Source organism: Brevundimonas sp. KM4 (genome assembly GCF_000964075.1).
In the GTDB taxonomy this organism is placed as follows: domain Bacteria; phylum Pseudomonadota; class Alphaproteobacteria; order Caulobacterales; family Caulobacteraceae; genus Brevundimonas; species Brevundimonas huaxiensis.
The window spans coordinates 1-50909 of record NZ_JZRG01000017.1; the positions used below are offsets into that span (position 1 = coordinate 1).

General features: G+C 66.2%; 48 protein-coding genes and 1 pseudogene. 24 read left to right on the forward strand and 25 right to left on the reverse strand.

Annotation, left to right across the window (positions count from 1 at the left end; genetic code table 11):
- Positions 1-80: 80 nt before the first annotated feature.
- Positions 81-773: an IS6 family transposase gene (locus tag VH88_RS09810; protein ID WP_039248773.1), complete on the reverse strand. Its 693-nt coding sequence runs from the start codon at positions 771-773 to the stop codon at positions 81-83.
- Positions 774-868: 95 nt separating this feature from the next.
- Here VH88_RS09810 and poxB point away from each other — a divergent pair, with 95 nt between their 5' ends.
- From poxB to VH88_RS09835, 5 genes are read left to right on the forward strand one after another with little or no spacing between them, the layout of a single operon-like run.
- Positions 869-2593, forward strand: a complete 1725-nt coding sequence (gene poxB, locus VH88_RS09815) for a ubiquinone-dependent pyruvate dehydrogenase (RefSeq protein WP_045811101.1) — start codon at positions 869-871, stop codon at positions 2591-2593.
- 11 nt (positions 2594-2604) lie between these two features.
- Positions 2605-3348, forward strand: a complete 744-nt coding sequence (locus VH88_RS09820) for a (Fe-S)-binding protein (RefSeq protein WP_039248845.1) — start codon at positions 2605-2607, stop codon at positions 3346-3348.
- Positions 3345-4928: a lactate utilization protein B gene (locus tag VH88_RS09825; protein ID WP_039248842.1), complete on the forward strand. Its 1584-nt coding sequence runs from the start codon at positions 3345-3347 to the stop codon at positions 4926-4928. Before VH88_RS09820 ends, VH88_RS09825 begins: the two co-directional genes overlap by 4 nt.
- The gene (locus tag VH88_RS09830; RefSeq protein ID WP_039248839.1) at positions 4925-5512 is read left to right on the forward strand and encodes an LUD domain-containing protein; all 588 of its coding nucleotides are present in this window, start codon (positions 4925-4927) and stop codon (positions 5510-5512) included. The genes VH88_RS09825 and VH88_RS09830 overlap by 4 nt, the downstream gene beginning before the upstream one ends.
- A gap of 53 nt (positions 5513-5565) precedes the next feature.
- The gene (locus VH88_RS09835; protein WP_045811102.1) at positions 5566-6099 is read left to right on the forward strand and encodes an aromatic acid exporter family protein; all 534 of its coding nucleotides are present in this window, start codon (positions 5566-5568) and stop codon (positions 6097-6099) included.
- Positions 6100-6135: 36 nt separating this feature from the next.
- On the opposite strand, the gene VH88_RS09840 is transcribed toward VH88_RS09835, so the two are convergent.
- Positions 6136-6828: an IS6 family transposase gene (locus tag VH88_RS09840; protein ID WP_045811103.1), complete on the reverse strand. Its 693-nt coding sequence runs from the start codon at positions 6826-6828 to the stop codon at positions 6136-6138.
- A 105-nt stretch (positions 6829-6933) separates the two neighbouring features.
- On the opposite strand from VH88_RS09840, the gene VH88_RS09845 reads away from it, so the two are divergent.
- From VH88_RS09845 to VH88_RS09860, 4 genes are all read left to right on the forward strand, one after another.
- Entirely contained in the window at positions 6934-7416 is a 483-nt protein-coding gene (locus tag VH88_RS09845; RefSeq protein WP_045811104.1) for an IPTL-CTERM sorting domain-containing protein, read from the forward strand.
- Between the two features lie 72 nt (positions 7417-7488).
- Positions 7489-8460 carry a hypothetical protein gene (locus tag VH88_RS09850; RefSeq protein ID WP_045811105.1) on the forward strand — a complete coding sequence of 324 codons (972 nt, stop codon included), beginning with the start codon at positions 7489-7491 and terminating at the stop codon, positions 8458-8460.
- 44 nt (positions 8461-8504) lie between these two features.
- Complete coding sequence (xrtH, locus tag VH88_RS09855; RefSeq protein ID WP_197071053.1) at positions 8505-9056, forward strand: exosortase H; 552 nt, start codon at positions 8505-8507, stop codon at positions 9054-9056.
- Between the two features lie 5 nt (positions 9057-9061).
- Positions 9062-9694, forward strand: a complete 633-nt coding sequence (locus VH88_RS09860; protein WP_156146795.1) for an exosortase H-associated membrane protein — start codon at positions 9062-9064, stop codon at positions 9692-9694.
- Positions 9695-9854: 160 nt separating this feature from the next.
- On the opposite strand, the gene VH88_RS09865 is transcribed toward VH88_RS09860, so the two are convergent.
- The 3 genes from VH88_RS09865 to VH88_RS09875 all read right to left on the reverse strand — a co-directional run bounded on the left by VH88_RS09865 (position 9855) and on the right by VH88_RS09875 (position 12390).
- A complete protein-coding gene (locus tag VH88_RS09865) occupies positions 9855-10211 on the reverse strand; it encodes an IPTL-CTERM sorting domain-containing protein (protein WP_156146796.1) in 357 nt (118 codons plus the stop codon).
- 319 nt (positions 10212-10530) lie between these two features.
- The gene (pelA, locus tag VH88_RS09870) at positions 10531-11607 is read right to left on the reverse strand and encodes a pectate lyase (RefSeq protein ID WP_045811108.1); all 1077 of its coding nucleotides are present in this window, start codon (positions 11605-11607) and stop codon (positions 10531-10533) included.
- A gap of 99 nt (positions 11608-11706) precedes the next feature.
- Positions 11707-12390, reverse strand: a complete 684-nt coding sequence (locus VH88_RS09875) for a TonB-dependent receptor (protein ID WP_231576641.1) — start codon at positions 12388-12390, stop codon at positions 11707-11709.
- A gap of 22 nt (positions 12391-12412) precedes the next feature.
- Here VH88_RS09875 and VH88_RS09880 point away from each other — a divergent pair, with 22 nt between their 5' ends.
- Together VH88_RS09880 and VH88_RS09885 are read left to right on the forward strand one after the other, a co-directional pair.
- The gene (locus tag VH88_RS09880; RefSeq protein ID WP_369796284.1) at positions 12413-13792 is read left to right on the forward strand and encodes a globin-coupled sensor protein; all 1380 of its coding nucleotides are present in this window, start codon (positions 12413-12415) and stop codon (positions 13790-13792) included.
- 2 nt (positions 13793-13794) lie between these two features.
- Entirely contained in the window at positions 13795-14055 is a 261-nt protein-coding gene (locus VH88_RS09885; protein ID WP_156146798.1) for a hypothetical protein, read from the forward strand.
- Positions 14056-14068: 13 nt separating this feature from the next.
- Here VH88_RS09885 and VH88_RS09890 read toward each other — a convergent pair whose 3' ends face one another.
- Positions 14069-15232, reverse strand: a complete 1164-nt coding sequence (locus VH88_RS09890) for an MFS transporter (protein WP_045811111.1) — start codon at positions 15230-15232, stop codon at positions 14069-14071.
- 137 nt (positions 15233-15369) lie between these two features.
- Here VH88_RS09890 and VH88_RS09895 point away from each other — a divergent pair, with 137 nt between their 5' ends.
- The 3 genes from VH88_RS09895 (at position 15370) to VH88_RS16495 (ending at position 17821) form a co-directional block, all read left to right on the forward strand.
- Positions 15370-16287: a LysR family transcriptional regulator gene (locus VH88_RS09895; protein WP_231576644.1), complete on the forward strand. Its 918-nt coding sequence runs from the start codon at positions 15370-15372 to the stop codon at positions 16285-16287.
- A 176-nt stretch (positions 16288-16463) separates the two neighbouring features.
- A complete protein-coding gene (locus VH88_RS09900) occupies positions 16464-17105 on the forward strand; it encodes a cytochrome c oxidase assembly protein (RefSeq protein WP_231576642.1) in 642 nt (213 codons plus the stop codon).
- Positions 17102-17821 carry a cytochrome b gene (locus VH88_RS16495; protein WP_045811114.1) on the forward strand — a complete coding sequence of 240 codons (720 nt, stop codon included), beginning with the start codon at positions 17102-17104 and terminating at the stop codon, positions 17819-17821. The genes VH88_RS09900 and VH88_RS16495 overlap by 4 nt, the downstream gene beginning before the upstream one ends.
- Here the strand turns inward: VH88_RS16495 and VH88_RS16500 are convergent.
- Positions 17799-18293: pseudogene (locus VH88_RS16500) on the reverse strand (cytochrome c); the annotation flags it as partial. The gene VH88_RS16495 and the pseudogene VH88_RS16500 overlap by 23 nt on opposite strands.
- A 226-nt stretch (positions 18294-18519) precedes the next feature.
- On the opposite strand from VH88_RS16500, the gene VH88_RS09910 reads away from it, so the two are divergent.
- From VH88_RS09910 to VH88_RS09925, 4 genes are read left to right on the forward strand one after another with little or no spacing between them, the layout of a single operon-like run.
- The gene (locus VH88_RS09910; protein ID WP_045811115.1) at positions 18520-18918 is read left to right on the forward strand and encodes a cytochrome c family protein; all 399 of its coding nucleotides are present in this window, start codon (positions 18520-18522) and stop codon (positions 18916-18918) included.
- Complete coding sequence (gene coxB / locus VH88_RS09915) at positions 18908-19885, forward strand: cytochrome c oxidase subunit II (RefSeq protein WP_045811116.1); 978 nt, start codon at positions 18908-18910, stop codon at positions 19883-19885. The genes VH88_RS09910 and coxB overlap by 11 nt, the downstream gene beginning before the upstream one ends.
- Positions 19882-22428, forward strand: a complete 2547-nt coding sequence (locus tag VH88_RS09920; RefSeq protein ID WP_045811117.1) for a cbb3-type cytochrome c oxidase subunit I — start codon at positions 19882-19884, stop codon at positions 22426-22428. Before coxB ends, VH88_RS09920 begins: the two co-directional genes overlap by 4 nt.
- Positions 22425-22736 carry a hypothetical protein gene (locus VH88_RS09925; protein WP_045811118.1) on the forward strand — a complete coding sequence of 104 codons (312 nt, stop codon included), beginning with the start codon at positions 22425-22427 and terminating at the stop codon, positions 22734-22736. The genes VH88_RS09920 and VH88_RS09925 overlap by 4 nt, the downstream gene beginning before the upstream one ends.
- 32 nt (positions 22737-22768) lie before the next feature.
- On the opposite strand, the gene VH88_RS09930 is transcribed toward VH88_RS09925, so the two are convergent.
- The 5 genes from VH88_RS09930 to VH88_RS09950 all read right to left on the reverse strand — a co-directional run bounded on the left by VH88_RS09930 (position 22769) and on the right by VH88_RS09950 (position 29561).
- Complete coding sequence (locus VH88_RS09930; protein ID WP_045811119.1) at positions 22769-24961, reverse strand: AAA family ATPase; 2193 nt, start codon at positions 24959-24961, stop codon at positions 22769-22771.
- Between the two features lie 81 nt (positions 24962-25042).
- On the reverse strand, positions 25043-26326 hold the full coding sequence (locus VH88_RS09935; protein ID WP_045811120.1) for an outer membrane beta-barrel protein: 1284 nt from the start codon (positions 26324-26326) through the stop codon (positions 25043-25045).
- Between the two features lie 21 nt (positions 26327-26347).
- The gene (locus VH88_RS09940; protein ID WP_156146799.1) at positions 26348-27325 is read right to left on the reverse strand and encodes an SDR family NAD(P)-dependent oxidoreductase; all 978 of its coding nucleotides are present in this window, start codon (positions 27323-27325) and stop codon (positions 26348-26350) included.
- On the reverse strand, positions 27322-28644 hold the full coding sequence (locus VH88_RS09945) for a UDP-glucose/GDP-mannose dehydrogenase family protein (RefSeq protein WP_045811122.1): 1323 nt from the start codon (positions 28642-28644) through the stop codon (positions 27322-27324). Before VH88_RS09945 ends, VH88_RS09940 begins: the two co-directional genes overlap by 4 nt.
- 125 nt (positions 28645-28769) lie before the next feature.
- A complete protein-coding gene (locus VH88_RS09950) occupies positions 28770-29561 on the reverse strand; it encodes a PhoH family protein (RefSeq protein ID WP_091752533.1) in 792 nt (263 codons plus the stop codon).
- A gap of 309 nt (positions 29562-29870) precedes the next feature.
- Between VH88_RS09950 and VH88_RS09955 the strand changes: the two genes are divergently transcribed.
- Positions 29871-30398 carry a gamma carbonic anhydrase family protein gene (locus tag VH88_RS09955; RefSeq protein WP_045811123.1) on the forward strand — a complete coding sequence of 176 codons (528 nt, stop codon included), beginning with the start codon at positions 29871-29873 and terminating at the stop codon, positions 30396-30398.
- Here VH88_RS09955 and VH88_RS09960 read toward each other — a convergent pair.
- Genes VH88_RS09960 through VH88_RS09975 form a run of 4 tightly spaced genes read right to left on the reverse strand, consistent with a single transcriptional unit; the run spans position 30393 to position 34009 of the window.
- A complete protein-coding gene (locus tag VH88_RS09960) occupies positions 30393-31325 on the reverse strand; it encodes a bifunctional riboflavin kinase/FAD synthetase (protein ID WP_045811124.1) in 933 nt (310 codons plus the stop codon). The genes VH88_RS09955 and VH88_RS09960 overlap by 6 nt on opposite strands.
- Complete coding sequence (locus VH88_RS09965) at positions 31325-31786, reverse strand: MaoC family dehydratase (RefSeq protein WP_017506733.1); 462 nt, start codon at positions 31784-31786, stop codon at positions 31325-31327. Before VH88_RS09965 ends, VH88_RS09960 begins: the two co-directional genes overlap by 1 nt.
- 39 nt (positions 31787-31825) lie before the next feature.
- A complete protein-coding gene (locus VH88_RS09970; protein ID WP_045811125.1) occupies positions 31826-32695 on the reverse strand; it encodes a TIGR01459 family HAD-type hydrolase in 870 nt (289 codons plus the stop codon).
- A gap of 39 nt (positions 32696-32734) precedes the next feature.
- Positions 32735-34009: an EAL domain-containing protein gene (locus VH88_RS09975; RefSeq protein WP_045811137.1), complete on the reverse strand. Its 1275-nt coding sequence runs from the start codon at positions 34007-34009 to the stop codon at positions 32735-32737.
- A 109-nt stretch (positions 34010-34118) separates the two neighbouring features.
- Between VH88_RS09975 and VH88_RS09980 the strand changes: the two genes are divergently transcribed.
- Together VH88_RS09980 and VH88_RS09985 are read left to right on the forward strand one after the other, a co-directional pair.
- The gene (locus VH88_RS09980) at positions 34119-34889 is read left to right on the forward strand and encodes an SDR family NAD(P)-dependent oxidoreductase (protein WP_045811126.1); all 771 of its coding nucleotides are present in this window, start codon (positions 34119-34121) and stop codon (positions 34887-34889) included.
- 43 nt (positions 34890-34932) lie between these two features.
- Positions 34933-35847, forward strand: coding sequence for a lysophospholipid acyltransferase family protein (locus VH88_RS09985; RefSeq protein ID WP_045811127.1), 915 nt, complete (start codon positions 34933-34935; stop codon positions 35845-35847).
- Here VH88_RS09985 and VH88_RS09990 read toward each other — a convergent pair.
- The 5 genes from VH88_RS09990 to ileS form a co-directional block, all read right to left on the reverse strand.
- Entirely contained in the window at positions 35805-36311 is a 507-nt protein-coding gene (locus VH88_RS09990; protein ID WP_039247042.1) for a response regulator, read from the reverse strand. The two genes, VH88_RS09985 and VH88_RS09990, sit on opposite strands and share 43 nt — an antisense overlap.
- Before the next feature lie 66 nt (positions 36312-36377).
- Positions 36378-37235: a M23 family metallopeptidase gene (locus VH88_RS09995; protein WP_045811128.1), complete on the reverse strand. Its 858-nt coding sequence runs from the start codon at positions 37233-37235 to the stop codon at positions 36378-36380.
- Positions 37232-37432 (reverse strand): DUF2093 domain-containing protein, encoded by a 201-nt coding sequence (locus VH88_RS10000; protein WP_039247108.1) that lies wholly within the window; start codon positions 37430-37432, stop codon positions 37232-37234. Before VH88_RS10000 ends, VH88_RS09995 begins: the two co-directional genes overlap by 4 nt.
- Before the next feature lie 40 nt (positions 37433-37472).
- Positions 37473-38726 (reverse strand): cation:proton antiporter, encoded by a 1254-nt coding sequence (locus tag VH88_RS10005; protein WP_052689545.1) that lies wholly within the window; start codon positions 38724-38726, stop codon positions 37473-37475.
- A gap of 754 nt (positions 38727-39480) precedes the next feature.
- A complete protein-coding gene (ileS, locus tag VH88_RS10015) occupies positions 39481-42405 on the reverse strand; it encodes an isoleucine--tRNA ligase (RefSeq protein ID WP_045811130.1) in 2925 nt (974 codons plus the stop codon).
- A 315-nt stretch (positions 42406-42720) separates the two neighbouring features.
- On the opposite strand from ileS, the gene VH88_RS10020 reads away from it, so the two are divergent.
- Entirely contained in the window at positions 42721-43623 is a 903-nt protein-coding gene (locus VH88_RS10020) for a hypothetical protein (RefSeq protein WP_185225627.1), read from the forward strand.
- Positions 43624-43751: 128 nt separating this feature from the next.
- Here the strand turns inward: VH88_RS10020 and VH88_RS10025 are convergent, their stop codons facing one another.
- The 4 genes from VH88_RS10025 to hfaA form a co-directional block, all read right to left on the reverse strand.
- Positions 43752-46637 (reverse strand): pitrilysin family protein, encoded by a 2886-nt coding sequence (locus tag VH88_RS10025; protein WP_045811131.1) that lies wholly within the window; start codon positions 46635-46637, stop codon positions 43752-43754.
- Between the two features lie 110 nt (positions 46638-46747).
- Positions 46748-48007, reverse strand: coding sequence for a holdfast anchor protein HfaD (gene hfaD, locus VH88_RS10030; protein ID WP_231576643.1), 1260 nt, complete (start codon positions 48005-48007; stop codon positions 46748-46750).
- Positions 47934-48950 (reverse strand): holdfast anchoring protein HfaB, encoded by a 1017-nt coding sequence (gene hfaB, locus VH88_RS10035; RefSeq protein ID WP_039247049.1) that lies wholly within the window; start codon positions 48948-48950, stop codon positions 47934-47936. Before hfaB ends, hfaD begins: the two co-directional genes overlap by 74 nt.
- Positions 48947-49387 carry a holdfast anchoring protein HfaA gene (hfaA, locus tag VH88_RS10040; protein ID WP_045811132.1) on the reverse strand — a complete coding sequence of 147 codons (441 nt, stop codon included), beginning with the start codon at positions 49385-49387 and terminating at the stop codon, positions 48947-48949. The genes hfaB and hfaA overlap by 4 nt, the downstream gene beginning before the upstream one ends.
- 119 nt (positions 49388-49506) lie before the next feature.
- Here hfaA and VH88_RS10045 point away from each other — a divergent pair, with 119 nt between their 5' ends.
- Together VH88_RS10045 and VH88_RS10050 are read left to right on the forward strand one after the other, a co-directional pair.
- On the forward strand, positions 49507-50178 hold the full coding sequence (locus VH88_RS10045) for a rhomboid family intramembrane serine protease (RefSeq protein WP_045811133.1): 672 nt from the start codon (positions 49507-49509) through the stop codon (positions 50176-50178).
- Between the two features lie 102 nt (positions 50179-50280).
- Entirely contained in the window at positions 50281-50706 is a 426-nt protein-coding gene (locus VH88_RS10050) for a CBS domain-containing protein (RefSeq protein ID WP_045811134.1), read from the forward strand.
- Positions 50707-50909 lie beyond the last annotated feature (203 nt).

Below are 50909 nucleotides of genomic sequence, written 5' to 3' on the forward strand. Positions count from 1 at the left end.
GGGTCACATAGGGAACCGCAAAGGTGAGGTGCTGTCAGCTTAACCGCCTGCGGATGAAGTTCGCCCAACCCCGTCCGATTTTAGGCGACCGCTGCCGCCCAAGCGGCCTGCGCCTCGGCGCGGGAGCGTCGGAGGGTAGGACGGCTGATCAGGTGTCGCTGGATGTTGAAGGTGTTGTAGATCGCGGCGTGAGTGGTGAGGAAACGCTGGGCGGAGGCCTGGGATTTGAAGCCCTGTTGTTGTCGCTCTCGTCGTCGGATCGGCAGGTGGGAGTTCTCGACCCGGTTGTTCTCCCGCAGTCGGCCCGGTCGGTGAATTTCGGTTAGACCGAGCGCTCGAAGCGCCGCGCCGTATGACGCCAAGCCATCGGTCGTGATCCTTTCCGGCTCCACAGACTGGTTGCGCAGCAGACGGCCCAGCAGTTTCAACGCCGCTTCCGTATCCCGCCGACGCTGGACGACAAGGTCGAGGACCTCGCCTTCGTCATCGACCGCGCGCCACAGATACATCCGCCGCCCGCCGATCCAGCAGACCATCTCGTCGAGATGCCAGCGTGGCGATGGCGCCGGTCGGCGCTTCTTCAGCCGCCTGGCGATCAGCGGTCCAAACTTCTTCGTCCAACAGCGGATGGTTTCGTAAGTGACGTCGATGCCGCGTTGGGCCAGCAGTTCCTCGACGTCGCGTAAGCTCAGGCTGAAGCGGAAATAAAGCCAGACCGCATGACGGATCACCTCCGCCGGGAAGCGGTGGCGCTTGAACGACAGCGGTTTCATAAAAATCGTCCCCAGTCAGCCCTTTACGGGCATCCTCAGTGGAGACAAGTTAGCGTTAGACTGACAGCACCACGGCTAAGGACTGATAAACAGCTATGGCAATCACAATCGCTGAAATGCTGGTACGGACGCTGGCGGATGCCGGCATCGAACGGATATGGGGGGTGACCGGCGACAGCCTCAACGCGGTCAACTGGCAGCTCGGCAAGGACGGCCGCATTATCTTCATGCATGTTCGCCACGAAGAGGCAGGCGCGTTTGCGGCAGGCGCCGATGCGGCGGCGACGGGCAAGCTCGCCGTCTGCGCGGGAAGTTGCGGGCCAGGCAATCTCCATCTCATCAATGGTCTGTTCGATTGCCAGCGCAACCATGTGCCGGTGCTTGCCATCGCCAGCCACATCCCATCGAGCGAGATCGGCCTCGGTTATTTCCAAGAGACCCACCCGACCGAGCTGTTCCGCGAGTGCAGCCATTTCTGCGAGATGGTGACCAACCCGAAACAGATGCCCGAACTGCTCCACCGTGCCATGCGGACCGCCATCGGGCGGCGCGGCGTGGCGGTACTGGTGCTGCCGGGGGATGTATCGCTGCTCGAGGTGGATACGGACAGCGTGCCGGCCTTTGCCCTGCCCACGGTCACGGCACCCGAGCCCATGGCCGAGGATGTCGCGCAGGCTGCGGAGATTTTGTCCGGCGCCAAGCGCGTCACCATCCTTGCTGGATCGGGCTGCGCCGGAGCGCATGACGAACTGGTGGCATTGGCCGATCGGCTCGCAGCCCCCATCGTCCATGCCTTTCGTGGCAAGGAGCATGTCGAGTGGGACAACCCCTGCGATGTCGGCATGACCGGACTGATCGGCTTCTCGTCGGGCTATCATGCGCTCAAGGAATGCGACACACTGCTGATGCTGGGCAGTGATTTTCCCTATCGAAATTTCTATCCGACGGGGGCGAAGGTGATCCAGGTGGATCGTGACCCAGGCGCGCTCGGGCGGCGGGTGCCGCTCGATCTGGCGGTGGTCGCCGATGTTGGCCGGTTTGCGGCGGCGCTTGCACCGAAGATCGCGGAAGGCCGCAGTCGCACCTTTCTCGACAAGGCGCGCCAGCATTATGCGAAGACGCGGGCCAGCCTCGACGATCTCGCCCAGCCCCGCAAAGCGGGGCAGCCGCTCCATCCCCAATATGTCGCGGCCACGCTCGACAAGGTGGCGGCGCAAGATGCGATCTTCACCGCCGATGTCGGCACCCCGGTGATCTGGGCGGCGCGCTACCTCACGATGAACGGGAAGCGACGCCTGCTCGGTTCGCTCAACCATGGCTCGATGGCGAACGCCATGCCGCAGGCACTGGGCGCGCAGGGGGCGTTCCCCGGCCGGCAAGTCGTCTCGCTCTCCGGCGACGGCGGGCTGTCCATGCTGATGGGCGAACTGCTGACCGCCGTGCAGCTCAAGCTGCCGATCAAGATCGTCGTCATCAACAATGGGACGCTGGGCTTCGTGGAGATGGAGATGAAAGCGGGCGGCTATCCCGGCACCAATGTTTCACTGGAGAATCCCAACTTCGCCGAGGTCGCAAGGACGATCGGACTGTACGGCGTTCGCGTGGAGGATTCAGCCGCTCTGGAGCCGGCCTTGCGCGCGGCCTTCGCGCATGATGGGCCGGCGCTGGTGGATGTCGTGACGGCACGCCACGAAATCTCGATGCCGCCGACGATCGCAGCGGCGCAGGCAAAGGGCTTCAGCCTCTACATGCTGCGCGCTATCATGTCCGGGCGGGGCGACGAGATCACTGATCTCGCCACCACCAACCTCTTCCATTGAAAGGTGGCGCCATGCGTGTCGCGTTGTTTGTACCCTGTTATGTCGATGCCTTCGAACCCGAGGTCGGAATCGCGACACTGAACCTGCTACGCCGGTTCGGTGTCGATCCCGAATACCCCTTCGACCAGACCTGTTGTGGGCAACCCATGGTCAATTCGGGCTGCCACACCGAGGCGAAGGCGACCGAGGAACTGTTCGTCCGCAACTTCTCAGGCTTCGATTATGTCGTCGTGCCCTCGGGAAGCTGCGCGCATCAAGTCCGGCGCAACATGACGGCCATCGAGCAGACCGAGGAGGTGCGCCACGTCCGCGAGCGAACCTATGAGCTGGTCGAGTTCCTCCACGACGTGCTAAAGGTGGATGGCTTCCCCTGGGCCGAATTTCCGCACAAGGTGAGCTACCACAACAACTGCAACGCACTGCGTGGTCTCTTCCATGGCAGCATGTCCGAACGGCGCGAGCCGGCACACTCCAAGCCGCTTGACCTGCTGCGCATGGTAAAAGGGCTGGAGCTGGTCGAAAAAGCCCGACCCGACGAGTGTTGCGGGTTTGGCGGCACGTTCAGCGTGTTCGAGCCGGCCGTCTCGGTCAAGATGGGGCAGGACAAGGTCCACGACCATGCCAAAGCCGGTGCTGACTATGTCGTCTCGGCCGACAGCTCCTGCATGCTGCATCAAAAGGGTTGCGCAGATCGGCTCGGACTTCCGCTCAAGTTCCGCCATATCGCCCAGGTACTGAACGGAGATGCCGCATGACCGGACCGGATGAACCGCGCCGCGCAGAGGATGGTCTGCCGGCCCTGCTCCATGAGGAATTGCACACGGCCGATGACGGCGCGGCACGCAGCGCCAGTGGCGAGCGGCTGAGCCACGGTGAGGGAACATCCCGGCCGTTGAGCCCGCCCGCAGCCGAGCCCCAACCACGCGGAGCGAAGCTTTACCACCGCAAGCCCGTCGATCACAACGAGGCGGCGATGCGTTTCATCGATGCGCCGCGCCATGCGGAGATGCATGACGAACGCCTCTGGGACCTGCGCCAGAAGCGTGACCGGCAAATGCACGGCCTTGTCGAATGGGAGGAGCTGCGCGGGCTGGCATCGGCCATCAAGCAACACACGCTCTCGAACCTTGGCGACTATCTCGAGCAGTTCGAGGCGCAGGCGCGGGCCAACGGCATCCACGTCCACTGGGCGCGGGATGGGGCCGAGCACAACCGCATCGTCCATGGCATCCTTGCCGATCATGGGGCGAAGAATCTCATCAAGTCCAAATCGATGCTGACCGAGGAAACCGGCCTGCGTGATTACATGGCCGGCGTCGGCATCGAGGTGGTGGAGACCGATCTCGGCGAGCGCATCCAGCAGCTCGACGACGAGGCGCCGAGCCACATCGTCGTGCCGGCCGTCCACAAGCTGCGCAGCGATGTGGCGCAAGTGTTCGCCGACAAGCTCGGCACCGATCCCGCCAACGACGACGTCCACTATCTCGCCGAGCAGCAGCGCGAGAAGACGCGCCCCCTGATTCTCGATGCGGATGCCGGCATGACCGGCGCAAACTTCGCGGTGTCCGAGACGGGGACCTTTGTCGTCTGCACCAACGAGGGCAATGCGGACCTGTCGGCCAACGTGCCGCCGCTCCACATCGCCTCGATCGGGATCGAGAAGCTGATCCCGCGCATCGCCGACCTGGGCGTGTTCATCCGCCTGCTTTCACGCTCCGCGCTAGGTTCGCCGATCACCCAATATACCTCGCATTTTCGAGGACCCCGCAACGGCGGTGAGATGCATATCGTGCTGGTCGATAATGGCCGCTCCGCACGGCTCGGCGAGCCGGAATTCTGGCAGAGCCTCAAATGCATCCGTTGCGGTGCCTGTATGAACACTTGTCCGGTCTATCGCCGCTCGGGCGGGCTTTCCTACGGCGCGACCTATTCCGGGCCGATCGGCCTGATCCTCGATCCGACCTTCAACCGGAAGCGCTATTCGACTCTTCCCTTTGCCTCCACTCTCAACGGCTCGTGCACCAATGTCTGTCCGGTGAAAATCAACATCCACGAGCAGATCTTCGCGTGGCGCAAGGCATTGGCGGAAACGCACGATATCGGCCTGGGCAAGCAGGCGCTGATGAAAGCGGCAGGCACACTCCTGTCACATCCCTCTCTCTACCGCACGGCCGTCGCGGCGGCCGACGGTGCGCTCAAGGTGCTGCCCAGCTTCGCGCTCGCCAATCCGCTCAACAGCTGGACCGCGCGCGGACGTGACATGCCGGATGCCCCGAAGGAAACCTTTCATCAATGGCATAAGCGAACCAATGGCGGAAAGGAGGGCCAATCATGAGCGCGCGCGAGAACATTCTGGCGGCGGTGCGGGCGAACCGGCCACTGGGCGATCATCCATTGCCCGAGCTGCCGATTTTTCCTTTCGAGGCGGGTGAGGGACTGGTTGCATCGTTCCTCCGTAACCTCGAAGCGATGGGTGGACACGGTATCGAGGGGCAGAGCATCGATGCCTTCCTGCAGGAGCAGTTCCCGCAGGCCAAGGTGATCGCCTCTGCTGTTCCCGAATATCGCGGCAACCGCGATCTTATGGGTGTTGCAGCCCCGCGTGATCTCGCCGATGTGGACATTACGATTGTGCGGGCCAGCTTCGGTGTGGCGGAGACGGGTTCCGTGCTGCTGCCGGACACGGCACTGGTCACAAACGCTGCCGCTTATCTCGCGCAGCATCTCGTCGTATTACTCGCCCCCGCTGCCATCGTGCCCACGCTTCAGGAGGCCTATCGGCGGCCGGAATTCCACGAGCATCGCTATGCCAGTTTTCATACAGGCCCCTCCGCAACGGCCGACATCGAGGGCGTGCTCATCCACGGCGCACAGGGGGTGCGGTCATTGACCGTGCTCCTGCTCGACGCGGCAGTGTGAGAAAGCACCGGCAGGGATCATTCCGACGAAATCCCGGTCGTTCAGGGTCAAGCATGCCATCAAGAAAGGATTCCCAGGAAAGCCATTTCGCTTATCTTACGTCGCTACAGCAATCCGCCTTCAGCGTCCTCAAGAGCCTGCCGCTCAAGAGCCGCGTGGCGCAGGGTTTGCTGATGGCTCTGCGCGCTGTCTGTGGCGCGGGACTTGCTTACAGCATCGGCGTTGCCCTGCACACCGAACAGGCCTTTTGGGCCGCCATCACCGCCATCGCGGTCACCCAGCACGACTATGCGGACACGCTGAGCCAGTCGCGCGACCAGTTTATCGGCGCGCTGGCCGGCGCTGTCTGTGGCTTCGCGGCTGCCACGCTCGGCACGGAAAACATCGCGATCTATCTCGCGTCGGTGGCCGTGGTGATCGTCGTGTGCTGGTGCCTGAAAGTCAGTACGGCCGCGCGGCTTGCCGGTATTACGACCACCATCGTATTGCTCGTGCCCGCGCATGGCCCGGTCTGGACCGTCGCGCTGCTCCGTGGCGCCGAGGTCACCCTTGGCATGTTGTGCGCAATACCGGTGCTGTCAATTTAACCGCCTTCGGATGAAGTTCGCCCAACCCCGGCCGATCTAAGTGGTCGCCGCCGCCCAGGCGGCAGCCGCCTCGGCGCGAAAGCGGCGAAGGGCGGGGCGGCTGATCAGATGTCGCTGGGTGTTGAAGGTGTTGTAGATCGCGGCGTGGGTGGAGAGGAATCGCTGGGCGGAGGCCTGGGATTTGAAGAGCTGCTGCTGGCGTTCTCGTCGTCTGATCGGCAGGTGGGAGTTCTCGACCCGGTTGTTTTCGCGTAGCCGGCCTGGTCGATGAAGGCTGGTGAGGCCGAGCTCCCGAAGCGCTGATCCATACGAAGCCAGACCATCGGTCGTGATCCTCTCCGGTTCGATGGGCTGGTTTCGTAACAGGCGTACCAGCAGCTTCAGGGCCGCCTCATTGTCCCGCCGTCGCTGAACGACGAGGTCGAGGACCTCGCCTTCGTCGTCCACAGCGCGCCACAGATACATCCGCCGTCCGCCGATCCGGCAGACCATTTCGTCGAGATGCCAACGTGGCGACGGCGCCGGCCTTCGCTTCTTCAGCCGCCGCGCGATCAGCGGTCCGAACTTGATTGTCCAGCAGCGAATGGTCTCGTAGCTGACCTCGATCCCGCGCCGGGCCAGCAACTCCTCGACGTCTCGAAGGCTGAGGCTGAAGCGGAAATACAGCCAGACCGCATGGCGGATCACCTCCGCCGGGAAGCGGTGGCGCTTGAACGATAGCGGTTTCATGAAAATCGTCCCCGGTCAGTCCTTTACGGCCATCGTCAGTGGAGACAAGTTAGCGTTAGACTGACAGCACCCCCCTTCGGCATCGGTTACGAACGCGCTCAGTTGATGACGCCGAACGGCAATCAATGGGCCTATACAAACGACGGCGCCAACGCCATCGCCCAGCAGACGACCAAAGCCGTGGTGGCTAATGAGGTCTACGAACTCACCGCCGAGTTCGGGCGGCGCACGGACAATCCCGCTGTCACGCCCAGTCTCGAACTCTGGGTCGGCGGCACGGTTACAGAGGGCGGTGTCGTTGGCGGCACGCGTGTCGGCACGCAGAGCGTCACTCCCGGCTCGGGACAGTTCGCGCCCGTCACGGTGCGGTGGACGGCGCCGGCTGCCGGTCCGCTGATCGGTCAGCGCCTCAGCGTACGACTGGCGAACAGTTCGGGCGCCCAGGCCAACTACGACAATGTCAGCCTGACCGCGACGCCGGGCGTGGCGCCGGTTCCGACCCTGTCCGAATGGGCGATGATCCTGTTCGCCGCCATGCTGGGCGGCGGCGCGTCGCTCTACCTCCAATACCGACGCCGGCTCGCCTGAAAATTTAAGCGTCGAGCCCCGCCTCCGGCCTGTCGGGGCGTCTGTGACCACACTGTTCGACTGGAAACCGTGTTGACCAACACCACCCGCCCGCTTGCTCTCAAGCTTCGCGATCACATCAAGGCCGCGTTTCTGGCCGGCGTCGTCCTTCTGGTGCCGGCAAGCGCTTCGGCGCAGACCGTCACGACATATGCGACCGGGGCAAACAATCCGTTCAGTCTGTCGTTTGATCGGGGCGGCCAACTCTATGTCGCAGAACCTGCATTCGACAGAATATCGAGGGTCCCAGTGGGTGGGGGGAGCGCCGCTCTTTTAGTCATCAACACTCCGGGCTCTGGCCAGGGGGGCATAATCGGGCCTGACGATGCTCTGTATGTCCCGAACAATAACGGCGAGGTCTATCGATACGCGCCGGGCGCCACGACTGCCGACGCCTCGGCATATGCGACAGGTTTTGGGACCGAACTCTACGCCTTGGCTTTCGATGATGCGGGCCGCCTGTATGGCGCGTCGTTCGGTAGCAAGACCATTTTCCGCACACCTGAGGGAGGCGGTGCGGCCAGCGCTGTATGCACCTTGCCGACAGGCAGTTTCACCATCGTCATCAGCGCCGCCGGCAATCCATTGGCGGTCTCACAGTCAGACGCCCGCATTTATCAGTGTTCGGGGAATACGGTCTCGACCTTCGGTGTTTTGCCTGACGGAGAGAGTTACAGCCTGACAAAGGATGCAGCAGGCAATATCTATTCCGGGTTGTTTTCAGGTCCGAACGCGGGCGAAATCTATCGCTTTCCGCCAAATGGTGGAGCCCCCGCACTCGTCACCCGAATTCAAGGCGCGAGCATATACTCCTTGGCGTTCAGAAACGCCGATTTGTACGCTGGAGATTACAATACCTCCAGGGTGTTGCGTGTTGCGAATGTGGCGCCGCCTGCCACGCCCGCGCCCGTTCCCACGATGACCGAATGGGCGATGATCCTGTTCGCCATGATGCTTGCGGGCGGGGCGGTGCTCCATCTTCAGCGCCGGCGTCAGTTCGCCTAGGCTGGCCCAGAACGCCCGCACCGTCACGGGCAGGGAGCGCGTCAATGCCGAGAGCCACGTCGATGCTGAAGTCGCCGGCCGTCCAGTATCTGGGTCTGTTCCTGCTGATCACCGTGGCGCTGTTCAGCGTTCTGGCCACGCCCTGGGCCGAGCGCCTGTTCGTCGCCCCCTTCACCCGCAGCCTGGTGCACGCCTGCGCTATGCTGATCGATCTGGTCGACAATCGGGTGATCGCAGACGGCGCCATTCTGCGCTTCGATGACGGCAAGGGCGCCGTGCAGGTGCTGGCGGGCTGCAACGCCGTGGAGGTCTGCGCCCTGCTGACGGCCGCGATCATCGCCTTTCCCGGCAAGCTGCGATACGGCCTGATCGGCGCGGCCGCCGGCATCGTCGCCCTTCAGACCATCAACCTGTTGCGCATCATCAGCCTGCTATACCTCTCGCGCGGGTCGCAAGAGGTTTTCGAATTCTTTCACCACTATGTCTGGGACGCCATGATCGGGCTGGAGGGGTTGCTGATCTTCTTCTTCTGGACACGTTGGCAGGCGCGGCGCGAGGCCGACGACCGGACCGCCGCCACGTCGGTCGCGGCATGAGCCGGATGTCGCGTCCAGCCGCCCGCACGCCCGAAGACGCCGCGCGTCGCCGTTTCGCGATGTGGGCCGGCCTGTCCCTGATCGTTCTTCTGCCGCTCTGGTGGATTTGGGGTGCGGATCTGGTCATCGCCGCCTTGCGGCCGGTTGCGGGGGTCGTCTTCCGCCTCTTCGGCCTGACCGGGGCGATTGAGCCGATGGCCGGCGGCGGCTGGGCGGTTGGAACGCATCTGACCGAATCTGGCCGTCCCATCACCCTGCCGCTGAGTCAGGAAGCGCTGCGCCGCATGATGCTGGGTTTTCCGCTACTGGCCGCCTTCATGATCGCCCCGCCGCGTGTGGAGCGGATCTGGCGAATGGCGGCGATCGCCGTTCCGGTCCTGTGCCTCGTCTTCATTTTCTTTCTGGTTCTGGCCGTCTGGGGCGACCTGGCCCCGATGCTGAGCCCGGATTTGGCGTCGGAATCGCTGGGCGTCCGCGTTCGCGCCGATCAACCGCCCTTGCCCGGCTTGCTTGCGCAGGTGGCGATCATCGGACGCTATGTGGCCTATTCGATCGCACCCCTGCTGACGGCCCTGATTTTGTGGGCCACGCTCAATCCCAGGGCGCTGAAGGCCCTGGTCGCCGATATCGGGGCGTAGCGCGATCAACCGGGGGTGGACCGGCAGCGCAAGTTTTCGTCTGAACGATTCGGCGGAGGCGGCCGGTCCGGCCCGTCAGCTTCGCCGAGCCGGACAGGCCGCCCGTCAGGTGATCCGAAGGGCGCCGTTTCGTCCGAGCTCGGCTCTCGGCTCCGTCGCCTCAGACGGCATGCTGACGGCGGTGAAGATAAAGCGCCGCCGATCCCGCCAGAACTGCGCCCAAGATGATCATCGCCCATTCGGAAAGAGTCGGGATGGCGGCTGGCGGAGCTGCGACCAACAGCTGCAGCGTACTTTCCTTCTGAATATTGTGATCGGCGAGCGTACGGCCGTCATCCAGTTCCCGCCCGGCGAACACGAGCCGCATGTCCATCGGATCTATGCTGGTTTGATCCTGGATCAGGATTTTCACATTTTCGATGGAATCGCTCGGTTCCACATCAAGGGTGAGCGTGCTGCTACCTGTCGCGACAAAAATTTGCATGGCGGCGGCTGGCGAAACGGCGGCCAGGGCCAAGCAGAAGCTTAGCAACAATACTCTCAACGACTTCAAGATTCGGTATTCCGTAAACAAAACATGGCGATGAAGCCGGCGGTTGCGTGATGATTAGAGTTGGAAGCCGTCAAAAGGCAAGGGGGACGGCCGGACACTGTCGCTAACCCGTTTGAAAAGACGAGGCTGGATCGCGCCAGGTGCGCACACCACTAAAGGCGCTCGACGCCGCAGCCCTGCAAATACAACGCACCGCAGGTTCTCCGGCAAGACGATGAGAGCGCCAGCCGGCCGCCGTGCCTTTCGATCACGATGCATGACGCCGCGGCGTAACCCCGACCGGTCAGCTCTCTGCAAGCGTCCGTTTCCACGCCGGATAGTCGCGGGTCAGCAGGGTTTCGGGCCATTCGCCGACGTAGCGATAGCCGTTACGGCGTTCGTGGTCGATCTGCATCAGGTCGCGCCGGATGATGGAATCGCGCCCGATGTAGATGGGGCGGCCGTCTTCCAGATCGTAGAACCGGGCCCAGATGCGCGCGCCGGGCTTGGGAGCCAGGATGCGGTCGCGGCGGCCTTGGGCGTCGGTGACGAAGATCTCGGTCGTGTCAGCGAGCGCGGCGCTCTCCAGCCAGGCGACGGCGCCGTCCACGGCGGCGACGACGTCGGGACCGGGGTCGGGCAGGCTCATCAGGAAGCGCACGATGCCGACGCTTTCCTGACCCGACAAGGACGGGGGCTCGAAACGACGCGCCCAGGCGGGCGCCAGGGTCCGGGCGTCGTGCTGGGCGCACCAGCCGGTCAGGACGCCGTCGCGCCGCACCTGAGTCTTCAGCAGGGTCTCGACCCCGCGCGCCACGGCCTGACGCGCCCGCTCGCGCCGCGCTTCGTCGACGAAGCCATGGGGCGCCGCGCCGTCGCCCACATCGCGCAACAGCTCGAGCACATGGACCATGGCGTCGTCGTTGTAGGTGATCTGGTCGTGATAGCCGCCGCGCAGCGGATAGAACTGGGCCCAGCCGCCGTTGGGCTGTTGCGCCGCCAGCAGATAGTCGAGACCCCGGTCGAAGGCGGCGCGGCTTTCGGCGTCCCCGGCCGCGATCGTTCGCGCCAGAAAGGCCAGCGGCTGGGTCGTGCCGCCATTGTCGATCGTGTTGGTCAACGCGGGGTCCGCATCGGGGCGGGGCGGGGCGAACAGGTCGGTGTTCTTGGGCCAACCGCCTTCGGCCGATTGATGCTGAATGACGATCGCGGCCAGACGATGGGCCTCGGCCGATCCATACCAGCCGGCCGGACGGCGCAGGGCGGCGCTGTTCCAAGCGGCGGCGGGCGAGGCGGCGACGGTTTCCTGCGCCGACGCCGGCGCTGACGTGACGCCGGCCGCGATCGCCAGGGCGCCGAGGATGAGGACCGTGTGCTTCATCGAGAGCCTTTCGGGTTCGGCAAGAAGAAGGGGACGCCGATGTTTCGCGGCGTCCCCTGAAGGGACAGCGTCCCGGGAGAAGTCAGCTGTCGATCGTCATCAGAACACGAACCGCGCGCCGACGAAGTACTGGCGCCCGGTCGAGCCATAGTTGTTGACCACCGGATCGGCCTGATAGGCCCAGCGCGTATCGGTCTGATTGGTCAGGTTCAGCGCCTCGGCGGTGAAGGTGACATTGTCCGTCAGCTTGTAGGTGAAGGCCGCATCCACGTTCAGCGTCTCTTCCGAGCCGATGAAGTCGTTGATCAGCGGCGAGTCGCACACGCCCGGATCGCAACCGCCCGACGCCAGCGGATAGGTGGTCTGATAGGCGGCGCGATAGGCCGACGAGACACGCGCGCTCCACTTCTCGACCTCATAGAAGATCGTGGCGTTGAACGACTTGGGCGAGGCGCCTAGGAAGGGCGCCGTGCCGGTCAGGTTGCGGGCCGGGTCCAGGATGTATTCCAGCTCGGATTCGATCTGGGTGTAGTTGGCCTGGATGCCGAAGCCGTCGAACGGCGCGGGCAGGAAGGTGAAGTTCTGCTGATAGGCGATCTCGAAGCCGTCCAGCTTGCCGCCCGGCGCGTCGTTGTACTGACGCACCTGGAAGGGCAGGTCCTGGTCGATATAGGCCCGGCGACTATCGGAGGCGACATCGGTCAGGCCGTCATAGGCGGCGCGCAGATTGGCGATCTGTTCGGCGTTGAAGATCTCGCTCAGCTTGCCTTCGCGCAGCACCACCTGCGGGAAGCTTTCGATCTCCTTGGGCGCCTTTGATCCGGCCTATGTCGAGGGCGTGCGCCGCATCGGCCAGACCCACGCCCGCATCGGCCTGGAGCCGCGCTGGTATATCGGCGGCTACGCCCTGGTCCTGGAAGGGCTGATCGAGGCGATCGTCACGTCCCACGCCAAGACACGGTCGCTGTTTTCGAAGCGCGACGACGGCAAGGCCTTGGCGGCGACGCTCGCCAGCGTGGTCAAGGCTGCCATGCTCGACATGGATTTCGTCATTTCGCTGTATCTGGAAGCCTCCGAGACCAAGCGCCTGGAGGCGGACCAGAAGCGCGCAGAGGCCGAGGCCGAGCAGACGCGGGTGGTGGAGGATACCGCGGCGGCTCTGGCGGCTCTGGCGCAGGGCGACCTTCGAACCCGCATCGCGTCGGACTTCACCGGCGGCTACGCGCGTCTCAAGACCGACTTCAACACCGCCATGCAACGTCTGGACGACGCCATGGCCGAGATCGCCGGCAATACGGGCGCCATGCAATTGGGCGCCGCCGAAATCAGCGAAGCGGCCGACGACCTGTCGCGGCGCACCGAGCATCAGGCGGCGACGCTGGAGGAAACGGCGGCCGCGTTGGACGAGATCACCGCCACGGTGAAGCGGGCGGCCGAAGGCGCCAGTCGCGCCGCCGCGGTCGTGGAAACCTCACGTCAATCCGCCGAGCAGTCGCGCGAGGTGGTCAGCCGCGCTGTCGAGGCCATGACCGCGATCGAACAGTCTTCGTCTCAGATCAACCAGATCATCGGCGTCATCGACGAGATCGCCTTCCAGACCAACCTTCTGGCCTTGAACGCGGGCGTCGAGGCCGCGCGCGCAGGCGACGCCGGCCGAGGATTCGCAGTGGTGGCCTCCGAGGTTCGGGCCCTGGCGCAGCGTTCCGCAGAGGCGGCCAAGGAGATCAAGTCGCTGATCACCACCTCGTCCGTCCAGGTGAAGTCCGGCGTGACCTTGGTCGCGGAAACGGGCGAGGCCCTGTCGTCCATCGTCAAGCGCGTCGCCGAAATCGACGAGCTGATGAACGAGATTACGGCCTCGACGCGCGAGCAGTCGACGGCGCTGGAAGAGGTCAACACCGCCGTCAACCAGATGGACCAGGTGACCCAGCAGAACGCCGCCATGGTCGAACAGTCGACGGCGGCCAGCCATAGCCTGACCTCTGAGAGCCGTCAGCTGTCGGATCTGGTCCAGCGCTTCAGCCTGACGCGCGAAACCGCGCTGAGCAGCCGAGCCCTCGCCGCGCCGGCGCCGCGCAAGCCGAGCGCGGCCCGGCCTACGCGCCCGGCCGCCCTGCGATCCTCCGGCTCGGCCGCCTTGGCCGTCGTGGAGGAGGCGGACACGGCCGGCTGGGAGGAGTTCTGAAAATGAGCGAAGGAAGCGCGAGCTACCGGATGACCCTGGCCTGCGGGCGGCTTTTGATGCTCGACGAGATCAATGCGGTGACGTCGCGCTGGAACGAAGCCCTGGCCGCCAGCCAGACCGACGAACAGACCTTCCAGACCATATCGATCGCCTGGCGCGAAATGGGCGCCTTTATCAGCCGCGCCGTCTTTCAAAACGCCGCCGACGTTCGCCGACTATCGCTGGAACACCGTTGCCAAAGCGCTGGAAACGACAACGGCTGACTGACGGAGCTTCCTAATCAGCTGCGACCAAAACAACTGGTCGGCGTGACATCAGCATGATCATCAGCAGACCGAGGGCGGACGCGCCGGCGCCGGCCAGAGCAACGGCTGGGTAGCCGAGGCCGCCGGCGATGACGGCGCCGCCCAGAGCGGCCCCGATGGCGTTGCCGAGATTGAAGGCGCCGATGTTGACAGCCGAAGCCAGGTTCGGGGCGTCACGCGCTGCATCCATCACGCGAACCTGAAGCGGCGGCACGAGCGCGAAGCTGGCGATGCCCCACAGGAAGATGAGAACGGCGCTTACGTTGGCGAAAGGCATGGCCACGGCGAAGGTCAGCAGGACCATCGACAGGCCGGCGAGGGTGACGATCAGCGTGCGATCGACGGAACGGTCAGCAAACTTGCCGCCGATCCAGTTGCCGACGGTCAGGCCAAGCCCATAGAGGACGAGCATCGCGGTGATGAAACCCAGCGACGCGCCGGTCTGTTCGCGCAGGATCGGCGTGATGTAGGTGAAGACGGTGAACATGGCGCTGGAGCCGATAACTGTCAGGGCCAAGGCCGACAGGACGCGTCTGCGGCCAAGCACGCGCAGTTCAGCCAACATGTCGCCGGCGGAAGGTGCGGCGGCTTTCGGCAGGGTCAGGGCGAGGGCCGCCATCACCATGACGCCGATCATCGCAATGCCGCAGAAGCTGGCCCGCCATCCCAAGGTTTCCCCAGCCCAGGTGGCCAGAGGCACGCCCACGACATTGGCGATGGTCAAGCCCATGAACATGGCAGCCACCGCCCCGGCCTTGCGGTCCGGCGGCACCAAACCGGCGGCGACAATGGCGCCGACGCCAAAGAAGGCGCCATGGTTCAGCGACGTGATGATCCGCGCGATCATCAGCAGGGCGTAGTTGTCAGCCAGCGCAGACAGCGCATTGCCAATCGTGAAGATGCCGGCGAGACCTATGAGCAGGGTGCGGCGCGGAACGCGGCCCGTGGCCAGGGTCATCAAGGGCGCGCCCAGGACGACGCCCAGAGCGTAGGCGCTGATCAGCAGACCGGCCGATGGAATAGAGACGCCCAGATCGGTCGCGATGACGGGCAACAGCCCCATCGGGGCGAACTCGGTCACGCCGATGCCGAACGCGCCGGCGGCGAGCGCCAGCAGGGGAGGGTTGAGTTTCATAGGATGGAAATCCGCAGACCAATAAGACTTGCGCACAGATGGACGCGGTCGTGCCCAGCGGTTAGGCCTTTTGGAAGCGAAGGATTTTTGAAATGCACGCAAAGGCGCCGTCAGCGGGCGCGGATCGCGCCCGCGACATGGAGGTGTTCGCGGCTGTGGCTGCGGGCGGCAGCTTTTCAGCGGCTGGTCGGGTTCTTGGGCTGACGCCATCGGCCGTAAGCCGAACGATCGATCGGATCGAGGCGCGACTGGGCGTGCGGCTCGTTCTGAGGACAACCCGCGCCTTGACGTTGACGGTCGAGGGCCAGGCCTATCTGAGCGCCGCAAGGAGAATTGTCGCCGACCTGGATGAGGCCGAGCAGTCCATCTCGGACCAGGGCGCGCCGCAGGGACGCCTAAGGGTTAGCGCATCCCTGGCGCACGGTCGGCAGGTGGTCGTGCCGCTGATCGGCGCGTTCGTGGCGCGCTACCCGCAAATCCTCGTCGATATCAATCTGACGGATACGGTCGTGGATGTCGCGGCCGGACAGGCCGATGTCGCCATTCGCTTCGGACCGCTGCTGGACAGTCCGCTGACGGCGCGACGGCTGGGTGAGACAGGGCGAACGATCGTGGCGTCGCCGACCTATCTCGCGCGTCGCGGCGTGCCGTACGTGCCAGAGGACCTGCACCAACATGACTGCCTGAATTTCAACTTCCGAAGACTGGAGCCCGTGTGGCCTTTTCGACGGGACGGTCGTGACTATGCGCTGACGGTTCGCGGCCCCGTGGAAGCGAACAATGGCGAGAGCCTGACGCAACTTGCGCTGGCCGGCGTCGGCGTAACGCGCGTGGGCAACTTCAGCGTCGCCGAGGCCATTGCGAAGGGTGAGCTTGTGCCGCTGCTTGAGGATTTCAATCCTGGCGATCGTGAGCCCATCCATGCCGTTTTTGTCGGCGGCGCCAGCGTTCCCGCTCGCATCCGGGTGTTCGTCGATTTCTTGGTCGATCAACTGCGGCCACGGTCGGTTGCAAGAGATGCGACCGAAGTCGCCCCTGGTGCTGACACGGGGTGATCGCGGCAAATCGTCGTGGAAATGATCCGTGCGGAACCGTCGCAGCTGGCATGGCTTTTTCCTTTCACGGGGATCAGGAGATCCGGCAAGCGGTTGGGGGTACAGCTTTGAGTTGGATGCCGTATTGCGGTCCTGCGCCAGCCCTTGGCGAGTGGCGCTGGAATCTTGATCCGATCTTGCTGGCCATCCTCGTTGCAGCCGCGGGCCTGGTCCTCTGGCGGCTGGAAGGGCGGCGGCGCGGTTATGGCCTGGCGGCCGTAGCGGTATTGGCCGTTGGATTTGTGTCCCCCCTGTGCGCCCTCAGTTCGGCGCTGTTCTCGGCGCGGACGGTGCATCATGTGCTGTTGGTCGGCCTCGCCGCGCCCTTGCTGGCGGCCGCCCTGCCGATAAGACGATATGGATCGCTGATCCTGGCGACGGCGGTGCAGGCGGTGGTGTTCTGGGCCTGGCACGCGCCTGACGCCTATGGCGCCGCCCTGTCGAAAGATGCGGTCTATTGGGTGATGCAGATCAGTCTGCTGGCGAGCGCCGGCTGGTTCTGGTGCGCGGCGCGGTCGGCGTCTGCGCCGGCGGCCGTCATCGCCCTGTTGGCGGCCATGCTGGCGATGGGGCTGCTCGGGGCGGTGCTGACCTTTGCGGGGCAGGCGGTCTATGCGCCCCATGCCTATTCGACCCTGGCCTGGGGCATGACGCCGCTCGAGGATCAGCAGGCGGCCGGGCTGATCATGTGGGCGCCGGCGGCGGCGCTGTATCTATTCGCCGCTCTGTGGCGGCTGGGTCGGATGATCGGCCCCGACGCCAAGGCGCATCCCGCATGATCGAAAGACTGTTCAGGCAGCTGCTGGAATGGGCGGCGGGTCACCATGACGAGGGTCGCTATTCGCCCGTCGGCATCGGCTTTCACTGGGTGATGGCGGGGCTGGTGATCTTCCAGCTCGGTTGGGGTTGGTGGATGGGGCGCCAGCCGGTGGGCGGCGCCATGATGGCCGCCTACGACCTGCATTTCGCGATCGGCGTGCTGATGCTGATCCTGGTGATCGGCCGGCTGTCGTGGCGTTTGCTGGCGCCCGACCTGATCAACGATGCGGACAAGCCGGGTTGGGAGAGCATGGCCGCCCATGTGACCCACTACGTGTTCTACATCTGCCTGTTCGGCCTGCCGCTGTCGGGCTGGGCCATGATTTCGGCGACGGATCGGACGCGCCAGCTGGAGACGTTGGGGTTCATCAAGTGGCCGCTGCTGCCGCTGCAGGATCTGTCCAACACCCAGCTATGGGCGATCGAGGCGGCGGCGGAATGGATGCACTGGGGACTGGTCATCACCCTGCTGCTGATGATTCCGATCCACGCCGGCGCGGCGCTCAAGCACCATCTGATCGATAGGGACGACGTGTTTCACGCGATGCTGCCGGTCGTGCCGCTGCTTCGACCGAAGCGGACCCGGTGGCAGCGGCGCTGGCGCGCGCTGGAGAAGCGGGTTGCGTCGACAGCCAGGACGCTATGGCGCGGGCTTCTGGGTCCGAAAGCGATTTGACGGCGGCCGCCATGACGCCGCGTGGGTCGTTGCGACGTTTGCCCGCTTTCCAGCGGTCGATCTGTTCCAACGTATAGGCGGCGGGCTGACCGGCGATCTGCGGATTGCCGCCTTGGCCCGAGCCTTGACCCCGATCGCCGTGACATGAGGCGCAGGCGACGATGCCGCGCGAAGGGTCGCCGTGCAGATAAATGGCGGGCGCGGGCGCCATCGACACGGGTGTTTGCGTCGGCGGCGCGGGCAGGGCGGCGTAGTAGGCGACCACCTCGCGTCGGCCCTGCTGGTCCAAGGCCTTGGTGATGCGCGTCATGGCGTCGTCGGGACGCAGGCCCGATGCATAATCTTCCAACTGCTTTTGCAGATAGCCGGGGTCCAGGCCCGCAAGCCGCGGGGCGGCGACCCCGTCCCCGCCGCCGTCCAGGCCGTGACAGGTAAAGCAGGCGTTGGCCGCCCCGCCGGCGCCGCCGCTCATGGCGATGACCTGACCATTCGCCGTGAACGTGCGATCCGTCTGGCCCGGCGTGGAGTCGCAGGCGGCCAGGCCGGTCAGCAGCACAAGGACGGAAAGGGAGGCGCGCACGGCGGTGCAACACCTGCTTATGGCGAAGGTTCCTTGTGGCGATGCGCCGAGGCTCCATGTCGCAGTCGGGAACCTCCGTCCGACAAGGGGATTGCTCTGGCGAAGCTTTGGGGGGCGGATGGGTTTTCGGACAACGGGCGAGGTGATGGGACGACGGGCGGCGGCCTGTGCGCTGGCGCTCGCCCTGTGCGCCTGCGTGGACAAGTCCGACCTGCCCCGGCCGGTGGTTCAGGCCGATCCGGCCGCCGGACTGGCCGTGATCAAGGAGGTCGGTTGCGCCGCCTGTCACCGGATCCCCGGCGTCGCCTGGCCCGAGGGCCGGTCCGGTTCGAACCTTGCGGGGTTCGGCGCGCGTCCCCTGATCGCCGGACGTCTGCCGAACCAGCCCGATACTCTGATCCGCTGGCTGATCGACGCGCCGTCGATGGACCCCGGAACGGCCATGCCGCCCATGCCCCTGACGCAAGACCAAGCCCGCGACGTTGCGGCCTATCTGTATACGCTCGATGAAGACTGACGTCCCTCCCGGAATCGCCGGCTGGCCGCCGCCCGTGCTGGATCCGGCCGGGCCATTCGCCGGACCGATCCAGACCGTGGCCTGGGTTCTCTTCATCATGGCGGCAGTGGTCATGGTCGTGATGGCCGTGGCGCTCGGCATCGCCCTGTTCGGGCCGCGCAAGTGGAAGCGGCGGGTCGGCGGCGAGCGCCTGATCTGGATTGCGGGACTGGTTTTCCCGGTGGTCGTTCTGACCGGACTGCTGGTCTATGGGCTGACCACGACCGCGCGGGTGGCGGATGCGCCCAAGCCCGGCGAAATGCGGGTGCGCGTCACCGGCGAAATGTGGTGGTGGCGCGTCGCCTATATCGATGGTCAGGGGCGCGAGATCGTGCAGGACGCCAACGAGGTCCATATCCCGGCCGGCCAGCCTGTCGTGTTCGAGCTGGAAAGCGCGGACGTGATTCACAGCTTCTGGGTGCCGCGCCTGGGCGGAAAGACCGACATGATCCCCGGCCGCCGCAACTTCATGCGCCTGCAAGCCGATGCGCCTGGTACCTATGGCGGCCAGTGCGCCGAATATTGCGGCGGTCCTCACGCTCTGATGGGGCTGGTGGTCGTCGCCCATGCGCCGGACGACTATGCCGCCTGGTTGGCGCGTCAGTCGCGGCCGGCCGCCGTCGTGCCCTCGGCCCAGGGGCCGCTCGCCTTGATCGACCAGGGGCGCAACGTCTTCGCCGCCTCGGGCTGCGCCGCCTGTCACACCATTCGCGGAACCGAGGCGAACGGTCTGGCGGGACCGGACCTGACCCACGTCGGCTCGCGCCAGACGCTGGGCGCCGGCATCCTGCCGAACAATCAGGGGACGATGGCCGGCTGGATTTTGGACAGCCAGAGCCTGAAGCCCGGCAATCGGATGCCGTCCTATGCGGTCCTGTCGGGCCAGGACGTGCGCGCCGTTGCCGCCTATCTGGAAAGCCTGAAATGAGTTCGGAAACCGGGTTCGATCCCGAACTCTACAAACGCTTCCCCACCACCGAAGCCCGGCCCAAGGGCGAGCTGGAGCAGCTCGACGAGGTCTGGTGCGGCCCGCGGCGGCCGTGGGAGTGGATCACGGCGATCAACAATAACTACATCGGCGTCTATTACGTCGGCGCGGCCATGCTGTTCTTCGTGCTGGCGGGCGTACTGGCGCTGTTGATGCGGACCCAGCTGGCCCTGCCGATGACGGGCTTCCTGGCGCAGGAAACCTACAACCAGATCTTCACCATGCACGGCACGGTGATGATGTTCCTGTTCGCGGTGCCTGCGGTCGAGGCGCTGGGCGTGCTGTTGCTGCCGCAGATGCTGGGGGCGCGCGACTTGCCGTTCCCGAGGCTGAGTGCCTACGCCTTCTGGGCCTATCTGGTCGGCGGGCTGTGCTTCTTCGCCTCGTTGTTCTTCGGCCTGGCGCCGAATGGCGGCTGGTTCATGTATCCGCCGCTGACGTCGATGACTTACTCGCCGGGCATCAACGCCGACTTCTGGCTCCTGGGCATCGGCTTCATCGAGATTTCGGCCATCGCCGGCGCCATCGAGATCATCGTCGGGGTGCTGAAGACGCGCGCGCCGGGCATGACGTTGGACAAGTTGCCGATCTTCGCCTGGGCCATGCTGATCTTCGCCTGCATGATCATCATCGCCTTCCCGTCGATCATTCTGTCGACCCTGCTGCTGGAGCTGGAACGCGCGCTGGGCTGGCCCTTCTTCGATGCGGCCAAGGGCGGCGATCCCATGCTGTGGCAGCATCTATTCTGGTTCTTCGGCCATCCCGAGGTCTACATCATCTTCCTGCCGGCGGCGGGTGCGATGTCGACCCTGATCCCGGCTGTCGCCCAGACCAAGCTGGTCGGTTATCGGCTGGTGGTCCTGGCCATGCTGGCGACCGGCTTCATCAGCTTCGGCGTCTGGGCGCACCACATGTTCACCACGGGCATGCCGCAGATCTCGATCAACTATTTCAGCGCCGCCTCCATGGCCGTCAGCGTGCCGGCGGGCGTGCAGGTCTTCGCCTGGATCGCCACCCTGGCGGCGGGCAAGATGCGGTTCAACACGCCTGGCCTGTTCGCGGTCGGGGGGCTGGTGATCTTCGTCATGGGCGGACTGACCGGGGTCATGGTCGCCATGGTGCCGTTCGACTGGCAGGCCCACGACAGCTATTTCATCGTCGCCCACCTGCATTACGTCCTGATCGGCGGGATGGTCTTCCCGCTCTTCGCCGCCATCTACTACTGGACGCCGATGTCCAGCAGCCGGCCGCTGAGCGAGCGGTGGGGCAAGTGGATCTTCTGGCTGATGTTCGTCGGTCACAACGTGACCTTCATGCCCATGCATTTGACCGGGCTGATGGGCATGCCGCGGCGGGTCTATACCTATCTGCCGGATCGGGGCTGGGATCTCCCCAATATGATCTCGACCGTCGGCTCCTTCATGTTCGGCCTGGCGGTGGTGTTGTGGATGATCGACATGATCCGCAACTTCCGGCCCTTCGGCGACAAGGACGCGGGCAATGTCTTTGGCGGGCCGGGGCTGGAGTGGCTGCCCGCAGGTCGATACTCGCTGCGCTCCGTCCCGGTGATCAAGAGCCTGTATCCGGTGTGGGACCAACCGAACCTGGCGCGCGACGTCGAGGCTGGCCGCTACTTCTTGCCCGGCGCCCCGCGCGGCGAGCGCGAGACCATGATCACAAGTCCGATCAACGCCGAGCCTCAATATCTCCAGCGGATGCCACGGCCGTCCAGCTGGTACGTCTGGGGGGCGATCTTCACCGCCGGCTTCTTCCTGATCCTGACGATCCAGGCCTATGTCGCTTCCTTGGTCAGCGGCGTGCTGGCCGTCTACTGCATCGTCAAATGGTGCTGGGGATTAGATCGCCCCAGCGGTCCAGCGACGGTGGATGTCGGCGGCGGCGTGCGACTGCCGACCTATGTGTCCGGCCCCAGCAGCCACGGCTGGTGGGCGATGGTCATCACCCTGATCGTGTCGGGCATGGTCGCGATCATGGCCTGCTTCTCCTACGTCTTCCTGTGGAGCCGGCGGCCGGACCTGTGGCAGGCGCCGCCCGAGATCGGCTCCCTGCCTTTGACTCTGGGTCTGCTGGCGGCCGCCGGACTCGGCGCCTGGGCCTCGCAAGGCGCGTTGAAGCTGGACCGGCCGCGCAGCGCCGGCATCGCCTCTGTCCTGATGCTGGTCGCCACCCTGGCGGCGGGCGGCGCCTTTGCGGCCGAGGCCTCGGCCTGGTGGAATTCGGGCCTGCGTCCCGACGCCTCCAGCCAGGGCGCGACCGTCTATGCGCTGTTGGCCTGGCAGGGGACATTCGTCGGCATCTCGTTGTTGATGGGACCGTTCGTCCTGCTGCGCTGGCTTTGCGGCCTGGTCTCGCCGCACTATCCGGCGACGATCGAGGTGGTCGCCCTGTTCGTGGTCTTCACGGCGGTTCAGGGCGCAGCGACGACCCTTCTGATCCGCCTGTTCCCGGGCGTCGGCGCATGAGGTTCTGGCTGCTGATGCTGGGCGGGCTCCTGATCTGGGCCGCCCATTTCCTGGGCCTGTATCTGCTGTCCAGCGCCGCCGACGTGGCGCGCGGGGATGCCGGCGCGTGGAATGCTTTCGGACTGACTTTCAGCGCCTTCTGCCTGGCAAGCATTGGCGCCTTATGTTGGAAATGCCTGGTTGCCCTGCGTGCAAAGCCGGGAGCGACACGGTCCTTCGGCTTGCGCCTGGCGATCGCCGGCAGCTTGCTTGGCGCGATCGGCGTTGTGTTTCAAACTCTGGTGCTCGTCGTCGGTGGCAGAATGTGAAGCTGATTGTGCGGCCTGATCTCTACCGACAATCAGGCCGCATAGTATTTTCTGTAGGCTCGGTAATCATAGTCGGCTTGGCCATAGCCTAGACCGGCCTGCGCCCGGACATCAACCTGGCTCAGGGTCACGCCGAGGGGGCTGGCGCCCGCCTGATGCAGGATGCGCAAAGCGGCGGCGACGGCGCGCGCGGGCGTTTTTCGCCAGCGGGCGAGCAGGACGACGCTGTCGGCTTTCGCCGCCAGGATGCGGGCGTCGGCAAGGACCAGAACGGGCGCGGTGTCGATGACGATCAGGTCGAAGGCCTGCCGCAGTTCATCGAGCAGGGCGGTCATCGGCGGGGCGCCGAACAGGTCGTCGGCCGACAGGCCTGATCCCGACAGGGGCAGAACCTGCGCGCCGGAGACCGGGTCCAGCACCGCGACGTTTCTCCAGGCCGCTGCGCCATGCAGGACCTCGGCCAGGCCGTGGTCGGGGTTCAGGCCCAGCATTCGCGTCACGCCGCGCCGACGCGGGTCGCCGTCGATCAAGAGAACGCGTCCGCCGGAGCGCGCGGCGACGCGCGCCAGACAGACGGCTGTGGTGGTCTTGCCTTCGCCGGGCAGGGCGGAGGTGACGGCGACCAAGCGCGCGGACGGCTCGCCCACGACGCTGACGATGGGGGTGATTGAGGTGCGCAGCGCCCGGAAGGCCTCGGCGAAGACCGACAGCGGGCGTTGGACGACGAGGTCGATCGGATGCAGCGTCTGATCCTCCGCCGCCGCCACGGATGAGGCGAGGGGAACGGCGCCGACGGCGCCGACGCCCAGCCTGCGCTCGATGTCATCGGGGCCGCTGAGGCCGGTCTGCATGGCGTTGGCGATTATGACAGCCCCGGTTCCCGCCGCCGTGCCCAGCAACAGGGCAAGCGCGAGGCTGATCATCAGGTTCGGCGCGCTTTGCGCGGTCGGAGGCGTGGCGCGCGAGACGATGCGGGCGTCCGCCTGTTCGACGCCGGTCTGGGCGCTGGTCTCGCGATAGCGATCCAGGAAGGCGCGGTAGATGGCGCGGGCGGCCTCGGCTTCGCCCTCCAGTTCGCGCAGGCGCACCGAGGCGACGTTGTTGTCGGCCAAGGCGGCGCGCGCGGCGTCCAGGCTGGACTGGACCGAGGCGGCGCGTTGGCGGGCGACCTGGGCCTGGGCGTCCAGATTCGAGACGACACGGCGGATCTCGGCCTGGATCTGCGCGTCGATGTCGGACAGCTCCTGACGAGCGCGGATCATGTCGGGGTGCAGCGGGCCATAACGGACGGAGAAGTCCGCGACGCGGGTGCTGATCGCCGCGCGCTGGCCGCGAAGATTCTGGACGACGGGAGATGAGAGGGCCTCGCCGACATCGTCGCCGTTGGAGCCGGCCGCCATTTGGGCGCGGGCGGTGCGCAGGCGGGCGTCCTGTTCGGCCTGCTGTGCGCGGGCCAGAGCGAGTTGCTGGTTGTAGGCCGAGATCTCCTGCTCCGTCAGGGTGGCACCCTGGGCGCTGAGCAGGCCGTTTTCGATCCGGTAGGCGGAGACGGCGGCGTCGGCGGCCTCGACCTGGCGGCGCAGGTCTTCCAGCCGGGCGCCCAGGAAGGTGTTGGCCTGGGCGTTGGCGTCGAACTTGGCGGTGAGTTGAGACTGGAGATAGGCGCCGGCGAAGGCGTTGGCGATGCGGGCCGCCTTGGTCGGGTCTTCGGAGGTGAAGCTGATCGCCATCGAATAGGTCAGGCCGACGCGGCGCACGGTCAGGCGCCGACGGACGGCGTCGATCACCTGTTGACGCTCGATCTCAGCATTGGTCGGCGCAGGCGTGGCGCGCGACAGGTGTTGGGTGAGGGGCGAGGATCGCAGGCGGGCGTTGAACTCCGGATCGCGGATCAGGCCCAGCGTCTGCACGACCTGGGCGGCAAGCTGGGGTGACTTCAGAACCTCGACCTCGGTGTCGACGATGGCCGCTTCGGCGTCGAGCGCCGACAGCACGGCCTGTCCCGCCACGACCTGTTCCTTGCGGGTGTTAATCTGGAGGCTGGCGGTCGCGGTATAGACCGGCGGCTGGCCCAGCATCAGCGCCAGTACGATCAGACAGACGGCAGCTGCGACGGCGATAAACAGACCGAGACGACGGCGGAAGGCGGCGATCAGGGCGTGGAGGTCGATGGCGTCGTCCGCCGGCTGGCCGGGACTGCCGATCGCGGTGTCGTGGTAAGTCATCGCGCCATCGAACGGTGATCGTCCCGTCTAGTGGTGCGATGATGCCTCCAGGTTGTCAATCTTCGCGCCGTGGCCGTGCGATTAGAACTGGGAGACGACCGCGATGGACAGGCGCGTCGAGCGATATGTGGGTCCTGCCGCCATGCCGGACGAGGATTGGTCGAGATAGGCCAGGCCGGCGGTCAGGCCGTAGCGACGATCGAGGCGATAGATGGCGCTGAAGCTGGCGGCGAAGCGGGTGTCGGTGCGGTCGAGGCCGTTGTAGTCGTCTTCGCTCCACGCCGTTTCCGCCGTCAGGATGAGATTGCGCAGCAGTTCGTGGTCCACGCCGATCGACACGTCGGTGCGCAGGGCGCCGGCCGAGCCGATCACGCCGGTGTCCTCGACGCTGCGCCCGGCGGTGGCGGTCAGGGTCGTCAGTTGCGTCGGAAACCACGACAGGCGCGCACGACCGCCGATACCATCGAGATCGCCATAGGCTGAGTCTTTGAAATCCTGGCGGATATAGCCGGCGGCGACCTCGCCCCGGATCAGCGCACCCAACTCGAAGTCCACGCCAGCCAGGGCTTCGTGGCCGGACGAGGATCGTTCCGGGGACCCTGACACGATGCGATAGTCGCGGTCATCGCGGGCGACCTGGACGAACAGGGCTGCCGCGGGAGAGAGGGCGTAGTCGGCGCGGCCGGTCAGGCGGGCGACGGTGCGATCCCGGTCGTCCTGTTCGATGACGGCGCCGGTAACGCTCAGTCCATCGCGGTAGTCGTAACCAAGGACGGCGGCATTGGCTGACAGGCGTAATCGACCTCGCGTGCGCGTCGCCGCTAGCGAGGCGGAAGCCAGATCGAAGGCGATCGGGCGGCGAGCGGCGGGATCGGCGCCGGCGGCCGTGCGGGCCTCATGATCGCGGGCGTAGTCGGCGGCCAAGGTGACGTCGACGCCTCGAACGACGTCCAGACGGCCGGCGCCGCCCAGGCTCCAGTCGGTCGTGTTCTCGCTGTCGAAATCGAGATTCCGGGCGATTTCGGCGCGGGCGCGGGTTTCAAGTGCGTGGCGCGACCAGTGGGATCGGACGACGACCTCAGGCATCAGGCGCAAGGTCGTTGCAGGCTGACGGTTGTCTTCGGCCGCAAAGACATTGTCGTCATGGACGACGCCCGACTGAAGCCGGGGAAAGGCCGTGAAACCGCCGGCCCGGATGCCCAGCGGATCATAGGCGGGTTGCGGCCGGTCGCGCACGGCGACCGCGCGGTTGCGAACGAAGAGGTCGATTTGTGCGTCCTGAGCCGAGCGCAAAGCCTGGGCCGAGGCGTCGGTTGCGCCGAACAGCATCAGGGCGACGCCCGCCGGCAGGATTTCGCGTCGCATCGGCCCCCCAGCCTTCTTGCATCAACCGTTCTCGTATTGACGCCACCAGGCGACGAACTTTTCCAGTCCGATCTTCAGCGGGACCTTGGGCTGATAACCGCACAGGGCGTTCAGCTTTGAAATGTCCGCATAGGTGGCGGTGACGTCGCCGGGCTGCATCGGCCGCATGATCTTGTTCGCGCTGACGCCCAACGCGGTTTCCAGAGTAGAGATCATCTCCGTCAGGCCGACGGGCTGGCTGTCGCCGATGTTGTAGACCTCATGGACGCCCCGCGCGGGGGGACGGTCCAGAACGGCGACCACGCCGTCGACGATGTCGTCGATATAGGTGAAGTCGCGCGCCATCCGGCCTTCGCCATAGACCTCGATCGGCTCGCCGCGCACGATCTTCTGGGTGAAGCTGAAATAGGCCATGTCGGGCCGGCCCCAGGGTCCATAGACTGTGAAGAACCGCAGGCCCGACTGCGGAAAGCGATAAAGCCTGGCGTAGCTCTGGCTCATCAATTCGCACGAGCGTTTGGTCGCGGCGTAGAGCGACACCGGGTGGACGCTCGGGTTGTCCTCTCGGAAGCCCGAACCCTCCAGAGGCCGGTCGCCATAGACCGAACTGGACGAGGCATAGACTAGGTGCGTCACGTCGTTGTGCCGCGCGGCCTCCAGCATTGACAGATGGCCGGCCAGGTTGGACCGCTCGTAGGCGAAGGGGTTCTCGAGGGAGTAGCGGACCCCGGCCTGGGCCGCGAGGTGGACGATCTGCTTGACCCCGGCGTCCGCGACCAGCGCGCGCATCTGCGCGTGGTCAGCGATGTCGGCGCGGACCATCTTGAAGCCGTCTCGCTCTTCGAGCCGGGCGGCGCGGGCGGCCTTCAGGCGCGGATCATAGTAGTCGTTGAAGACATCGACGCCGATCACCTGCTCGCCCCGGTCCAGCAGACGCTCGGCGACGTGCATGCCGATGAAGCCGGCCGCGCCTGTGACGAGGATCGGCGCGCCCATCAGCCGCGCCCGATGCCCATGTAGCGGAAGCCGCGATGCTTCATGTCCTCGGACCGATAGATGTTACGCAGATCGACCAGGACCGGCTGTTTCATCAGCAGCTTGATGCGGTCCAGATCCAGGGCGCGGAACTGGTCCCATTCGGTGACGAGGACGACGGCGTCGGCGCCGACGACGGCGTCATAGGCGCTGTCCTTCATCTGGATGTCGGGCAACAGCTTGGCGGCCTCGTGCATGCCTTCGGGATCGAAGGCCTGGACGGTCGCGCCGGCGGCGATCAGGGCAGGCGCGATGTCCAGCGACGGGGCGTCACGCATGTCGTCGGTGTTGGGCTTGAACGTCAGGCCCAGGAGGGCGATCGTCTTGCCCTGGACGCTCGTGCCCAGGGTCGCGGCGACGCGGTCGGCCATGGCCTTCTTGCGGGCGTCGTTGACCTCGACCGTGGCCTCGATCAGCTTTGTCGGGGCCCCATATTGCTGGGCGGTGCGGACCAGGGCGATCGTGTCCTTGGGGAAGCACGAGCCGCCATAGCCCGGTCCGGCGTGCAGGAATTTCGAGCCGATGCGCTTGTCCAGGCCGATGCCGCGTGCGACCTGCTGAACGTCGGCGCCGACGGCTTCGCACAGGTCGGCCATCTCGTTGATGAAGGTGATCTTCATCGCCAGGAAGGCGTTGGCGGCGTATTTGATCAGCTCGGACGTGCGACGGCCCACGAACAGCAGCGGGCTCTCGTTCAGGTTCAGCGGACGGTAAAGTTCGCTCATGACCTTCTGCGCGCGGCCGCCGGCGTCGCCGGTTATGTCGTCGATGCCGATGACCACGCGGTCGGGACGTTTGAAGTCGCCGATGGCGGCGCCTTCACGCAGGAACTCGGGGTTGGAGACGACGGCGAAGTCGGCGTTCGGATTGGTCTTCTTGATGATGGCTTCGACTTCGTCGCCCGTGCCGACCGGAACGGTCGACTTGGTGACGACGACCGTGAAGCCTTCGATCAGGCCGGCGATTTCTTCAGCGGCGGCGTGGACGTAGGACAGGTCGGCATGACCGTCGCCGCGCCGCGTCGGCGTGCCCACGGCGATGAAGACGGCGTCGGCCCGGCGAATGGCCTCGGCGCCGTCCAGGGTGAAGAACAGTCGACCCTCGCGCACATTGGCGGCGACCAGATCATCCAGCCCCGGCTCATAGATCGGGATTTCGCCCCGCTCCAGCCGCTCGATCTTGGACGGGTCCTTGTCGATGCAGGTGACGACATGGCCGAAGTCGGCGAAACAGGCGCCGGAAACCAGGCCCACATAGCCCGTCCCAATCATCGCTACGCGCATCGAAATCCCTCATCAGCCGCGAGCCGACCTTTAGCGGTGCGGTGCGCCCGGGGACAATGGCTTTTGGTTTCGCGGTGCAACGGGTCTGCAGCCGACGCCATCCAGCGTCGGCTGCAGGATCAGAGCTAGAGGACGCCGATCATCGAGGCGACCAGCGGGTGACGGACGATGTCGCGCTCGGCCAGACGCACCACGGCGATGTCGGGTACGGCCTCCAGTCGCGCCGAGATGTCCGACAGGCCCGAGATGCCGGGCAGCAGGTCCGACTGCTGCGGGTCGCCCGTCACCACCATGGTCGAATGCCAGCCCAGGCGTGTCAGCAGCATCTTGAGCTGGACGTAGGTGCAGTTCTGCGCCTCGTCGACGACGATGAAGGCGTTATTCAACGTGCGGCCGCGCATATAGCCGACCGGGGCGATCTCGATCAGACCTTCGGCCATCAGCGCCTTGACCCGCTTCATCGACAGACGATCGGACAGGGCGTCGTAAAGCGGGCGCAGATAGGGGGCCAGCTTGTCTTCCATGTCGCCGGGCAGGAAGCCGATGGATTCGCCGGCCTCGACAGCGGGGCGGCTGAGGACAATCCGGCCCACCTTGCCCGCCTCCAGCGCCTCGACCGCCTTGGCGACGGCGAGGTAGGTCTTGCCGGTGCCTGCGGGACCCAGCGCCATGACCAGGTTGTGGTGGTCGATGGCCTCCATCAGCTCGCCCTGGCCCTCGGACTTGGGCTTCAGCGTCTTCAGATAGCCTTGGTCGCGGTCGTCGTTCGAAGGATAGGGCGACCACCCTGATCGCTCGTTATGCGGGGCGTGAAGCCGACGAACTTTCGACTCCTCCATGAAATCACGCGAATCCAGGATTCCGTGTTCACGCGTTTGACGCTTGGTTGCAGCACGCTTGGTCATGGACGCCTCCAGGGCATGAAAAAAGGCGGACCCGAACGGGCGCCGCCTTGGATGGTCTTGGGGAGGAAGAGGTCGCGGCCTGCAGAGCGGCGGCCCGGATCGACAGCAGAGCCGTCTGCAACGGGGTGCGCCCGCCGCCGAACAACCGAACCAGGATCCCAACGCGCCACGCGAAAGCCCCGACTTGATGACCGGATCGGGCTTGATCCGGTTTCGGATCCGGGGCCGAAATGGCGACCCACGAATCGCATCAACAGAATGATGCTATCGTGGTTAGCGATCCGTTAAAGCCCTCGTTTTCAAAGATTAGGCGGTGTACAGATGACCATTTACGCCTTGGGCGACAGCAAACCGCAGCTTCCGCCGCAGGGCGAATACTGGGTGGCACCAAGCGCATCGGTGATAGGAAATGTGATTCTCCAGTCCAACGCCAGTGTCTGGTTCGGCGCCGTGCTGCGCGGGGACAACGATCCGATCACAGTGGGGCCTGACAGCAACATTCAGGACGGCAGCGTGCTGCACACCGACATGGGTTCGCCGCTGACGCTGGGGCGCGGCGTGACGGTGGGGCACAAGGCCATGCTGCATGGCTGCGAGGTCGGGGACTACAGCCTGATCGGCATCGGGGCGGTGGTGCTGAACGGGGTCAAGATCGGGCGCAACTGCATCATCGGCGCCAATGCGCTGATTACCGAGGGCAAGATCATCCCGGACAACAGTCTGGTGGTGGGCCAGCCCGGCAAGGTGGTGCGGGAACGTGACCCGGCGCACATCGCCGTGCTGCAGATGTCGGCCGAACACTATGTGCAGAACTGGAAGCGGTTCGCGGCGGAGCTGCGGCCTCTATGATCGGCTGAGGATGGTTCGCGCCGCCGCCGCATCGGCGTCTATCTGGGTCTTCAGGGCGTCGAGACCGTCGAAGGTCTCCTCGCCGCGCAGCCAGGCGACCAGTTCAGTGTCCAGCGTCTGGCCGTAGAGGTCGCCGTCGAAGTCGAACAGCCAGACCTCCATCAGCGGGGTTTCCAGCGCATACATGGGACGCACGCCCAGGCTGGCGACGCCGTCGATAACCCGCCCGTCCGGCAATCGGCTGCGGGTCGCATAGACGCCATAGGCGGGGCGCATATAGTCGCCGAGTGCGACATTGGCCGTCGGCACGCCGATGGTGCGGCCGCGCTTGTCGCCGTGGATCACCTCGCCGCGAATAGCGAAGGGGCGGCCCAGGATGGCGGCGACGCGGGCCATGTCGCCGGCCTTCAGGGCCTCGCGCACGGCGCTGGACGACAGTTTCAGCCCGTCCGCGTCATCCAGCCGTTCGGCGACCGACACGGTGAAGCCCAGCCGCTCGCCATAGGCGCGCAAGGCCTCGGGCGAGCCGGAGCGGCCCTTTCCGAAGGTGAAGTCGAACCCGACGGCGGCGTGGCGAATGCCCAGACCCTCGGCCAGAACCCGCTCGGCGAAGGCGGAGTCGGTCATGCCGGCCATCTCGGCGTCGAAGGGCAGAAGATACAGGATCTCCACACCCAGCGGCGCCAGGGCCTCGGCCATCTGATCGGCCGTCATCAGTCGAAAGGGCGCGGCGTCCTTCTGGAACCAGCGGCGAGGATGAGGATCGAAGCTGACGACGCCCAACGGCGCGCCCAGCCGTTCCGCCGCGTCACGTGCGCCGGCGATGACGGCCTGATGCCCGCGATGCACGCCGTCAAAGGCGCCGACGGCGACCGCCGCGCCTTTCAGCGCGTCCGGCAGGTCGCGCCAGTCGCGGACAATCTGCATCAACGCTGGGACGGTTTGCGCCGGCGCGGCACGCGGACGACGGCGACGCCGTCCATGATCATGGTCTCGCCGACGAAGCCTTCGCAGCTGAGCTTGACCCGCGCGCTCTCGGGCTCGACCTCGATCACGGTGATCAGGATGCGCACGACATCGTCGATCCGCACCGGCTGATGGAAGGCCAGGGTCTGGGAGATATAGATCGAGCCGGCGCCCGGCAGGATGGTGCCGACCACGGCCGATCCGAACGAGGCGCTGAGCAGGCCGTGGGCGATCCGACCGCGATAGGCGGTCTTGGAGGCGAAGGCCTCGTCCAGATGCACCGGGTTGAAGTCGTCGGACGCCTCGGCGAACAGCCGAATGCGGTCCTCCGTCGCGACGACGATTTTCTCGGCCGCCATGCCGACGTGAAGTTCGTCCAGGATGTAACCACCGGACGGATGCTGCTGAACCAATTCGACCATGGATGAGGCTTTAGCGGCGGTGCGACAAAATGGCGAGCCTTACCAGTTCAGTTCGAGCGCGGCGTATCGCGCATAGGTCGTTTCCGCCTTCAGCAAAGCGGCGGCGCGGGCCGGGTCGAGTGCGCCGTCTTCGCCCTTGGCCTGGTCGCCGTGGATGCCCTGGGCGATGAACAGGCAGTCCAGCCCTTGCGCGTTTGCGCCCATCACGTCGGTGACGACGCCGTCGCCGATGCACAGGATGCGCGCGCGATCGACGGGGCGGCCCAGCAGGCCTTGCGCCTCCTTGATCGCCAGGTCGTAGATCGGGGCGAAGGGCTTGCCCGCCATGACAACCCGGCCGCCCTGCGATTCATACAGGTCGGCCAGCGACCCGCCGCAATAGATCAGCTGGTCGCCGCGTTGGACGACGCGATCGGGATTGGCGCAGATCAGTTCGATGTCGCGTGCGGCGCCGACGGCGAACCGCTCACGGTAGTCTTCGGGCGTCTCGACCGTGTCGTCCACGGGGCCGGTGACGGAGATGAAGGCGGCGTCCTCAGGCGACGCGGCGCGCTCGAGGCCAAGGCCGGCGTACAGCGGCGCATCACGTTCGGGGCCGACGATCCAGGCCGGGCCGGGCGCGCGCCTGGCCAGTTCGGCGCGGGTCGCGTCGCCTGAGGTGACGAAGGCCTTCCACGCCTCGCGCGGCACGCCCAGCCCGTCCAGCTGAGCGATCACGTCCGACGCCGGCCGGGGTGAGTTCGAGATCAGCACGACATGGCCACCCTCGCGGTTGAACCGCGTAAGCGCCTCGCACGGCGCGGCCCAGCTCTCGCGGCCGTTATGGATCACGCCCCACACGTCGCAGAGCAGGATGTCATAATCGCCGGCGACGGCGCCGAGGTGGGGCAGGGCGTGGGGGAGGGTCATGGCGCCGTCAGTAGCGGCTTGGCCGCCGCGACGGAAGGTCTAGCTGAACCGGCGACGCTGCTCGGCGCTGCGCAGGGTGGAGCGCAGGAACTCGGCCGGGGGATCGGTCTCAGCCAGGACCTGTTCCTTGATGGCGCGGGGTTCGCCGAACAGGTGGCCCTGGCCCATTGCCACGTCCAGTTCGAGGATGTCGACGACCTGTCGTTCGTTCTCGACCTTTTCGGCGATGACCTCGACGCCGTAGCGGCGTGTCAGGGCGGCGAAATCGGCGGCCTGGATGTCGGGCATGGAGCGCAAGGGGGCGCCGCCGTCCAGATCCAGCAGCTGTTCGATCATCAGGTCGGCCGCAACCTTGATGAACTTGACGTCCGAGCGTTGCAGGTCGGCGAAGTCGAGGTCCAGCGTCTGCACCTTATCCAGCGAGAAGCGGAAGCCGAGGTCGGCCAGCTTAGCCATGTTGCGCGCCTCGATGGCGCCGCGCGCGTCGAACGTCGCCTGACCCAGTTCGAAGATCAGCGCCTGGTTCAGGTCACGGTTCTCGCTGAGGAAGTCCAGGAACTGTGGGAAGAAGGTCTCGTCGCCCAGCGAGGTCAGGGCCACGTTGCAGAAGACGCCGACCTTGCGATCCTGACGCGCCAGCCGCCGCACGATCTGGGCGCAGCGGAACAGCAATAGATTGTCGATCGCCGGGACCAGGCCCTCGCCCTCGGCTAGGGACAGATATTCCGCCGGCATCATGACGCGGTCGGTGGCGTCGCGCAGCCGGGTGAAGCTCTCGTAGAAGATCGTCCGGCGCTGGGGCAGGGAGACGACCGGCTGAAGATACAGATCGACGCGGCCTTCGCTGAGCGCTTCGTGGATAGTGCGCAGCAGGACGTTCGACTGAGCCATGCGGCGGCCCTCGAAGGTCTCGACGCCGACATGCGGCGCGGCGGCCAGACGTTCGTCGATGCTTTCGCTCATCTGCTGGACCAGCGATTCCAGCATCCGGACCTCGCCGGTCAGGGCGTCGGTGTCGGACAGGACACCGGTCTCGATGGCGTGCGCCAATTCGGTCAGGGCGCCCTGGGTCGATTCCATCGCATCGGCGAGCAGGCGGTGGGCCTCGCGGACCTGGCCGATTTCCTTTTTCAGGACGCGGCGCTCGGCGATGCCGGTGACGATGCCGTGGAAGGCGCCCAACAGTCCCAGGGCGCCGAGCGTTCCGGCCACGCCTGCGCCGATCCCCAGACCGGCGCGCCACAGGAAGGCGCCCACGGTCATGCCGAGGAACAGATAGGCGAAGTAGAGAAAGCCCGTTGTTACGTTGCGCATCGGCTGGCGGTCGGCCACTCCCGGATGGAATCGCCTGAGTATCAGGCTATCAATGTCATTCGGCTAGAGCGGGGCTGCAAATATCCCCGCCAAACCTACGGGAAACGCAATGGAACTGTTCGATCTGACCGGCAAGGTCGCAATCATCACCGGCTCGTCGCGGGGAATCGGCAAGGCCATCGCCGAACGGCTGGCCGAACACGGCGCCAAGGTCGTCATCTCGTCGCGCAAGGCCGGGCCGTGCGACGAGGTCGCCGCCGAGATCAACGGCAAACATGGGGAGGGTCGCGCCATCGCCGTTCCCGCCAACATCGCCTCGAAGGAGGATTTGCAGCGGCTGGTCGACGAGACCAACGCCGCCTTCGGCCAGATCGACATCCTGGTCTGCAACGCCGCGACCAATCCCTATGCCGGGCCAATGGCGGGCATCGCCGACGACCAGTTCGAGAAAATCCTGCAGAATAACGTCATCTCGAACCACTGGCTGATCCAGATGGTCGCGCCGCAGATGGTGGAGCGTAAGGACGGAGCGATCCTGGTGATCTCGTCCATCGGCGGGCTTCGCGGCAACGCCCTGATCGGCGCCTACAATATCTCCAAGGCGGCGGACATGCAGCTGGTGCGCAATCTGGCGGTGGAGTGGGGGCCGTCGAACGTGCGGGTCAACTGCATCGCGCCTGGCCTGGTTCAGACCGATTTCGCCAAATATCTGTGGGAGAACCCGGAGCTGCTGAAACAGGTCACCGAGCCGGCGCCGCTGAAAAGGATCGGTCAGCCCGATGAAATCGCGGGCACGGCGGTCTATCTGTGCAGCCCTGCGTCGGCCTATGTGACCGGCCAGACCCTTGTGGTGGACGGTGGATTGACGATTGCCTGGTGAAGACACGCGCTCGAGCAGCCCGAAGGGCGATAGCGCGACAAGCGTGAAGCAGGATCTGATCTGGCGCCTGGAGGCCTTCGGCTTTCAGGCGCTGTTCGGCTTTTTGCGCCTGTTGGGCGTCGAGCGGGCGTCGGGGTTGGGCGGCTGGCTGCTGCGCACGCTGGGGCCGCTGACCGGCACGCAGAAGACGGTGATGCGAAACCTCCGCATCGCCTTTCCCGACATGGGTGAGGCGGAGCGTCAGGCGCTGGCCCTGGCCCAGTGGGATCAGACGGGGCGGACCTTCGCCGAGCTGGCGGTCATGGATCATTTGACGCCCGAGGGCGGGCGGGTCGAGGTGGTCGGGATGGAGCGGCTGCACGCCCTGCGCGACAGCGGCAAGCCGGCCGTGCTGATCTCGGGCCATCTGGCCAACTTCGAGGTGATGGCGGCGGTGATCATGGCCTCGGGCGTGCCGTGTCAGGTGACCTATCGCGCCGCCAATAATCCGTACGTCGACGCCCTGATCCGCCAGAGCCGGGAGCGTTACGGGATCCGCCTTTTTGCGCCCAAGGGCGACGGGACGCGCGAGTTGATGGCGGGGATGAAGCGCGGCGACTCCATCGCCCTGCTGGTCGATCAGAAATACAACCAGGGGCCGGAGGTAGAGTTCTTCAGCCAGCCGGTGAACGCATCGCCTGGAGCGGCGAGGCTGGCGTTGAAGTTCGACACGGTCATGCTGCCGCTGTCGGTGGTGCGCCTGCCTGGCGTGCGGTTCCGGGTCACGGCGCACGAGCCGATCGTGGTCAATCAAAGCGAGGACAAGGCGGCCGATACTCTGGCGGGCATCCAGGCCGCCAATCGCTTCGTCGAGGACCGGGTCAGAGAGCATCCCGTGGACTGGTTCTGGGTCCACAAGCGCTGGCCGGACAAGGTCTATGCGGCGTTGGACCGCGAGGCGTCCGATCCTCGACGGTAAGGCCCGGCATAGTCGGGCGTCTCGCGGCGCCGACGGCAGGGGCCGATATAGCCGTCGGCCTTGATGAAGGGGCGGGGCTTCATGATGACGGCGTTCAACCGATCCAGCACGGCCTTGGCGGTGATCGGCTTGACGATGAACTCGGTCACCCCGGCGTCGCGGGCCTCATAGACCCGGCTGCGTTCGGAATGGCCGGTCATCATGATGATCGGCAGAAACGGATTGGGGCTGTCGGGGCTGGTGCGGACCAGCCGTGTGAACTCGACCCCGTCCAGCGGGAACATGTTGAAATCGACGATGGCCAGATCGATCGCGTGGCGACGCAGCAGATCGAAAGCCGTTGCGCCTTCCGACGCCTCATAGACGTTGCGGATGTCGGCCGAATGCAGCACGGCCGACGCGATGGCGCGCATATTCTGATTGTCGTCCACAAGCAGGACGTTCAGCGATTTCAGAGAAAACATCGGGCCCCGCCAGATCTTCGACCGAGGCTAAGGGGATATGCGTAGTCTCGCAAGAGGAGCCTTTGATCAGGCTAGACTTTCTGGAACACGCGCCCCGATCATGAGTGACGGATCCAGGTTGCGATCGCGCCATTTCATGCGCCAGCATAGGTGGGGGCCGGTGGCGCGGCCGGTCATGCCGACGCGGCCCAGCGCATCGCCGCGCCGGACGCGCTGGCCCAGCGCCACGTCCAGCTGCGACTGGTGCAGATAGCAGCTGATCAGGCCCTGGCCGTGGTCGATCAGGGTCAGGCCGCCCTCGAAATGCATGTCGGGGCGGACGAAGGCGATGCGGCCGTCGGCAGGGGCGCGGATCACGCTGCCCTGGGGGGCGGCCAGGTCGATGCCGTAGTGCGGCCGGGCGGGCGTGCCGTTCAGGACGCGCTGGGCGCCCCAGGCGCTGGAGACGCGGTAACTCTCCAGCGGCCAGACGAATCCGTCCTTGAAGTCGTCGGCGTCGATGCGGCTGGCGAAGCCCTCCGTCTTCAGCGCGATCTCCTGCTGGATGCGGGCCAGGAGGGCGGGATCGCTGGGCTCGACGGTCGAGGGCGGCAGACCGTTCACGCTGGTTGACGGGAAGGCGTAGGGGGCGATGTCGAGGGTGCGTCGGGCGGACCGGTCGCCGGTCCGGGCCTCGACCTGGGTGGTTGGACCGGCGTCGCGATCAAAGCCGATCACGAAGAGCCCGGCGGCCGAGGCGGTGGTCAAAGCCTCGCCGTCGACGAAGATCAAGGCGCGCGGCGCGGTGCGACCGAAGGCATAGCCGCCCTGACGCCAAGCGCCGTTCAGGGCCAGCGGCAGGGCGTTGCGGTCTTCAGCCATCAGCGGCGCGGCGATCAGGCTGGCGCCTGCGCCGGTCAGCAGGGCGCGGCGCGACGGGATCATTGATCGCCTTGCTGGGCCGCGATGAATTCGGCCGGGCCGAAATAGGGCTGCTGACGGCTGGGGCTCCAGTAACGGAGGACTTCCAGCGGGATCGGTTTGTCCGTCACGGCGCAGCGCACGAAGCGGCCCGGCTTCAAGACGGCGAACTCGCCGTCGCCATAGTGAAGAACGGCCTGATCTGCGGCGATTTTGTCCATCAGCGGACGATAGCGGGCGGCGCGCGGTGCGGAAAGGGGCTCAGGGCGCCGCGACCGCATCCGTGATCGGGCCGTCCGAGGCTGCGGGTCGGACGGCGCCGGCGGCGGGCGGCTTCGGCTTGCCGCCCATCCGGTCGGTGAACAGGAAGACGAAGGGGTTCAGCGAGATCGACAGCAGGGCGGCGGCCAGGATCAGGTCGTGGGTCTCACGGCTCATGGCGCCCAGGGATACGCCGAGCGCGGCCAGGATGAAGGAGAATTCGCCGATCTGGGCCAGGGACGCGGCGACGGTGAAGCCGGTCGGGCGATCCAGCTTGAAGGTCTTGGTGATGACCAGGGCCGCAACCGACTTGCCGACGATGACGATGCCCAGCACGCCGATCACCGCCCACGGCTGGCGCACCACGATCATCGGATCGAACAGCATGCCGACCGAAACGAAGAACAGCACGGCGAAGGCGTCGCGCAGCGGCAGGGACCGCTCGGCCGCATTGTGACCCAGGGGCGAGGCGTTCATCACCAGACCGGCCAGGAAGGCGCCCAGGGCGAAGGAATGGAACAGGAAATAGGCCAGCCAGGCGATGCCCAAGGCGATGGCCAGGACGCCCAGGGTGAAGAGTTCGCGCGACTTGGTGTGGGCGATGCGGATCAGCAGCCAGGGAATGACCTTGCCGCCGACGACCAGCATGCCGACGACGAACAGCACGACCTTGAGCAGGGTCAGGCCGACGTCGGTTCCCAAGGCGGCGAAGTCCGTCTGAGTTCCGGCCGGAACCAGCACCATCGGCAGCATGACCAGGGCGATGACGATGACCAGATCCTCGACGATCAGCCAGCCCACGGCGATGCGGCCGATCTCGCCCTTGACCTGTTTGCGCTCCTCCAGCGCCCGCAGCAGGACGACGGTCGAGGCGACGGATAATGCAAAGCCCATCAGCAGAGCCTCGACATCGCCCAAGCCCAGCACGAACCGGCCCAGCCCCCAGCCCAGCACGGTGGCGACGCCGATCTGAACCAGGGCGCCGGGAATGGCGACCTTGCGGACCTGCATCAGATCCTTGGGTGAGAAATGCAGGCCGACGCCGAACATCAGCAGGATGACGCCGATCTCGGCCAGTTGCGGGGCCAGTTCGGTGTCGGCGACGAAGCCGCCCGTGTAGGGGCCGACGATCACCCCCGCGACGAGATAGCCCACCAGGGGCGACAGTTTCAGCCGATGCGCCAGCATGCCGAACACGAAGGCGAGGACGAAGCCCCCGACCAGGGTGAGAATCAGGCTGTCGGCATGCGGCATCAGGGCTCCTGTCGCGAGCGAAGGTGGGATTTGGGTAGGCTTTGCAGTTGGGGCGCGAGGGGCGGTTTGACAAGACGACGCAGTGTCGCGCGGGACGGAAAACGGCTTCGGCTTCGCGGCGTTGGGCCTGCGAAGTCTGGAGGGCTGGGCGGAGCGCCGGGCCTTCGCCCGGAGTTCTGTTGAGTTGTTACCGTTCGACGAAGGATTTGACGCTCCGCGCGGGTGGTTGGCCTGCAAGCTCGGGGCGCCGAGCGGTGGCGGTCTTATCGCCTAACCCCATAAGCCTGCGACGGGCGGGTCGGAGCAGCGATCCCCGATCCCCGGTGCGGCCGAGTATCCCCCTCGACCCTACGACGCGACTGCGGACGCCGGGGCGATTCCCCGACCGATCAGCCCCGGCGCCGCGATGGGATTCCACCATCGACCCCGTTCCCTCCGCTCCCGCCGCCGCAAGGTCGCAGGCCAGGCGAGCCCTCCATGCGACGAGACGGAGCTATTATGGGGCCGTTTGACCCCGTGGATGGGAGACGGGGGACATAAATCGGCAAGTGGTTGAAATCGCAGCGGATAGACCAGCGGCATTGCGATGGCTGAGCGTCGTGTCCTCCCCATTGATGGGGAGGTGGCGCGGCGCGCCTTCGCGCCGTGACGGAGGGGCTCTTCACCGCATCGCGGGCGCCGGTGGGACTTCAAGAACCCCTCCACCGCTTCGCGGTACCCCTCCCCGCAGAGCGGGGAGGAGACAGTGTTGTGGTCAGGCGTGCGTCTGGTCCCAATACCGAACCGCATCGGCGTCGCGGGCCGAGAGGTTGGGGTAGGCGGGGTCGGAGCCGACGTCGGGGACGCGGCGCCAGGAGCGGGCGCATTTGGGGTGCTCGGCGACAGCAACCGTGACCGAGATGGTCTCGCCTTCGACAAGATCGGCGCCTGAGGTGCGGAAGATTTCGGCCGCGTCGAGGCCTTCGAACGGGGCGAAGGCTGCGGCCGGGGCGGTGACGGTCGGCCACGCGTCCAGGGCGCCGCCGATCAGCTTCTCGCGGCGGGCGGCTTCGAGCGATTCATTGACCACTTCGAGGACCGTATTGATCGCCGCCCAACGCTCGGCCTCGGCCGGGTTGCTCCATTCGGCCGGGGTGTCGGGCATCACCCGCGCGCAGTTGGAGCCGGCCTCCGGGAAGCGCGTGGTCCAGGCCTCTTCCATCGTGAAGGGCGTCAGCGGGGCCAGCCAGGCGGTGAGACGCATGAAGACCTCGTCCATCACCGTGCGGGCGGCGCGGCGACGCTGGCTGTCGGGGCGGTCGCAGTAGAGGGCGTCCTTGCGGATGTCGAAATACAGGGCCGACAGGTCGCCGGCGCAGAACTCCAGCACCGGACGGACGACGTCCTGGAAGCGGTATTCGGCGTAGGCGGCGCGGACCTGGGCGTCGAGCTCATGCAGGCGGTGCAGGACGAACCGCTCCAGCGGCGGCATCTGGTCCAGCGGCAGGCGTTCGGCCTCGTCGAAATCGGCCAGGGCGCCCAGCAGATAGCGCACGGTGTTCCTGAGCTTGCGATAGGCGTCGACCGTGGTCTGCAGGATCTGTTTGCCGATCCGCTGGTCGTCCGAATAGTCGACCAGGGCCACCCACAGACGCAGGATGTCGGCGCCCGACTCCTTGATGATGGTCAGAGGGTCGGTGGTGTTGCCCTTGGACTTGGACATCTTCTCCCCCTTCTCGTCGAGGGTGAAGCCGTGGGTCAGGACCGCCTTGAACGGGGCGCGGCCGCGCGTGCCGCAGCCTTCCAGCAGGGACGACTGGAACCAGCCGCGGTGCTGGTCGGAGCCTTCCAGATAGAGGTCGGCCGGCCAGTGGGCGGGACGGTCGCCGGCGTAGCCGTTTTCCGGCAGGCGCGGGTCGAGCGTGAAGGCGTGGGTCGAACCGGAGTCGAACCAGACGTCCAGAATGTCCTCGACCTTTTCGTAGCGGGCCGGGTCGTGGGCGCCCAGGAAATCGCTGTCGGGCGCGGTGAACCAGATGTCGGCCCCGTGTTCGGCGACGGCCGCGACGATGCGAGCGTCGACCTCGGGATCATGCAGGGGCTGGCCCGTCTGTTTGTCGATGAACATGGCCAAAGGCGTGCCCCAGGCGCGCTGGCGGCTGACCAGCCAGTCGGGACGGCCCTCGACCATCGAGCGGATGCGGTTCTTCCCGGCGACCGGATGGAAGGCGGTGGCGTCGATGGCGTTCAGCGCCGTCTCGCGCAGGGTGTCGCCGCTCTTCAGCGGTTGATCCATGCGGATGAACCACTGAGGGGTGTTGCGGAAGATGATCGGCGCCTTGGAGCGCCAGCTGTGCGGATAGGAGTGCTCCAGCCGCCCGCGCGCCAGCAGATTGCCGGCCTCGATCAGCTTTTCCATCACCGCGCCATTGGCGGGACCGAACTTGCCGGTCTTCTTGCCTTCGGTCTCCAGCACCTTCAGGCCCGCGAACAGCGGGACGCCGGGGTAGTAGGCGCCGTCGGGATCGACGGTGTCGGGCACCTCGTGATGACCGTGGGCCTTCCAGACCTCGAAGTCGTCGGCGCCGTGACCGGGCGCGGTGTGGACAAAGCCGGTGCCGGCGTCGTCGGTGACGTGGTCGCCGGCCAGTAGAGGCACTGAGAAGCCATAGCCGCTGTCGAGCGCGGCCAGCGGGTGGGCGGTCTCCAGGCCCGAGGGGTTGATGTCGTAGACGCGGGTCCAGGCGGCGATCTTGGCGGCCTTGAACACGTCCTCGGCCAGCTTGTCGGCCAGGATCAGGCGGTCGCCGGGCTTGGCCCAGGGCGCGAACTCCAGGCCTTCCTCCATGGCCGTGACCTCATACAGGCCATAGGCGATCTCGGGGCCGTAGGAGATGGCGCGGTTGGCCGGTATGGTCCAGGGCGTGGTCGTCCAGATGACGATGGACGGGGTGCTGGTGCGGAAGGCCAGCAGGTCGTCGGGATGGTCGTCGGACATGGCCGTGACCGGGAACTTGACCCAGATCGTCGGACTGACGTGGTCGTGATATTCGATCTCGGCGTCGGCCAAGGCGGTGCGCTCGACCGGCGACCACATGACGGGCTTGGAGCCGCGATACAGCTGGCCCGAGTTCTTGAACTTGTGGAACTCGGCGACGATGGCCGCTTCGGAGGTGAAGTCCATGGTGGCGTAGCGGTTGGCGAAGTCGCCGACGATGCCCAGCCGGTGGAATTGGTCCTTTTGCAGGTCGATGTATTTGCCGGCGTATTCGCGGCAGGCGCGGCGGAACTCGTCCTTGGACACCTCGTCCTTGCGGCGGCCCTTGGCGCGGAACTGCTCCTCGATCTTCCACTCGATCGGCAGGCCGTGGCAGTCCCAGCCGGGAACGTAGTCGACGTCGTAACCCAGGAGGAACCGGCTACGGACCACAAAGTCCTTCAGCGTCTTGTTCAGGGCGTGGCCGATGTGGATGTCGCCATTGGCGTAGGGCGGGCCGTCGTGAAGAACGTAAAGGGGGGCATTCTGCTTCTGCCGCTCGGCGCGCAGGGTCCCGTAGAGGTCGCCCCACTGTTCCAGGATGACCGGCTCCTTCTGGGGCAGGCCGCCGCGCATGGGGAAGGGCGTCTCGGGCAGGAAGACGGTGTCGCGATAGTCGCGACCGGAGGGGGTGTCGGTGGTGTGTTCGGGGGCGTCGGCCATTGGTCGTCTCGGCGTCTTGAAATTAGGTCGCTGTTCTCTTCGCCCTATCGCGCTTCGCGCTGCCTGAGGGCTTTCGATCCCGGCGTGCACGGGGCCATGAGGCCCAGGAGCGCTACGCCGGGCGGCTAATCGAAATCAGGCGAATGGAGACGCGGACGGTCATTGTGCGGGCGGTCTAGCAGACGGATGCGGCATTGCGCCATCCCGAAGCGCGCGCCGTATCAACGGAAACGAAAGGCTTTTGCGGTTTTGTGACGGGAGGATCGGCCGGAATCTTGTTCGGCCGACACGATATTCGCTTGGGAGTTCCCGCCGATGCGGCTGCGGATCACGAAATGGATGCTGGGCCTGGCGGCCGGTCTCGTCGTCTCGGCGGGCGCCGGAGCCGCGCTGGCGCAATGCACGTCCGGCTGTCAGCCGCCGCCCTGCACCTCGTGCGAGCCGCCCCCTCCGCCTGAGCCGCCGCCCTGCAACGGCGGCGGAAACTGCGGTCCCGGCGGCGGTGGAAACTGGAACGGCAACATCAACACCAACGTCAATGTGAACGTGAACCTTGGCGCGAGCGCCAATGCGAACGCGGGCGCCGGAGCCAACGCCAACTCCGGCGCACGGTCCTATGTCAATGCGCGCGCCGGCGGCTTTTCGGGCAGCTTCGGCGGGGGCGGCGGCGCGGCCTATGTCAGCGTCGATCAGCCCTATCCGACCACGATCCAGGGGCTGGCCGTCGAGGGCGTGATCGCTCAGACCGTGCGCACCCCCTACAGCGCCTTCCGCAGCATGATGAAGCGGGTCGTCATCCAGGCCGTCTGCATCGACGACCGCCAGGTGCCGCACCCCGCCTCGCAGGTGCGGCCGGATCGCGAGATCGCCGAAGGGTTCGAGGGCGAGCTGTATCGCTGCCTGTCGGGCACCTGGCTGCAGGCGACCATCGCCGACTATAACGGCGACATCAGCTTCGATCACGGCACGACCCTGACCTGCCGCAAGCATGAGGCGCTGTGGTATGGGACGGGCGGCAAGCTGGAATGCCGGCCCGAGAAGCCCGAGCGGGATTGCAACGAGCGTTCGCTGCTGCGTCGCTACGGCGCCGGGATCAAGATCCTGACGATGTATCGCGAAGAGGAATATACCGAATACCGCGAGGAACAGGTCGAGAGCGCGACCGTGCTGACCGGGGTGATCACCCTAGACGGCGGCGTCGGCGGCCGGGTGTTCTGAACCGGACCCAAATACGCCCGTTCAGCCGCCGATCAGGCGGGAGATAAGATAAGGCGACCGTCGGCTCTCCGTCGACGATCCTGACGACTGGCCCCGGTTCGCGAGAACCGGGGCCTTTTTCGTGGGCGTTATTGCGCCGCCGATTGAGCGGTGACGGTGGCGCGCCAGGCGCTGTCGGACTTCAGATACTGGCGCGCCAGGGCCTGAAGGTCGGCGGCGGTGACGGCTTCCAAGGTGGCGATCTGGTTGCGGGTCTGGTCCAGCGTCGCCGGATCGCTCTGGGCCTGCGACAGCTGGGTCAGCCAGTAGCCGTTGTCGGCCATGCTGCGACGGATGCGTTCGACCGCCGGGCGGCGGGCGCGGTTCAGTTCGTCCTCGCTGATCGGATTGTCACGCAGGTCCGCGGCGATGGCGTCCACAGTCTCGAACAGCTTGGGCAGGGCCGCCGGCGGGGTTTCCGCGGTCACCGAGATGAAGCCGTAGCCCGGATAGGTGTCCGAGGTGGTCGAGCCGGCGCTGGGCGAATAGGCCAGGCCCTGTTTCTCGCGGATCTCGTCGTTCAGGCGCAGTTGCAGAACGTCCGACAGGATCGACAGCTGACGCGCGGTCTTGCGATCTTCGACCTGATCGGTGGTCGGCCAGGCGACGAAGCCCAGCGCCTGTTCGGCGGGTCCGGTGTGATACAGCTGAACCGGCGTGGCGGTCGGGGCCGGGAACTTGCGCACCGTCGAGCCGGCGGGCGGGGTGGGCGCCTGACCGCGCGAGGGCAGGGCGCCGAACGTCGAGCCGACGGCGGCGATGACCGCGTCGACGTCGACGTCGCCGACGACCGTGATCTCGACCGGACCCTGGGCCAGGGCTGAGCGAACGCCCGAGCGGATGTCGTCGATCTGGATCGCGGCGATCTGTTCGGCGGTCGGGGTCGTCTCACGCGCGTCGCCGCTGGCCAGCAGGCCTGAGGCGTCGCGTTGGAAGACGCCGCGCGGCGTGGCGCCTAGCTGAGCCAGGATCTGCGGGAACATGGCCTTGGTCTGTTCGAACGAGGCGCCGCGCAGACCGGGGTCCGTCAGGTAGGCGGCCAGGACCTGAAGCTCCAGCTGGAGATCGGCCGGCTTGGTGGCGCCGGCGAAGACATAGGCGTCGCCGGCCTGATTGACCGCGGCGCTGTAGGTGCGGCCGCTGAGGACGCGGTTCATTTCGTCCAGGCTGAGCTTGCCCAGACCGCCAGGGGCCAGGACGGTGCTGGCCATCGACAGGGGCGACAGGGTGTCGGCAGGCAGGCCCAGTTCGCCAAGGCCGGTGCGGGCGCTGACCAGAATCTGATCGGCGCGGAAGTCGGTCTTCTTGATGTTCAGCAGCGTGCCGTTCGGGAAGCGGACCAGGGTCGCACCGAGATCGGCGACTTCAGAACGGGCGGCGGGGACCGCCGGGGCGCCGAAATTGTCATAAGGCCATTTCAACTCGGCCTCGGCGGCGCGGGCTTGCACCGGGGTGTTGCGCGAGGCCTCCAGCGCAGCAGTGACGGCGGCCTCGCCGCCCTCGACCGGGACGGGGGAGCTGAACAGCAGCAGCGGGCCCTGGCCCTCGAAGACGGCCTTGGTCGCCTGATTGACCTGGTCGACGGTTAGGCCTTCGACGGCCTTGTTGAACAGATCGAGATTGGTCTGGGGTGAGCTGAACACCTGATCGTCGTTGACGGCGCCCAGAAGGCCGTTGGCCAGCGCCGAGGTCGAACGGGTCGCGGCCGAGGCGACGGCGTTCTGAAGTGCGGTGCGGGTGTTGACGATTTCGCGCTGAAGCTCGGCGTCGCTGACGCCGTATTCGGCCAGGCGACGGCTTTCCTGCTCGACGCTTTCCAGCGCGCGCTGCCAGCCGCCGGGATTGAAGGCGACCGACAGGGTGCCGGCGTCCAGGCTGTCGAACAGCGACTGATAGCCGGCGCCGGCGCCGATGAAGGGCGGGTTGTCGGCGCGGGCGATCTCGCCCAGGCGACGGTTCAGCACGGCCAGACCCAGGCCGCGACGGACGTCGGCGGCGCGTTCCGCGGCCGTATCGGGGCTGAGGTCCGGGGCCTTGATCCAGTTGATCTGGATGGAGGACTGGATGCCCGGCTCGACCAGGATGCTGGTCTGGGGTTGACGCGGGGCGACGGTTCCCAGGTCGGGCTCGGGACCATCGGCGGCGGTCGGCTTCCAGTCGCCGAAGGCCGCGCGGACCTTGGCCTCCATCGCATCCACGTCGAAGTCGCCCACGGCGATGAAGGTCGCGCGCGAGGGGCGATAGTAGGCGTCATAGAAGTCGACGAAGCGCTGGCGCGGCGCGGTGCGGATGATGTCGAGGTCGCCGATCGGCAGGCGTTCCGACAGACGCTGGCCGGGCGCCAGAAGGCCGAGCTGGGTCTTCAACACGCGCAGTTGCGGCGTGTCGCGGGTGCGTTCCTCGCCGACAATGACGCCGCGCTCGGAATCAATGGCGTCCGGCGCCATCAGGGCCGCAGACATCATCTCGCGCAGGATGTGCAGGCTGGGATCGACCGTCTCGTCCTTGGTGTTGGGCAGCTCCAGCACATAGGCGGTCTGGTCAAAGCTGGTGAAGGCGTTGGTGTCGGCGCCGAAGGCCAGACCCAGGCGTTCGAGGATGCGCAGCATCTCGTTTTCCGGCACGTCCTTGGTGCCGTTGAAGGCCATATGCTCCATGAAGTGGGCCAGACCCTTCTGGTCGTCGCGCTCCATCAGCGAGCCGGCGTCGATGCGCAGGCGGAACGAGGCCTGACCCGGAGGCGTCGCATTGTGCAGCAGGGCGTAGCGCATGCCATTGGGCAGCAGGCCGTAACGGACGGCCGGATCGGCGGGGATGTCGCTGGCGGCCTGAGCCCAGGGGGCTGACGGCGCGACCTGACCGGCGGCGGCCGCAGCGGGCGGCGCGGTCTGGGCGAGAGCAGGGGCGGCGAAAGCCCCGGTGGTCAGGGCCAGTCCCGAGACGGCGACAAGCAGCAGATGACGCGCAGAACGCATGATATCACTCCGAAACCGCAACCCCCGATGGCGCGATGCCGGATGTGTAAAGTGTGCTTGCCTTCGCCACAAGCGGCGCTGGCGAACCTTACCGACTTGTCATGTTCAGATCAGCCGCCGGGGCGGCTGATGTAGAAGCTGGCGCTGTTGCCGACGGCGTTGGCGCCGACCACGGCGGTGCGTCCGGACGAAACCGTGGCGTTGGTGGTCGCGGTGACATTGGCGCTGTTGGTCTGGGTGTTGTTGACGTTGACGTCGCCGCCGCACTGGGAACAGGCATAGCCCGTCACCGTATTGCCGACCGCGTCGGAGCCGACATAGGCGTCATAGCCGTTGACGCCGACATAGGTCGCGTTGGCCTCGACCCCGCCGGTGTTCAGCTGGGTGTTGTCCAGCTTCAGATAGATGTCGTTATTGCCGGCGACGGTCTCGTTGGCGACGCTGCGGGCCGCCAGAACCGTCTGGCCCTGGAGATTGGTCTGGACGCGGGCGTCGGCGCGGACGCGGCCTGCGTTGGCCTGGTCCGTCTGGATCAGCATGGAGCCGCCGGCGTTGGCGGTGATCGCCTGGTTGGCCCCGGCGTTGGCGCCGACCGTCAGGTCCCAGCCGTTGTCCACATAGACGTCGGTGCGCGCCTCGGTGGTCGAGGCGGCGTTCGATTGGCGAATGGTCAGATCCTGGTGCGAGGCGCCGGTCGTATTGGTCTGGACCGCATTGGCGACGGCCTGGGACGAGAAGGTCGCGGGCGCCGGAATGTATTGAATGTCGGCGACGGTCTCGGCGAAGACGGTGGTCTGGGCCCGCTGGTCGATGACGCCGGTCAGGGACGACGAGGGGCCGCCCAGGGCGACGGTGTTGGCGACGGCGGTGCTGGTCGCGAAACCGCCTTGCAGTATGCGGCCATTCGGCGCCTGGACATAGGTTCCGGCCTCGACCCGGTCGCCGGTCGCGGACTGGCTGGAGTCCACGGCAAAGGTCGCGCGATCGGTGGTGACGCCCAGGTAGTTGCCGCGCGCGGTCGTATCGACGCTGAGCTGGCCGTCGGCCTCGCCGCTCGCGACCACATTGCTGCGGGCCAGCGTGGCGCCGGTCATCGACTGGCGCGAGACCAAGCCGGCGGAGGCGGCCGTGACCCCGCCCGCGAGCGCATTGCCTTGGGCGCTGTTGCTGACGGTCACCTGATCGACGGACAGGTCGATGTCCACCAGGCCGGTGACGTCGCCGGTCTGGATCTGGGTGCTGGAGCAGGTTTCGCCGGCTTGCGGATCGCAGGCCGGCGTCTGCTGGGCGCTCGCGTCAGTGGCGAGTGCGGCGAACGTCGCCGTCGCGGCCATCATGCCAACGAGACGGATCGGCGCGAGTCTGGCCATTGTTGGTGTCCTGAGTGGGATAGGCCGGATAATAGCCGCCGGTCGGGCCGACCGTGGAATCGCCGAGCGGGTCGTTGGCGGGGTTCAGGCAGATTTCGGGGCCGGGCGCGCCATAGAGGTTGGCCATGAACTCGACCGTGGCCCGTTCGACCAGGGCGCGGACGGCCAGTTGCGTCGGCTCCATCCCGCCCGTGCCGGCCGAGATGTCGAAGACGTTGCCGTTCAGGAAGTCGAACACGCCGGCCGAGATTTCGCGGCCGATGATCTGCTTCTGATAGGAGACGACATCGACGACCTCGAGCGTGGTCGTCTGGACCAGGCGCAGGTCCATGGCGATGTTCATCACATAGACGCGGTGATTGACGATGCCCGAGCCGGGGCGGTTGCTGTCGACCTCGCCCCCGGCGATGTCGAAGCCGCCGGAGCGGATGTTGTAGTTCACCTCGGTGATGCCGCCGACGACATAGAAGTCGGAACCCGGAACCTGACCCGCCAGGATGCGGCGGTACTGGGTGTCCTCCGGCCCCTTGGCGTCGGGAGCCTGGTCGCCGATCAGCTTGTTGTTGGCGTAGCGCAGCTCAAGCTCGGACACCGAGGTGTCGTAGCGTTCGACGATGCGAGCGCCGGCCTTGGCCAGCGCCGAGTTGGCCATCAGGGAGGCGCCGCCGGTGATCTGGCGGCCGCCGTCGGACGACACCGTGCCGGTGTAGTCGCTGATCCGGCCCACCGCCATGCGCGGCGAGGGCAGGTTGTAGCGACGCGCGTAGTCGGCCAGGCAATACAGCGCGGCGGAATAGGGCGTGGGGTTTGCGGTCACCGGCGCATTGCCGATCGGCGTCGCATATTGTCCCGACGGACCCGCGACCGGGCTGACGCAGCCGGCGAGCAGAAGGGCGACGGCCGAGACGGCGGCGGACCCCTTGATGAGATGACGGCGGCTCATGGCAGGTTGATGTTCCCGTTCAGGGCCGTACCGGCGTTGATGGCGCCGGTGTTGGTCTGGGTCGAGTTGACGATGACGGTGTTGCGGCTGCCCTGGACCACCACGTTCAGCTGATTGCCGATGGCGGTGGAGCCGCCGATGGTCGTGCCGCCGTTGCTGGACGCGCCTGCGCCGGCATAGGCCGAGGCCGCGCCGCCGGACTGGCTGGAATAGGACGAGGCGCCGGACTGGATGATGCCGTTGACGATCAGCCGATTGCCGTTGGCGTCACGCGTATAGCCGGTCGCGGCCGTATTGGCGGCCGTTCGCGCGCCGCCATAGCCCTGCTGGAAGCGCGCAGCGCCGCCCGAACCCGTCGACTGCGCGATCGCCGGCACGCTTGCAGCGGCGGCGAAGGCCATGACGGCGGTGGATAGAAACAGCCTCTTGGCGGGCATTCCGGGGTTCCTCGCGCACAAACGGACGCCGGACCACGAGCGTGATCCGCACCCCAACCTGCATTAAGGTTATTAAGAAGCGCTTGATGTGACGCAGGTCACTGAGCATTTGTGGCGTCATGTCAGACGCATCCGGTCGATTCGATCCGCCGAACAGCCGCCCGGCGCGAGAGCCGATGTTCAACGTGCCGCTGGTCGTGCTGCTGATCGCGGCGTCGATGCCGACGCTCTTCTTCTTCCAGCGCGACCTGCCCGACATGGGCATGAGCATGGCGTTCGCGCCCCTTGATCTGGAGCAGGGACGGTGGGGCGGGCTACTGACGGCCATGCTGCTGCACGGCGGCTGGACCCACGCCATCATGAATGCGGTGGCGGCGCTGGCGTTCGGGACGCCGGTGGCGCGGCTGTTCGGGACTAGGATCGGTCCGACGGTCTTTCTGCTCTTCTATCTGGCGTGCGGCGTCTTGGCGTCGCTGGGCTATGGGCTGATCCATTGGGGATCCAGCGAGCCGATGGTCGGCGCGTCCGGCGCCGTCTTCGGCCTGATCGGCGCCGCGACACGGCTGCTGGGCGGACAGGGCAGGGTGCTGCCGATGGGGGATCGCCGCGTGGTCGGCGCGGCCATCACCTGGATGGCGGTCAACGCGGTGACCGGAATGATCAGCGGACTGCCCGGTGCCGAGGGCGCCAGGATCGCCTGGGAGGCTCACGCGGTCGGGTTCTTCGTCGGCTTTCTGGCCATCGGTCCCTTGGGGCGGATGTTCGGGGCGGGGGCCGCGCCTGATCGCTGAGGCGCGTTGATTCCGGACGGGGGCTGAGCGATCATCGCTGCCTGAGCGGCCCTGTCGCCATTCCGGCCCAGCGGTCGTCTCTTACAGAGAGAAGGGACCGCGATGTTCGTCGCCGAAATCCTCAAGACAAAGGGAAACGCCGTCTTCTCCATCGCGCCGGATCTGACTGTGACGCGGGCGTGCGAAGAACTGGAGCAGAAGCGGGTCGGAGCGTTGGTCGTCTGTGACGGCGACCGGGTGGTCGGCGTGTTCTCCGAACGCGATGTGGTCAAGGCGCTGGCGGCCGATGGCGCCGAGGCGCTGGACCGTCCGATCGCCGACTACATGACGGCCAAGGTGATCTATGCCGAACCGGCCGAGGAGATGTCGGCCTTGATGACCCGCATGACCGATCGGCGCATCCGGCATCTGCCGGTCATGCAGGCGGATCGTCTGGTCGGCGTCATTTCCATCGGCGACGTGGTGAAATGCCAGATCGCCGAACACGCCCATGAGGCCGAGAGCTTGCGGACCTATATTGCAGGCTGAGAGGCGCGTGCGCCGTTGGCCGATTCCGGTTTTGCGAGAAACTTCCCTTTCGTGTCAGAATCCGCTTGCTGACAAATCAGCCTCTCCGTATAGAGCCGCCTCGCTCGGAAACGGGCTGGCCGGCGGGGCCGCGGGGGTGAAAGTCTCCAAGGTCCCACGGAAGAAAGAAGCGAAAAACTTCTTGCTTTCATCGGTTGGTTTCA

Coding starts and splice junctions, on each gene's coding strand:
- VH88_RS09810 (WP_039248773.1), bottom strand. CDS start 773: ATGAAACCGCTGTCGTTCAAGCGCCACCGCTTCCCGGCGGAGGTGATC.
- poxB (WP_045811101.1), top strand. CDS start 869: ATGGCAATCACAATCGCTGAAATGCTGGTACGGACGCTGGCGGATGCC.
- VH88_RS09820 (WP_039248845.1), top strand. CDS start 2,605: ATGCGTGTCGCGTTGTTTGTACCCTGTTATGTCGATGCCTTCGAACCC.
- VH88_RS09825 (WP_039248842.1), top strand. CDS start 3,345: ATGACCGGACCGGATGAACCGCGCCGCGCAGAGGATGGTCTGCCGGCC.
- VH88_RS09830 (WP_039248839.1), top strand. CDS start 4,925: ATGAGCGCGCGCGAGAACATTCTGGCGGCGGTGCGGGCGAACCGGCCA.
- VH88_RS09835 (WP_045811102.1), top strand. CDS start 5,566: ATGCCATCAAGAAAGGATTCCCAGGAAAGCCATTTCGCTTATCTTACG.
- VH88_RS09840 (WP_045811103.1), bottom strand. CDS start 6,828: ATGAAACCGCTATCGTTCAAGCGCCACCGCTTCCCGGCGGAGGTGATC.
- VH88_RS09845 (WP_045811104.1), top strand. CDS start 6,934: ATGACGCCGAACGGCAATCAATGGGCCTATACAAACGACGGCGCCAAC.
- xrtH (WP_197071053.1), top strand. CDS start 8,505: ATGCCGAGAGCCACGTCGATGCTGAAGTCGCCGGCCGTCCAGTATCTG.
- VH88_RS09860 (WP_156146795.1), top strand. CDS start 9,062: ATGTCGCGTCCAGCCGCCCGCACGCCCGAAGACGCCGCGCGTCGCCGT.
- pelA (WP_045811108.1), bottom strand. CDS start 11,607: ATGAAGCACACGGTCCTCATCCTCGGCGCCCTGGCGATCGCGGCCGGC.
- VH88_RS09885 (WP_156146798.1), top strand. CDS start 13,795: ATGAGCGAAGGAAGCGCGAGCTACCGGATGACCCTGGCCTGCGGGCGG.
- VH88_RS09890 (WP_045811111.1), bottom strand. CDS start 15,232: ATGAAACTCAACCCTCCCCTGCTGGCGCTCGCCGCCGGCGCGTTCGGC.
- VH88_RS09895 (WP_231576644.1), top strand. CDS start 15,370: ATGGAGGTGTTCGCGGCTGTGGCTGCGGGCGGCAGCTTTTCAGCGGCT.
- VH88_RS16495 (WP_045811114.1), top strand. CDS start 17,102: ATGATCGAAAGACTGTTCAGGCAGCTGCTGGAATGGGCGGCGGGTCAC.
- VH88_RS09910 (WP_045811115.1), top strand. CDS start 18,520: ATGGGTTTTCGGACAACGGGCGAGGTGATGGGACGACGGGCGGCGGCC.
- coxB (WP_045811116.1), top strand. CDS start 18,908: ATGAAGACTGACGTCCCTCCCGGAATCGCCGGCTGGCCGCCGCCCGTG.
- VH88_RS09920 (WP_045811117.1), top strand. CDS start 19,882: ATGAGTTCGGAAACCGGGTTCGATCCCGAACTCTACAAACGCTTCCCC.
- VH88_RS09925 (WP_045811118.1), top strand. CDS start 22,425: ATGAGGTTCTGGCTGCTGATGCTGGGCGGGCTCCTGATCTGGGCCGCC.
- VH88_RS09930 (WP_045811119.1), bottom strand. CDS start 24,961: ATGACTTACCACGACACCGCGATCGGCAGTCCCGGCCAGCCGGCGGAC.
- VH88_RS09935 (WP_045811120.1), bottom strand. CDS start 26,326: ATGCGACGCGAAATCCTGCCGGCGGGCGTCGCCCTGATGCTGTTCGGC.
- VH88_RS09945 (WP_045811122.1), bottom strand. CDS start 28,644: ATGCGCGTAGCGATGATTGGGACGGGCTATGTGGGCCTGGTTTCCGGC.
- VH88_RS09955 (WP_045811123.1), top strand. CDS start 29,871: ATGACCATTTACGCCTTGGGCGACAGCAAACCGCAGCTTCCGCCGCAG.
- VH88_RS09960 (WP_045811124.1), bottom strand. CDS start 31,325: ATGCAGATTGTCCGCGACTGGCGCGACCTGCCGGACGCGCTGAAAGGC.
- VH88_RS09965 (WP_017506733.1), bottom strand. CDS start 31,786: ATGGTCGAATTGGTTCAGCAGCATCCGTCCGGTGGTTACATCCTGGAC.
- VH88_RS09970 (WP_045811125.1), bottom strand. CDS start 32,695: ATGACCCTCCCCCACGCCCTGCCCCACCTCGGCGCCGTCGCCGGCGAT.
- VH88_RS09975 (WP_045811137.1), bottom strand. CDS start 34,009: ATGCGCAACGTAACAACGGGCTTTCTCTACTTCGCCTATCTGTTCCTC.
- VH88_RS09980 (WP_045811126.1), top strand. CDS start 34,119: ATGGAACTGTTCGATCTGACCGGCAAGGTCGCAATCATCACCGGCTCG.
- VH88_RS09990 (WP_039247042.1), bottom strand. CDS start 36,311: ATGTTTTCTCTGAAATCGCTGAACGTCCTGCTTGTGGACGACAATCAG.
- VH88_RS09995 (WP_045811128.1), bottom strand. CDS start 37,235: ATGATCCCGTCGCGCCGCGCCCTGCTGACCGGCGCAGGCGCCAGCCTG.
- VH88_RS10000 (WP_039247108.1), bottom strand. CDS start 37,432: ATGGACAAAATCGCCGCAGATCAGGCCGTTCTTCACTATGGCGACGGC.
- VH88_RS10005 (WP_052689545.1), bottom strand. CDS start 38,726: ATGCCGCATGCCGACAGCCTGATTCTCACCCTGGTCGGGGGCTTCGTC.
- ileS (WP_045811130.1), bottom strand. CDS start 42,405: ATGGCCGACGCCCCCGAACACACCACCGACACCCCCTCCGGTCGCGAC.
- VH88_RS10020 (WP_185225627.1), top strand. CDS start 42,721: ATGCGGCTGCGGATCACGAAATGGATGCTGGGCCTGGCGGCCGGTCTC.
- VH88_RS10025 (WP_045811131.1), bottom strand. CDS start 46,637: ATGCGTTCTGCGCGTCATCTGCTGCTTGTCGCCGTCTCGGGACTGGCC.
- hfaD (WP_231576643.1), bottom strand. CDS start 48,007: ATGGCCAGACTCGCGCCGATCCGTCTCGTTGGCATGATGGCCGCGACG.
- hfaB (WP_039247049.1), bottom strand. CDS start 48,950: ATGAGCCGCCGTCATCTCATCAAGGGGTCCGCCGCCGTCTCGGCCGTC.
- hfaA (WP_045811132.1), bottom strand. CDS start 49,387: ATGCCCGCCAAGAGGCTGTTTCTATCCACCGCCGTCATGGCCTTCGCC.
- VH88_RS10045 (WP_045811133.1), top strand. CDS start 49,507: ATGTCAGACGCATCCGGTCGATTCGATCCGCCGAACAGCCGCCCGGCG.
- VH88_RS10050 (WP_045811134.1), top strand. CDS start 50,281: ATGTTCGTCGCCGAAATCCTCAAGACAAAGGGAAACGCCGTCTTCTCC.